General features: G+C 65.8%; 48 protein-coding genes and 1 pseudogene (1 of these 49 running past the window's edge). 26 read left to right on the top strand and 23 right to left on the bottom strand.

Translation table 11 applies throughout. The annotated features are described in order from the left end of the window. The 10 genes from moeB to HZB53_15695 all read right to left on the bottom strand — a co-directional run. A protein-coding gene (gene moeB / locus HZB53_15740) for a molybdopterin-synthase adenylyltransferase MoeB (protein MBI5879099.1) crosses the window boundary here: on the bottom strand, window positions 1-463 show its 5' portion. 743 nt of this gene lie to the left of the window's left edge; 463 of the gene's 1,206 nt are visible here — the first part of the coding sequence; the start codon lies at window positions 461-463; the stop codon falls past the left edge of the window. A 165-nt stretch (window positions 464-628) separates the two neighbouring features. Further along, window positions 629-835, bottom strand: coding sequence for a hypothetical protein (locus HZB53_15735; GenBank protein MBI5879098.1), 207 nt, complete (start codon window positions 833-835; stop codon window positions 629-631). 1 nt (window position 836) lies between these two features. Further along, on the bottom strand, window positions 837-1,613 hold the full coding sequence (locus HZB53_15730) for a DUF2085 domain-containing protein (GenBank protein MBI5879097.1): 777 nt from the start codon (window positions 1,611-1,613) through the stop codon (window positions 837-839). 140 nt (window positions 1,614-1,753) lie between these two features. Continuing rightward, window positions 1,754-2,083 (bottom strand): MoaD/ThiS family protein, encoded by a 330-nt coding sequence (locus HZB53_15725; protein MBI5879096.1) that lies wholly within the window; start codon window positions 2,081-2,083, stop codon window positions 1,754-1,756. Window positions 2,084-2,179: 96 nt separating this feature from the next. Further along, window positions 2,180-3,010 carry a hypothetical protein gene (locus HZB53_15720; GenBank protein ID MBI5879095.1) on the bottom strand — a complete coding sequence of 277 codons (831 nt, stop codon included), beginning with the start codon at window positions 3,008-3,010 and terminating at the stop codon, window positions 2,180-2,182. 16 nt (window positions 3,011-3,026) lie between these two features. Next, window positions 3,027-3,536 carry a M67 family metallopeptidase gene (locus HZB53_15715; protein MBI5879094.1) on the bottom strand — a complete coding sequence of 170 codons (510 nt, stop codon included), beginning with the start codon at window positions 3,534-3,536 and terminating at the stop codon, window positions 3,027-3,029. A gap of 28 nt (window positions 3,537-3,564) precedes the next feature. Further along, window positions 3,565-5,139: a hypothetical protein gene (locus HZB53_15710; GenBank protein ID MBI5879093.1), complete on the bottom strand. Its 1,575-nt coding sequence runs from the start codon at window positions 5,137-5,139 to the stop codon at window positions 3,565-3,567. After that, on the bottom strand, window positions 5,136-6,704 hold the full coding sequence (locus HZB53_15705) for a hypothetical protein (protein MBI5879092.1): 1,569 nt from the start codon (window positions 6,702-6,704) through the stop codon (window positions 5,136-5,138). Before HZB53_15705 ends, HZB53_15710 begins: the two co-directional genes overlap by 4 nt. Continuing rightward, a complete protein-coding gene (locus HZB53_15700) occupies window positions 6,701-8,323 on the bottom strand; it encodes a hypothetical protein (GenBank protein MBI5879091.1) in 1,623 nt (540 codons plus the stop codon). The genes HZB53_15705 and HZB53_15700 overlap by 4 nt, the downstream gene beginning before the upstream one ends. 4 nt (window positions 8,324-8,327) lie before the next feature. Next, complete coding sequence (locus HZB53_15695; GenBank protein ID MBI5879090.1) at window positions 8,328-9,689, bottom strand: glycosyltransferase family 39 protein; 1,362 nt, start codon at window positions 9,687-9,689, stop codon at window positions 8,328-8,330. 358 nt (window positions 9,690-10,047) lie between these two features. On the opposite strand from HZB53_15695, the gene HZB53_15690 reads away from it, so the two are divergent. Then, on the top strand, window positions 10,048-11,736 hold the full coding sequence (locus HZB53_15690; GenBank protein ID MBI5879089.1) for a carboxypeptidase regulatory-like domain-containing protein: 1,689 nt from the start codon (window positions 10,048-10,050) through the stop codon (window positions 11,734-11,736). A 217-nt stretch (window positions 11,737-11,953) separates the two neighbouring features. On the opposite strand, the gene HZB53_15685 is transcribed toward HZB53_15690, so the two are convergent. The 10 genes from HZB53_15685 to HZB53_15640 all read right to left on the bottom strand — a co-directional run bounded on the left by HZB53_15685 (window position 11,954) and on the right by HZB53_15640 (window position 23,414). Next, on the bottom strand, window positions 11,954-13,093 hold the full coding sequence (locus HZB53_15685; protein MBI5879088.1) for a hypothetical protein: 1,140 nt from the start codon (window positions 13,091-13,093) through the stop codon (window positions 11,954-11,956). An 18-nt stretch (window positions 13,094-13,111) separates the two neighbouring features. Next, window positions 13,112-13,993, bottom strand: a complete 882-nt coding sequence (locus HZB53_15680) for a bifunctional 5,10-methylenetetrahydrofolate dehydrogenase/5,10-methenyltetrahydrofolate cyclohydrolase (protein MBI5879087.1) — start codon at window positions 13,991-13,993, stop codon at window positions 13,112-13,114. Window positions 13,994-14,385: 392 nt separating this feature from the next. Further along, window positions 14,386-15,285, bottom strand: a complete 900-nt coding sequence (locus HZB53_15675) for a sporulation protein (protein ID MBI5879086.1) — start codon at window positions 15,283-15,285, stop codon at window positions 14,386-14,388. A 54-nt stretch (window positions 15,286-15,339) separates the two neighbouring features. Beyond that, a complete protein-coding gene (locus HZB53_15670; protein ID MBI5879085.1) occupies window positions 15,340-16,758 on the bottom strand; it encodes an amidase in 1,419 nt (472 codons plus the stop codon). Between the two features lie 75 nt (window positions 16,759-16,833). Beyond that, complete coding sequence (locus HZB53_15665) at window positions 16,834-17,790, bottom strand: GNAT family N-acetyltransferase (protein MBI5879084.1); 957 nt, start codon at window positions 17,788-17,790, stop codon at window positions 16,834-16,836. Between the two features lie 56 nt (window positions 17,791-17,846). Continuing rightward, entirely contained in the window at window positions 17,847-18,392 is a 546-nt protein-coding gene (locus HZB53_15660; protein ID MBI5879083.1) for a hypothetical protein, read from the bottom strand. A gap of 1 nt (window position 18,393) precedes the next feature. Continuing rightward, on the bottom strand, window positions 18,394-18,723 hold the full coding sequence (locus tag HZB53_15655; GenBank protein ID MBI5879082.1) for a hypothetical protein: 330 nt from the start codon (window positions 18,721-18,723) through the stop codon (window positions 18,394-18,396). Window positions 18,724-18,875: 152 nt separating this feature from the next. Next, on the bottom strand, window positions 18,876-20,570 hold the full coding sequence (locus tag HZB53_15650) for a formate--tetrahydrofolate ligase (protein MBI5879081.1): 1,695 nt from the start codon (window positions 20,568-20,570) through the stop codon (window positions 18,876-18,878). 518 nt (window positions 20,571-21,088) lie between these two features. Beyond that, the gene (locus tag HZB53_15645) at window positions 21,089-22,600 is read right to left on the bottom strand and encodes an FGGY-family carbohydrate kinase (protein MBI5879080.1); all 1,512 of its coding nucleotides are present in this window, start codon (window positions 22,598-22,600) and stop codon (window positions 21,089-21,091) included. Between the two features lies 1 nt (window position 22,601). Next, entirely contained in the window at window positions 22,602-23,414 is an 813-nt protein-coding gene (locus HZB53_15640; GenBank protein MBI5879079.1) for a BtpA/SgcQ family protein, read from the bottom strand. A 356-nt stretch (window positions 23,415-23,770) separates the two neighbouring features. Here HZB53_15640 and HZB53_15635 point away from each other — a divergent pair, with 356 nt between their 5' ends. The 4 genes from HZB53_15635 to HZB53_15620 are packed head-to-tail and all read left to right on the top strand — an operon-like array spanning window position 23,771 to window position 29,011. Then, complete coding sequence (locus HZB53_15635; GenBank protein ID MBI5879078.1) at window positions 23,771-24,391, top strand: helix-turn-helix transcriptional regulator; 621 nt, start codon at window positions 23,771-23,773, stop codon at window positions 24,389-24,391. A gap of 41 nt (window positions 24,392-24,432) precedes the next feature. Continuing rightward, on the top strand, window positions 24,433-25,173 hold the full coding sequence (locus HZB53_15630) for an ABC transporter ATP-binding protein (protein ID MBI5879077.1): 741 nt from the start codon (window positions 24,433-24,435) through the stop codon (window positions 25,171-25,173). 14 nt (window positions 25,174-25,187) lie between these two features. After that, on the top strand, window positions 25,188-26,423 hold the full coding sequence (locus HZB53_15625) for an efflux RND transporter periplasmic adaptor subunit (protein ID MBI5879076.1): 1,236 nt from the start codon (window positions 25,188-25,190) through the stop codon (window positions 26,421-26,423). A gap of 14 nt (window positions 26,424-26,437) precedes the next feature. Beyond that, on the top strand, window positions 26,438-29,011 hold the full coding sequence (locus HZB53_15620) for an ABC transporter permease (GenBank protein ID MBI5879075.1): 2,574 nt from the start codon (window positions 26,438-26,440) through the stop codon (window positions 29,009-29,011). Window positions 29,012-29,094: 83 nt separating this feature from the next. Here the strand turns inward: HZB53_15620 and HZB53_15615 are convergent, their stop codons facing one another. Next, complete coding sequence (locus HZB53_15615) at window positions 29,095-30,228, bottom strand: aminopeptidase P family protein (protein ID MBI5879074.1); 1,134 nt, start codon at window positions 30,226-30,228, stop codon at window positions 29,095-29,097. A 220-nt stretch (window positions 30,229-30,448) separates the two neighbouring features. On the opposite strand from HZB53_15615, the gene ppc reads away from it, so the two are divergent. The 17 genes and pseudogenes from ppc to HZB53_15530 all read left to right on the top strand — a co-directional run bounded on the left by ppc (window position 30,449) and on the right by HZB53_15530 (window position 49,532). Then, on the top strand, window positions 30,449-33,190 hold the full coding sequence (gene ppc / locus HZB53_15610; GenBank protein MBI5879073.1) for a phosphoenolpyruvate carboxylase: 2,742 nt from the start codon (window positions 30,449-30,451) through the stop codon (window positions 33,188-33,190). A 188-nt stretch (window positions 33,191-33,378) separates the two neighbouring features. Next, window positions 33,379-34,821, top strand: a complete 1,443-nt coding sequence (locus tag HZB53_15605; protein MBI5879072.1) for a hypothetical protein — start codon at window positions 33,379-33,381, stop codon at window positions 34,819-34,821. Window positions 34,822-34,896: 75 nt separating this feature from the next. Further along, on the top strand, window positions 34,897-35,805 hold the full coding sequence (locus tag HZB53_15600) for a sugar ABC transporter permease (GenBank protein ID MBI5879071.1): 909 nt from the start codon (window positions 34,897-34,899) through the stop codon (window positions 35,803-35,805). A 43-nt stretch (window positions 35,806-35,848) separates the two neighbouring features. Next, window positions 35,849-36,784, top strand: a complete 936-nt coding sequence (locus HZB53_15595) for a carbohydrate ABC transporter permease (protein MBI5879070.1) — start codon at window positions 35,849-35,851, stop codon at window positions 36,782-36,784. Between the two features lie 256 nt (window positions 36,785-37,040). Further along, a pseudogene (locus HZB53_15590) lies at window positions 37,041-37,220 on the top strand (nucleoside hydrolase). Between the two features lie 13 nt (window positions 37,221-37,233). After that, window positions 37,234-37,923: a nucleoside hydrolase gene (locus tag HZB53_15585; GenBank protein ID MBI5879069.1), complete on the top strand. Its 690-nt coding sequence runs from the start codon at window positions 37,234-37,236 to the stop codon at window positions 37,921-37,923. 256 nt (window positions 37,924-38,179) lie between these two features. Then, complete coding sequence (locus HZB53_15580; protein ID MBI5879068.1) at window positions 38,180-39,109, top strand: nucleoside hydrolase; 930 nt, start codon at window positions 38,180-38,182, stop codon at window positions 39,107-39,109. Window positions 39,110-39,264: 155 nt separating this feature from the next. Then, window positions 39,265-40,200 carry a carbohydrate kinase family protein gene (locus HZB53_15575; GenBank protein ID MBI5879067.1) on the top strand — a complete coding sequence of 312 codons (936 nt, stop codon included), beginning with the start codon at window positions 39,265-39,267 and terminating at the stop codon, window positions 40,198-40,200. A gap of 194 nt (window positions 40,201-40,394) precedes the next feature. Continuing rightward, on the top strand, window positions 40,395-41,189 hold the full coding sequence (locus tag HZB53_15570; GenBank protein MBI5879066.1) for a BtpA/SgcQ family protein: 795 nt from the start codon (window positions 40,395-40,397) through the stop codon (window positions 41,187-41,189). A gap of 12 nt (window positions 41,190-41,201) precedes the next feature. Next, a complete protein-coding gene (locus tag HZB53_15565) occupies window positions 41,202-42,209 on the top strand; it encodes a hypothetical protein (GenBank protein MBI5879065.1) in 1,008 nt (335 codons plus the stop codon). A gap of 8 nt (window positions 42,210-42,217) precedes the next feature. Next, entirely contained in the window at window positions 42,218-43,141 is a 924-nt protein-coding gene (locus HZB53_15560) for a carbohydrate kinase family protein (GenBank protein ID MBI5879064.1), read from the top strand. 352 nt (window positions 43,142-43,493) lie between these two features. Continuing rightward, window positions 43,494-44,636 carry an SIS domain-containing protein gene (locus tag HZB53_15555; GenBank protein ID MBI5879063.1) on the top strand — a complete coding sequence of 381 codons (1,143 nt, stop codon included), beginning with the start codon at window positions 43,494-43,496 and terminating at the stop codon, window positions 44,634-44,636. A gap of 26 nt (window positions 44,637-44,662) precedes the next feature. Continuing rightward, on the top strand, window positions 44,663-46,399 hold the full coding sequence (locus tag HZB53_15550) for an adenine deaminase (protein MBI5879062.1): 1,737 nt from the start codon (window positions 44,663-44,665) through the stop codon (window positions 46,397-46,399). Window positions 46,400-46,403: 4 nt separating this feature from the next. Continuing rightward, a complete protein-coding gene (locus tag HZB53_15545; protein ID MBI5879061.1) occupies window positions 46,404-47,321 on the top strand; it encodes a hypothetical protein in 918 nt (305 codons plus the stop codon). Then, window positions 47,318-47,857 (top strand): GNAT family N-acetyltransferase, encoded by a 540-nt coding sequence (locus HZB53_15540; GenBank protein ID MBI5879060.1) that lies wholly within the window; start codon window positions 47,318-47,320, stop codon window positions 47,855-47,857. The genes HZB53_15545 and HZB53_15540 overlap by 4 nt, the downstream gene beginning before the upstream one ends. Window positions 47,858-47,895: 38 nt before the next feature. Continuing rightward, window positions 47,896-48,786, top strand: coding sequence for a site-specific DNA-methyltransferase (locus tag HZB53_15535; protein MBI5879059.1), 891 nt, complete (start codon window positions 47,896-47,898; stop codon window positions 48,784-48,786). Further along, complete coding sequence (locus HZB53_15530) at window positions 48,783-49,532, top strand: cytosolic protein (GenBank protein ID MBI5879058.1); 750 nt, start codon at window positions 48,783-48,785, stop codon at window positions 49,530-49,532. The genes HZB53_15535 and HZB53_15530 overlap by 4 nt, the downstream gene beginning before the upstream one ends. A gap of 170 nt (window positions 49,533-49,702) precedes the next feature. Here the strand turns inward: HZB53_15530 and HZB53_15525 are convergent, their stop codons facing one another. Next, window positions 49,703-50,956, bottom strand: coding sequence for a hypothetical protein (locus HZB53_15525; GenBank protein ID MBI5879057.1), 1,254 nt, complete (start codon window positions 50,954-50,956; stop codon window positions 49,703-49,705). A gap of 299 nt (window positions 50,957-51,255) precedes the next feature. Here HZB53_15525 and HZB53_15520 point away from each other — a divergent pair, with 299 nt between their 5' ends. Then, complete coding sequence (locus tag HZB53_15520; protein MBI5879056.1) at window positions 51,256-52,740, top strand: hypothetical protein; 1,485 nt, start codon at window positions 51,256-51,258, stop codon at window positions 52,738-52,740. Between the two features lie 81 nt (window positions 52,741-52,821). Here the strand turns inward: HZB53_15520 and HZB53_15515 are convergent, their stop codons facing one another. Continuing rightward, window positions 52,822-53,553: a hypothetical protein gene (locus HZB53_15515; protein MBI5879055.1), complete on the bottom strand. Its 732-nt coding sequence runs from the start codon at window positions 53,551-53,553 to the stop codon at window positions 52,822-52,824. A 155-nt stretch (window positions 53,554-53,708) separates the two neighbouring features. On the opposite strand from HZB53_15515, the gene HZB53_15510 reads away from it, so the two are divergent. The 3 genes from HZB53_15510 to HZB53_15500 all read left to right on the top strand — a co-directional run bounded on the left by HZB53_15510 (window position 53,709) and on the right by HZB53_15500 (window position 57,473). After that, the gene (locus HZB53_15510) at window positions 53,709-54,185 is read left to right on the top strand and encodes a 50S ribosomal protein L9 (GenBank protein ID MBI5879054.1); all 477 of its coding nucleotides are present in this window, start codon (window positions 53,709-53,711) and stop codon (window positions 54,183-54,185) included. Window positions 54,186-54,966: 781 nt separating this feature from the next. Beyond that, window positions 54,967-55,515: a DUF4878 domain-containing protein gene (locus HZB53_15505; GenBank protein MBI5879053.1), complete on the top strand. Its 549-nt coding sequence runs from the start codon at window positions 54,967-54,969 to the stop codon at window positions 55,513-55,515. Between the two features lie 17 nt (window positions 55,516-55,532). Beyond that, window positions 55,533-57,473, top strand: coding sequence for a DUF3842 family protein (locus HZB53_15500; protein MBI5879052.1), 1,941 nt, complete (start codon window positions 55,533-55,535; stop codon window positions 57,471-57,473). Window positions 57,474-57,671 lie beyond the last annotated feature (198 nt).

The raw sequence follows: 57,671 nt of genomic DNA, 5'->3' as shown, positions 1-57,671 counted from the left end.
GCAGCACCCTGGCGTCGAACAGCTTGAACTGGCCCTCTTCGCCGACTTCGGGAATCAGCGTGTGGCGGCTGTAGCGGATGCGCTGCTCGTCGCTCATCTGGCGCGGCAACGTCCAGCGGTAGCCCGCGTTCTTCCAGGCGCCGAAGCCGCCGATCATCGAGCGCACGTTGGTATAGCCCATCTCCTGCAGCGCGCGCGCGCCCAGTACCGTGCGGACGCCGCCGGCGCAGTACAGCACGATCTCGGCGTTGCGGTCCGGCTGCGTATCTTCGATGCGCAGTTCGAGAAAGCCGCGCGGGATGTGCCGCGCGCCGGGGATATAGCCCTGCGCCACCTCGTCCTGCTCGCGAATATCGATCAGGGTGACCGGCCGCCGCACGGCGAGATCGTCCTTGACCTGATGGATGTCCACTTCCGTGATTTGCTTCTTGACCTGCGCCAGCAGTCTGTCTTTCGTGATCATCCATGTGCACACCGCGTAGGGGCAGACCTGTGTGTCTGCCCGCCCGGGCGAACACGGCGGTTCGCACCAACATGCGCCGCCCACCATGTGCACACCGCGTAGGAGCAGACCTGTGTGTCTGCCCGCCCGGGCGAACACGTCGGTTCGCCCCAACATGCGCCACCGTTACCGCGTACGCTGGTTGCGCCGCAGAATATCGTAGATCAGCACGACAATCCCGACCAGGATGACCGTGTGTCCAAACTCGCCGATGGCGTCGATCTCAACTCCCCACTGCACGCCGAAGAACCAGACCGGCACATGGTAGAACAGATCGGCGACGGCGCCGCTCACCACCAGGGCCCAGCCGAACAGGGCCAGCGACGGGCGCATGTTACGCTTGCGGTTTGTTCTGCTGCTCGCGCGCGGCGATGCGCGATAGTTGCCGCTCGGCGTCGCGCGCCGTGTCGTCCATCGAGCCGCCGATGATCGGGAACAGCGCGAACACGCTCGCAAACGCGAACAGGAAGCCGCTCAGCCAGCGCGCCCATGAGTTGAACGAGCCGAGCGCGTCGCCCTGGTAGAAATCCGCCGGCAGCACGTTGCCGGTCAGCGCCACCAGCCAGGTGTTCGTGTCGCGGAAGCCGAGTCCGCTGGTGCCCGCCACAATGTCGTTCAGCATATGCGACACGCCATCGATGCCGAGCGGCGCGACGCCGATCACGATCCACCAGAACAGCGACAGGCGCGGCGCACGCTTCGGTCCCAGCGCCGCCCAGAGCAGGCCGGCCAGCCAGACGCCGCCATAGACCGAGATCATCCGGTCGCTCCAGGCCATCTTCCAACCCAGTTCCTCGTTGCCGACGAACTGGCGCAGGATGATCGGGTTGTTGGTCGGCCAGTACTGCGCGATCTCCTGGAACGAGTACATCAACTTGTCGCCGAAGAAAAATAGCGAGCGCTCCGGCAACTGGTGACAGAACAGGCTGTACAGTGCATACAGCAGATTGGCCGGCAGCGTCCAGCCGATCTGCATTAGGAACGGCGTCGTGAACGGCAGCAGCACCCAGATGCCGTAGCCGACCAGGAACACGTTCAGCCAGTTGCTGGCGATGGCGACGGCGATGTTATCGACGGTCTTCAGCGCGCTGCGTGATGACGGGTTGGACATAGTGGCCTCACTCTACAATACGACGAAAGTTGGCTGCCAGTATTGAAGAGTAACGCCAAATAGCCAAAGCAACAAAAAACCCAGCCATTCTCTGGCTGGGTGTGCGAGCCCGCAGACGGGCCGGTATGAACCGGCGCGGTCTAGTCACGAGCTCGCATCGGGCTACAACAGAAGCAGGCCTGCGCAGGCGCACCGCCGGCCATCGCGGGAATGATCGACACCTCGTCGCCGTCCTTGACGGCCGTTGCCGGCCCATGCAGGGTGCGGATCTCCTCGCCGTTCACGAAAATGTTGACGAAGCGCTTGATCTCGCCGCTCTCGTCCACGAGCCGGTCCTTGATGCCGGGGTGCGCCAATTCCAGCGCGCCGATCAGCTCGCCAATTGTGCCGCCGCCGACTTGCACCTTGGCTTGGTTGCCGGTGAGGCGGCGTAGCGGTGTGGGAATGCGTACAGTAGCCACTTGCGTCATGCTCCAGTTTATTATGAATCTATGAGAGAAATTATAGGACAAAATGCGTGCCTGTCAAAATGCGTACAGGTACTGGGTAGGGGCATACCCACACGGCTACTCATCGAACAGGTAGGTCGATTCCTCGTAGTGCCGCACCTGCCCGGCCTTGAGCATCGCTGTGATGCGCTCCTGCAGGTCGCGATTCTTGTCGGCCAGCGGGCGGTCCGCGCCCAACTCGGCCAGCGGCACGTTCACGCGCAGCGCGCGCCGCGCGATGACGTGACGCGTGATGCCGGTCGGCAGGCGCGCGCGCGAGCGTGCCATCTCCAGGATATCGGCCGGGCGGAAGAGCGGGTAGGCGATGACCGCCGCGACGTTGGGGTACATTGGCAGCAGTGCCGGAATGTCGTCGGTCTGCACGCGATAGATCGTCGCCGCGGCCTTGTAGGTACGGGCGATATCGGTGAGCATGCGCGCGCGGCCGGGCAGGTCGGCCGGCCCCAGCACCTGGTGCACATCGCCGTCCTTGCAGACCATGTACGCCAGGATCTGGTGCGTCACCAGCAGGGCGCGCGCGGCCAGCAGTCCCGACGCCTTCAGGCGCACTTCCGTCACGTTACCGATGCGCGCGAACAGGTCGTGCTTGTCGATATCGGCGACGAGATGATACCAGGTGTCGAGCCGCACACCGGGGTCGCCATAATCCACGACCTGCACGAGCGTGTCGCGCACGCCGAGATCGGCCAGCGCCGTCGAGCGGTTGGCGCCGTCCAGCACGACGAAATGGCCGTAGTCGTCCAGTTCGGCGACGATGACCGGGTTCTTCAGCATCTGCTCGGCGGCGATGCGCTCGGTCACGCGGCGAACGCGCGCCGGCTCCACTTCCTCGTGCAGGTGCAGGTGGTCGGTCGGCACGATGCGCAGATCGACGAACTGGTTGATCATGCCTCTGGCTCCGTGCTCATACGAGCTCCACCATCAATTCTTCGATGCGCCCAGTCTTGCCGAAGAGATCGTCTTTGATGATGCGGTAGGCGCGCACGCGCGGCTCGAGCGCCTGCGGATCGCCCAGGACGGCGACGACGGCGGCGCGCTGCGCCGGATCGCGCATCTGCTCGCGCAGGTGTGTGCCGGCGCGGCCGATCGCGAGGATGACGTACACGGCGTCGGGATAGTATGCGCGCGCCACGTCGGTCGCCGAGGGGTAGGCTTCGGCGAACGGCGGGTGCGCGTGGTAGATGAGCGTGAACTCCCAGCCGAGGTCGTCGGCGCGCTGGTTCAGGCGCAGGAGCTCATGCGGGTCCATGTCATAGGTATAGAGCGGATCGATGGCGGCGTTGCGTACGCGGTGCAGTTCGCGCAGTTCGCCGTGCGGCCCCATGATCAGCCCGCATATTTCGTTCGGAAATCCCTCGCGCGCGTGCGCGATCATCTCCGCGTGGAACGCGCGCGGAATCCTGACGGTATCCATGGCCCCTCCCGGTGCGGACCAATCTCTGCTAACGACTATAGATTGTAACACCGTTGGGGCCGGGGGCCGCGAAGACGACCCGCCAGTTGTTGGGGATGTCCGGCGTGCCGATGCTGCGCTCGCGCGGGCCAATGAAAACGTAGTCTGCGCGTTTCAGTACGGCGGGGAACGCAGAGAGCGTGTTGGCGAAGAACGCGGTCACCTCGGCTTTGCGCGCCGCCGCGTCCAGCGTCTCGTGCGGGTGCCCGTAGAAGACGCGTTGCCCAGCCCATGCGGGAATGTAGAGACCCATGTCCGGCGAGGCGAGCACGACCGCCTGCGGCGAGGCATGGGTTCGCAAGTACATCAACGCATCCCACTCGCCCTGCGTGAAGAACAGGTTCACGGGGTGCAGGCTCGTCGCGACCAGTGCGAGTGACAGCAGCAGCACATTGGTCAGACTGCTGAGCGTCATCAGCAAGAAGCGCAGTGGATCGCGGTCGAGCCGGGAAACGGCTTTCAGCCCCTGCACCGCCAGTATCGCCACGGGCACCGCCAGCCCGAAGGCAAAGCGGCGCTGCTGCGCCAGCGGCAGGTACAACAAGGTGATAGTGATCGCGACCCAGCCGAGCAGAAGCAGCGCATCGGCGTCCGGCGCGCGGCGTGCGCGCAGGCGAACCAGCGCCATGCCGACCCCGGCCAGCGCCAGCGGCAGCAGCAATCCAAACGCGAGCGCATAGTCCCACAGCGGCGAAGCGAGCGTGATGTTCTGGCGGTCCCAGCCCGCATACGATGCGTTCGCGCCGGCCAGCCATCGGTAGTAGAGCGCGACCGGCGCGCCGAGCGCCCCAGCGAGCGCCATGCGCCCCATGAGCGCCAGCCACTCCGCGCGCGGCGCGCGGGCAGCGACGCGCCAGCCGAGCCAGAACGCGCCCAGCCCCGCCGCGATGAGCAGCGCATAGGGCTGGGTGAGCGCTAGGATCAGCGTGCCCGTCGTTATCCGTGCCGCCATCCGACCGCGCGCGGCGTGCTCCCCGGCGGGCGGCACCAGCGCATCGGTGACCCACAGCGCGGCGGCCAGCGCCGGCGGGAAGTGGACATTGGCAAACACGGCCAGGAACGGGAAGATCTGCGTCTGCCAGAGGTCGGCGCTGGTGTACCCGGCCATTAGTGCGAGCCAGCCGAGGCCTGCGCCGAACGCCGCCAGGCCAAACGCAAGCCGGCGGTCGCGCGCATCGGCGAAGAAGCGCGCAATGAACCAGTAGAGCGTGAAGAGCATCAGCGCGCCGCCGGCCAGCCGCGCCAGATGAAAGATGACGACCGGCTCCAGCACCAGCGCGCGGGCAATATGCCCAAGCAGGAGGTAGTTCTCGTACAAGAAGAACGGCTCGCCGGGATCGGCGTTGTAGGGCAGCGAGTACAGCCAGTCGCCGCGCGCGCCCTGCACGATCTTGGACAGGTACGGGTTGGCTTCCTCGCCGTTATACGCAAAGCCGATGTAGTGATAGCCGGGCGGCGTCGCCAGCGCGCCGTACAGTACCGGCAGTGTCGTCGCCAGCAGGATCAGCGCGGAGACGACGGCAACCCAGCGCCACTCGGCGCGTGTTATCACGCGCGCGCTCATCGCGGCCTCGCGTAGAGCGTCACATCGCCGCTCTGAAAGACCGGGGCGAATGGCGGCGGCACGGCGGCCGGCCCCAGCGCGCGCTCGCGCGGACCAACCATGATGACGTCCACCGGTTGAAGGAACGCCGCGCTGTCAATCATCCGGCCCGCATAAAAGTCGATCACCGCCGTGGCGCGCTGGCGCGCATTGGGCGTCTCGTGCGGGTGGCCGTAGATCACGCGCTGGCCGGCCCACGCCGGAATATACAGCCCCATGTCCGGCGAGGCGAGCACGACCGCCTGCGGCGCGGCGCGGTCGCGCAAATAGACCAAAGTGTCCCACTCGCCCGCGCTGAAGAAAAGGAATGGCGGTTGCGCCGCGACCGTCACGATCGCAATCGTCACCATCAGGATGTTCGTCAGTCCGCCGAACATCGCAAAAGCCGCCCGCCACACCGGGCGGTCGAACCGTGCCAGTACTAGCCAGCCGCGCACGGCGAGGATCGCCAGTGGAATGAAGAACGTGAACGCCAGCCGCCGCTGCTGCGGACCCGGTATGGCCGCCAGCACCACCGCGACGACCAGCCAGAGCAAGAGCAGCGCATCGTTTGCACCGAGCCGCCGTTCGCGCGCAATCTGCCGCCCGAGCGCGGCGACCGCGACGAGCGCGAACGGCAGCGCGATGCCTGCCGCGGCGATCCACTGCCAGAGCGGCGGCGACAGCGTGACGTTTTGCGCCGTCCAGCCGGCCAGCGCGGTGTTGCTCGTCAGCGCCCACGCGTCATACGCGGCGAACGGCGCGGAGAGCGCGAGCAGCACGGCCAGCCGCGCCAGTTCGGTGCGCGGCGCGCGACGCTCGGTCAACCAGCGGATAGCCACCCACGCGCCGCCAATGAGCGCCGCGCTGATATTGCCGTACGGCTGCGTGATGGCCAGGATCAGCGTGCCGGCTGCCAGCAGCGCCATCTGCCCGCGCCACCGCTCGCGCGGCACCAGCGCATCGACGACCGCGATGAACGCCGCCATCGCCAGCGGGAAGTGCGGATTGGCGAAGATGGCGAGGAACGGGAACAACTCGGCGTTGAGCACATCGGGCAATAGGGTCCCGCTAAATAGCCAGAGCCAGCCGAGGCCGGAACCAAAGGCGGCCAGCAGGAACGCAAAGCGGCGATCGTCCACCGCCGCAAAGAAACGTGCCATCAGAGCGTACAGACTGGCCAGCAGCAGCGCGCCGCCAGCCAGCCGCGCCAGGTGAAAGACGACGACCGGCTCCAGCGAAAGCCAGCGCGAAAGGTGGCCGAGCAACAGGTAGTTGGGGTACAGGAAGACGCCATCGCCGGGGTCGTTCGTGAACGGGATGCGGTACAGCCAGTCGCCGCGCCACCCCTCCATGAGCTTGGCAAGGTATGAGTTCGCATCCTGCCAGTTGTACGCCAGTCCCGTGTAGTGTGCGCCGGGCGGCGTTACCAGCCAGCCGACTATGTTTGGCGTGACGGATGTCGCGAGCAGGATGAATGAGACGACTGTGAGCCAGATCCATTCGTCGCGCGTGATCGAGCGGCCTGCCGCACCGTCGGCGTTCATCGCCCCGTGCCCGTCACGCGATAGAGCGTCGCGTCGCCGGCGCGCGCGACGACTGTCAGGAAATCCGCACCCGTGCCGCTGTAGCCGCCGGCGCCATGCGCGCTCGGTTGAACAAAGACGTAGGTAATGCCCTGCCGCGCGAGGAAGTCGCGGCGCTCGGCGTCGCTCATGCCATTGCTAAAGAATCGTTGTACCTCGGCCTTTTTGCGCTCGGCCTGGTATGTCTCGTGCGTGTGCCCCGCATAGACGCGCGCGTCAGACAACGCGGGCACCAGATTGGCAATGGCGGGCATCGCGAGCACGGCGTCGTGCGGCGTCGCCTCGCGCGCCAGCCGCGTGATCAGCACCGCATCGTCGGCGGCCAGATAGTACGGCAGATCGCCGGACGCGACAGCGAACAGCGCCAGCGTCAGCCCAAGCAGGAGCGCGGACGGCACGCACCCGATCAGCAGCATGGCGGGGAAATGATGCGTGAAGCGCGGGTAGCGCGCCGCCAGCCGCGCGCCCTGCGCCCGGCTCGCCAGCCACGGCCCGACCACACGCGCGAGCGCGACCGCTGCCAGCATCGTCAGCACCGCACTGAAACCGAGGCTTGTGCGGTCCGAGAAGTCGAGCGGCGCTACGATCAGAAGCGCGTTCACGACGAGCCAGATTACGAGGAAACGCTCGGCGTCGGTGCCTGCGGGTCGGCGTGCTATATGCACGGCGCCTGTCACGGCGAGCACGAGCAGCCAGCCGTAGCCCGCGATGAAGTCCGGCGCGCTGAACTGGTGCTCAAGCACCGGCCACTGCGCGATTAACTCTTTCCAGAATGGCACGATTGTTTGCAGACCCAGGTAGTACATGAGTGGCGCGGCACCGGGCAGCAGGATGAAGAAGGCGGCGCGCGTTGCAGGCGTCCAGAGCCGCCGGTGCCGCCACGCCTCGCAGGCCGCATCAACGCCCATAATCGCGCCGGCCACAAATAGTTGATACGGCAGCAGGAAGCCCAGCACCAGGCAGGCAACCGATCCGATCGCCAGCGTTCCAGTGCGATAGGGCGCGCGCCGCGCCCGCAGGTAGGCCGCCAGCATCGCCAGTTGCATCGCCGCGCCGAGCGGGAAGTGCGGGTTGATGATCGCCGCGCTCAGAAGCGATGAGGTCGGCAGGAAGATGTCGGTCGGCCGGATTGCTTTTCCGAAGCCCATCAGCATGACGATGAAGCCGACACCCATGCCGAGCAGCCCCAGGATGAATGCGGTGCGCCGTTCCAACGCGGTACTCAGCACCTGCACGATCAGCGCATATAGCGCGGCGGCCAGTGCGAGCGCCGAAACGATGCGCGCGCTGTGGAACGTCAGCATGTCCGGCGCGGCCAGATGGCCGAGCGCCATGTAGTAGATATAGTACAGCGCCGGCTGGTGCGCCTCGGTGGTGTACGGCAGGGTGCGCAGCCACTCGCCGCGCGCGCCCGCGCGGATGGCCGACAGGTACACCATCATATCCTGCGAGTTGTAGAACGAACCGAGGAAGGTCGCGCCGGGCGGCGCCCACGCGGCTGCCAGCACATAGGGGAGGCTGATGACGACTAGGAACACGGCGGTGGTTGCCAGCGCTACACGGTCGCGGAACAGTCCCATACGATTACCGGAACGCCGGAATCAGGAAGCGGTACAGGCAGACGAGGTCGAGCACGCAGAACGCGACTACGAGCGCGCCGGTCAGCGCCCATTCGACCGCGCCAGCGGGCAGCCGGAAGCGCGCCAGCGCGTGGGCGAACAGCCGCCACCAGGCGCGCAGCCCGATCGCCAGGCCGATCGCAATCGCACCGAGCGCGGGAAACAGATAGCGGCCCTGCGCCTGGAAGAACTCCAGGCTGTAGGCGGCGGTCGTCGTGAAGGTGAACGCGAACCAGACCGCCAGCAGCGCCAATTGCGCGAACTGCATGCGCGCCCTGCCGTCTGCGGTTTGCGGTTCGCCGCTCCGGAGCGCCACGGCCCAGCCGCTCAGCGCGAACAGGCTGCACGCGAGCAACGCCAGATAGATGCGCGCATCCAGCACGACGCCCATCCAGCCGAACTGGCCCCAGAATGAGCGAAACATGATCGCCAGCCAGTCGCCCGCCGCAGCCGCGTAATTGCCGTACAGCTCCAATGTGCGCGGCTGGCCGATTACGACGGCATTGTGACGTCCGAGCCCGAGCCAGTCGCCGGGCCCGTACGTCAGCGCGCCACGCACAAACCAGGGGCTGCCGATCAGCGCGGCGACCAGCAGCGCGCGCGCCGGCGGCAGGACCGCCTGCATCAACGGCAGGCGGTCTGCGCGGTTCTGCCACCAGCGTAGCGCCGCCGCAGCGACGACCAGCCCGACGGAGACGTAGGCGGTCGTCTTGGTCAGCAGGCCAAGCCCGACGAGCACGCCCGCCCAGGGCCACCCGCGCGGGTTGCTGCGCTGTCCGAGGATGCGCACCAGCACCAGCGCGATGGCGGTCAAGATGACCTCGGACAGCACATCGTTGTTGACGCCCGAAACCATGGCGAGGTGCTGCGGCACGAAGGCGGCTATGCTGGTCGCGATCAGCGGCAGCCACGGGTCGTCCGGGAACAATTGCGCGGCCAGCCGGTACACGAGCGCCAGCAATACCGCGCCCCACAGCACCGAGTAGAGTCGCAGCCCGATCAGTCGCGCGTCGGGATGAGCCGGCTGGCCGGCGATGTAGAACGGCGTTGCGAGCAGATAATAGGAAGGCGGCTGGTGCGATTCGTAGCGGATGCCATCGACCGGCATGTCGGGTGGAAACTTCTGCGACTTGATCGCCTCGAGGTACGCCTGGTCGTAGTCGCCCAGTTGCAAGACAGGCAATGCGCCCGTCTCGGCGATGGTGCGCACGTAGTTGTAGTGCGCCGGCTCGTCGGGTACCTCCCAACGCGGCGTATTGACGGCATATAGAGCCGCCAGCGCAAGGTATGCCCAGACGATGCCAAACAGCGGGAGCCGTCTCGCCATGCGCAGATTGTACCATATTAGGCGCATCGTCATACGTTCGCCAATCTATTCACTGATTATGACGAATTAACGTAGTCCGCAGTTGGCATTATCGCGGATTGGCTTCATAATGGAGGTTGTGTCTGGCTTTGGCCCGTGTTTGCAGACGCCAGCACACCCAACCCGGCGCACCGCTTGCGAATTTCAGCGACAGCCCACAAAAAATAGGGGGCGGGTCGCCCGGCCCACTGGGTGTGGAGACGCGCCTACATGTAGACGGGCGCGAATCGACCTTGTGTTTCCATTGATGACCATCTGACGTGCGATAGCACAAAACGCCTCGGCGGCAGACCCGCCCGGGTTGATTACGGGAACATTGATGCAGTGCAAGTCATGCGGTACGACGGTTCACGGCAAGTACGACTTCTGCCCGAACTGCGGCGCTTACATTAAACATCACTCGGAGCACCGGCTCCACCTGCCGTCGCTTCACCGCCCGAACCCGGGCCGCAAAGCAGGCGCCAAACCCGGCGCGCTGCCGGAAGGCCGCAAGGAAGCGAAGCCGGCGTCCAGCGCGCTGCCGGTGGTACCGCCACAGGCCGCGCCCGCCGAACCGGTCGCGCAGGCGACCCCATCCGAGGGCGCGCCGGCGGAAGTCTCTGCGCCTGCTACTTCGACCCAAACGCCACCGCTTCCGGAGAGCTCCAAGCTGGCTGTGCAGGCCGCACCGACGCCCCCGCGCGCGCCCACAGCAAGCCGCGCGCTCGTCCCGGCGCGCGCGCGCGCATTGAGCCGCACGTCGGTGCAAACGGTGCGTGTGCGGCGGCGCGACGGCACGCCGACGATTGCGGCTGCCATCATCTTTATGGGCGCGTGGCTGCTCGCACTGCTGGTCGGCTTTGGCGCGGCCGGCGTGTATCAGGGCCTGCAGGACCGCGACCGCGTGGCGCTGAACACCGCGCAGCAGCACAAAGACGCGGCCAAAGCATACCTCAAAGATGGCAACCTGGAACTGGCGTATCAGGAACTGCGTTACGCCCAGCAGTTCAACCCGAACGACAAAGAGATCAAGGACCTGCTGGCATCCCTGCAGAAGCAGACTGCGCCGGTGGCGGCCGGCCAGCCGCTGCCCACGCCCACGCTGAGTCAGGTGTCACAGGATGAGATTCTCGGCGCGGCGTACCAGCAGGCCAAAGACGCGTATGACAAGCAGGACTACGAGACGGCACTCAGCATGCTCGATGGCCTGCGACGCGTTCAGCCCGACTACAAGAAGGCCGATGTCGAGCAGATGCTCTATAACGGCAACCTCACGCTGGCGCGCCAGTTCCTGAAGGACGAGCGCTGGGAAGAGGCGGTACAGCGCTTCGACAAGGCGCTTGCCATCCGCAAAGACGACCATGTGCAGCTGGAGCGCTACCTGGCGTCGGTCTACCTGCGCGGCCTGAGCGCATGGAGCGCCGACTGGAAGCGCGCCGTCGAGTCATTTACCGAGCTTGTCAGAATCAATCCAGATTACCAGGACTCTCGTTCGCGGCTCTACCAGGCGTATATTTCGTACGGCGATTACCTGATGGAGCGCGGCGGCTCGTGCCTGGCGATCGACGCCTACAGCGGCGCGCTGGGCATGAACGCCACCGCGACGAACCAGAGCAAGTACAATGCTGCGGTGGCGGCCTGCCAGTCGGGCGGCGGCGTACCGCCCACGCCGGGCGCGACCCGCCCGCCGGTCACGAGCGGCCCCACGCCGACGCCTAGCGCCGTGCCGGGGGCAAAGTATCGCGTGCAGATGCAGGGCACGCAGGCGACCAACGACGAGAACGGCAGCATCCGCGGGCAGGTGACGGACAAGACCAGCAAGCCGGTCAAGGGGCTGGAGATGGTGGCGGTCAGCGCGACCAAGAATTACCAGCGCACGGAAACCACCGACGACTTCGGCTTCTACGGCTTCGACGGACTCGACCCCGACACCTACACGGTGCGTATCAAGAGCGACCCGGCCTCGTCCAGCCCGCCGGTCACGGTGGGACGCCGCGTGCGCGAAATAATTTCGTTCTTCCAGAACTGACAGCGGTGTCAACGGATGGATAACGGATAAGCGGATGTGACTGCGGGCGTTCAACTGAACGCCCGTACCGATGAACGCCTATTTCGGGAACCTCACGACAGGCTTCACAAACACCTCGGCCCGCCATGCGATATGGCGGGCCGATTTCGTTGTGAGCGGCACGTTCCGGGTAGTGGGCCGATCTATCCGCTTATCCGCTATCCATCCGTTGACAGACTCACGACCGCCGCGCGTCGGTCCCCGGCGGCGGGTAGTCCTTCCAGGCCGCCTCGGTCAACAGGTAAAGCCCGCCGCAGACGAGTGAGTGCCCGCCGAGCACCACCGGCACGGGCGCTTCCATCGCGGCGCGGGTGAACTCGCGCAGCCACTCGTCGCGGATCGCGTCGGGGCGGAAGAGGTCGGCGTTGAAACGGTCGTGCGCGCTCGGCTTCAGTCGCCGGTGCGCCAGCAGCACGCGCGTATCGATCAGCGCGCCGGTGCACAACTCGGACAGCAACTCGAACGCGTGCTGCGAGCCGTGCGCATCGAACAGGAAACCGAGCAGCGAGCGCGCCTCGCCGCGCGCCTCGCGCCCGCTGGCGACCAGGCCGCGCTCCTCGGAGACGAGCCGCGTGCGGCAGGCGACGTTCTTCTCGAAATACAGCCAGATCTCGCCGGAGACGCGCCCGAACACCAGCAACTCCGGTTCGTGCCGCGTCAACTGCGGCAGCAGCCGCTCGACCGGCGCGCGGTTGAGCGGGGCATCGGCGACGAACGCGCGCGCGTGCGCGCCGAGCCCGTGGCTGTACGCCAGCAGCACCACGTCGGTGGGCGTGTCGATGTCGAACTGCGTGCCGACCGTGCGCGGCAGCGGTTGGTGCGGCAACCCGCGTTCCGTGCGCAACAGGAACGCGAGGTTGTTGTCGTTTTCCTGCGGCGGCAGGCCGAGCGCCGCTTCGCCGGGCGTGAAGGCGACGAAGTCCGACGAGAAGATGTTGTTGGGGATCACGATTTGATCGGCGGCGCGCAGGCGCTCGACGATGCCGCGCATCTCCGCGGCCGTCAGCAGCGCGCCCGCGCCGCCGCCCAGGTAGAACGGGCGCTGCACGTCATGGTCGCGGATGAGCTGCTCGAAGCGCGCGCCGAAGGAGAACGACTCCAGCGCGCGGTCGTAGTCCGCGATCACGTCATACGGCTTGAGCGTCTCGACCAGCGCGGGCGAGTCGGTCGCGATGATGATGCGCCCGATACCCGGCGTCTGGCGCGCCAGCGCGACGACGTCGGCGGTCACGGCGTGGCGCGAATCGGTGACAAGCCGCTCGACCTCGTCGCGCACGCCGCCCGCCGAAAAAACGATCAGTGTAACGTCTTGATCCATCGTCGCCTGCCGTGCCGGTTACGCGCCCACGCTCCGCTTGGCCGCCGTCAGCGTGTTCTGCATCAACATCGCGATCGTCATCGGGCCGACGCCGCCCGGCACCGGCGTGATCGCGCCGGCCACTTCCTTGACCGCGTCGAAATCCACGTCGCCGACCAGCCGCTTGCCGGATTTCTTCGTCGCGTCGGGGATCTCGTTGATGCCGACGTCGATGACGACCGCGCCCGGCTTGACCATAGCGGCCGTGACAAAGCGCGTCTTGCCAATCGCGACGACGAGGATGTCGGCCTCGCGCGTGACCGCGCCGATGTCCTTCGTGCGCGAGTGGCAGACCGTCAGCGTCGCGTTGCGGCCGAGCAGCAGCAGCGAGACCGGCAGTCCGACGATGTTGCTGCGGCCGAGCACGACCGCGTGCGCGCCCTCGATGCGGGTGCCGGTGCGGTCGAGCAGTTCGATCACGCCGGCCGGCGTGCACGGCGCGAACGTCGGCGTGCGGTTCTTCATGCCCAGGTTGCCGATGTTGACCGGGTTGAAGCCGTCCACGTCCTTGGCCAGCGGCACCTCGCGCAGCACCGCTTCCTCGCTGATCTGGTTCGGCAGCGGCAGCTGCACGAGGATGCCGTGCACCGCCGGGTCGGCGCCTAGCCGGCGCACGAGGTCGACGACCTCGGCCTGCGTGGCGGTCGCCGGCAGTTCATGCCCGAACGAGGTCAGTCCCAGATCGGCGCAGGTCTTGCGCTTCATGCGCACATAGGCGTGCGAGCCCGGATTGTCGCCCACCAGCACGGTCGCCAGCCCGGCGACGAGACCGTGCTTCTCCTTCAACTCTGCCGCTTCGGCCTTGACCTTGTTGCGGATATCCTCGGCAATCTTGGTGCCGTCGATGATTGTGGCTGTCATAGCGTCTCCATGAAACAGGTTGACTGGTACTGATTCAAGCTGTTCATGCCCTGCTCTTGTCATGCCGAGCGCGCAGGCCAGACTTGCGGCCTGGCACACGCTTCACGCGCGAGGCATCGAGACTACAGCACTTCAGATGTTTCGCGCACGCGACGCGCTCATTGGACAATGGTCTTGCCTTCGCGCTTCATCCTGTGCCCGCGCCGCAGGCGCGGAGCGGGGCAAAGCCCCGCTGCACAGGACATACATGACAGTTTAGGACATGATTAAGTTGAGTATACAACTCGCTTCCACGAACCGTCGCGAATCCGAAGACGAGATTCAGTTCGTGTTTCTTCGTGTCATTTCGTGGAAAGAGATTAGCGCCGATTCGCGTTATTCGCGGATTTGCTTTAGCGCCGCGCCGGGTAAACCAGCACCGGCTCCTCGACGCGCGTATCGGAGCGCAGGGTGCGCGAAAGCACGCCCTTGAGCACCCAGGTGATCGAGCCGTTCGGCGTGTTTGCGCTCGCCGGGGCGACCGCGGGCACCGCGACGCTGAACGGAAACACGATCGGCTGCCCGGCCTGAAACTTCGTGCCGCCGGCCAGCTTGACCTTCGCAATACCTTCGTGCGTGTTGCCCTTTTCGCGCGGCACGTTCTCCAGGCAGACCAGTTCGACGCGCACTTCCGAGGCGTCGAAGTTCTTCGCCGGGCGCACGCTGAACTGCCCGCTGATCGTCTCGCCGGGCACAAACTCGTGGCCGGGCAGCGCCAGCGACAGCGCCGCCTCATTCGGCTCGTTCGATGCGCCGAACTCGCCGGGGGCGCGGTTGGTGCCTAGCGCCAGCGTCACCACGGTCAGCATCGCCTCCGTGTTCACGTCGGAGGCCAGCCGCCGGTCGAGCGTCGCCTTGACCACCCAGCGCGACTTCAGGATCGCTCCGCCGGTCAGCGAGGGCAGCGCCTGCGGCGGGATCGCCACGCTGTAGTCGAACGTCTGGCGCACGTTCTTCGGCAGCGGCCCCTCGCGCGCGAAGACTACGCGCTGGACCTCGGCCTCGGATTTGCCCCACACCTTCACGATCTCGCGGCTGTGATCGCCGTCGGAATCGGTGGTCGCGCGCTCGTCGCGGTACTGGTAGTCTTCGATGTACACCAGCGCGACGCGACCTTCCTGCACCTTGAATTCGCCCTGCGTCTCGACGACGATCTGCGCGCGCACGGTCTCGCCGGGCAAGTACGCCTGGTTGGCCGCGCGGTCGAGCGTGACCGTCATCGTCGCTTTGGCGCCCTTCAGAAAATCGAACATGGTACGCTCCTTGCGTAACGGACGGGTCAGAGACCCGTCCCTACGCTGAACGGATCAAGCGGCCACGACTGGCCGCTGCTTCCCGAAGCCGGTCGCCTGCTCGAAGGCGTGTGCAAGTTGCAGCACACCCATCTCGTTCTGGTGCCGGCCCACGATCTGCACGCCGACCGGCAATCCTTCCGGGGTGAAACCGCACGGCACCGAGATCGCCGGGTGCCCGGTCACGGTGATGTAGTACGCCGACTTCATCCAGTCGATGTACGTCTCCATCTTGACGCCCGCGATCTCGGTCGGATACGGCGTCTTGACGTCAAACGGCGGCACCTGATTGACCGGGCAGATGACGAACTCGTACTGCGTCATGAAGGCGCGCATGCGCTGGTACAGCGCGGTATGCTTCTGCTCGGCAGCGCCGATCTGCGGGCCGGTCAGCTTGAGGCCCTCCTCGGTGTTCCAGATGACCGTCTCCTTGATCTGGTCGCGGTGCGTCTTGATCAGGTCGCCGTAGGCCAGCGCGAAGTTCGCCGCGCGCAGGACCTTGAAGATCTCGTCGGCGTCGTGCAGGTCGGGGTCGGCCGCCTCGACGGCGCAGCCCAGGTCGGCGAAGACGTGCCGCTGCGCCTCCAGCGCGGCCGTCACGCGCGGATCGACCGGCAGGCCGCCGAGCGTCGGGCTCCAGGCGATGCGCACGCCCTTGAAGTCGCGCGCCAGCGATTGCATGAACGTGCTGCTCGGCTCCATGATCGCGATCGGCGAGCGCGGGTCGGGGCCGGCCAGCACCGACAGCAGCAGCGCCACGTCCTGCACGGTGCGCGCCATCGGCCCCTTGACCGGCAGGGTCGCCCAGCCGTTGCGCGACGGCCAGACCGGCACGCGGCCGGGCGCGGTGCGGAAGCCGACCACGTTGTTGAAGTTGGCCGGGTTGCGCAGCGAGCCGCCCGTGTCGCTGCCATCGGCGATCGGCAGCATACCGCACGCCAGCGCGACCGCCGCGCCGCCGCTGGAGCCGCCGCAGGTCTTCGTCGTGTCGTACGGGTTGAGCGTCGCGCCGAAGACCGGGTTGAACGTCTGCGAGCCGGCGCCGAACTCCGGCGTGTTGGTCTTGCCGATCGTGATCGCGCCCGCGCCGCGCATGCGCTCGATGATCAGCGCGTCAAAGTCCGGCACAAAGTCTTTGTAGATCGGCGAGCCGTAGGTGGTGCGGATGCCTTTCGTCTCCACCAGGTCCTTGTGCGCGATCGGCAGGCCGTGCAGCGGGCCGAGCGGCTCGCCGCGCGCCTGCTGCTCGTCGGCGGCGCGCGCGCCGTCCATGGCGCGCTCCGGCAAGAAGGTCACGATCGCGTTGACCTTCGGATTCACGCGGTCGATCTGCGCCAGATGCGCCTCCATCACCTCGCGCGCAGAGACCTCTTTGCGCCGGATGCGTGCGGCGAGTTCCGTGGCGGTCAGCCAGTTGAGTTCCGTGGATGGCATGATAGTTGCTCCTATTCGGGAATCAGTGAACGGTGAACAGTCAACAGTGGACAGTCACCGTTTACTGTTCACTGTTCACTGCCCACTGTTCACTGCCTTCAGCATCCGCGCATACCCCGGCAGCGGCTGGAAGCCGAGCGCGCGGTTGATCGCCAGAATCGGCGTGTTCTGCGAGTCGTTGTGCGTGCGCGTGTGCGCCGCGCCGATTGAGCGCGACCAGCGGATGCCGAGCAGTTTGAGCGCCAGCGCGATGCGCCGCTCGCGATAGGCGCGCAGCACACCAGTGTGCTGGGTGTAGGTCGAGTTCGTCTCCGCGTAGTACGAGATGACCGTCTGCCCGACCCAGGTATCGCCGTCGGCGGCCAGCCAGACGCCGTCCGGCCGGAAGAAGCTGGTCTGGTAGCCGAGCCGGTCCATATCCTCGAACGTCATGTTGATCGGCTCGCGGCCCGGAATGTCCTGCGCGCAGGCGTGGCTGAGCGCGAACAGGCGGCGGCGGTTCGCTTCCGTGTTGCCCGCCTCGGCTAGGGCAAAAAAGCGGATGCCGCCCGCCTGCGCTGCCTCGACCACGCCGACGAACGGGCGCTCGTCGAACGCCGCCAGGTCAAGCCGCGATTCGAAGATGCGGCGGTCGACCGTGAAACCGCGCCGCGCGGCGAACGCCTGCCAGGCCGGGTCAATGTCGCTGACCTCGCTCTCCAGCCGCGTGGCGCCGTGCGCGACGGCGAAGTGCTCCGCCTCGGCCAGCAGGCGCGCGCCGACGCCCCGCCGCTGCGCCGCGCGGTCAACATGCACATCGACGTAGTAATTGCCCGGGAGCATGAACGGCACGCGCTCGCACAGGCTGTAGCCAGCCACCGCGCCGCGCTCGTCGATCGCGCACAGCCGCTCGCGCACCGTGCCGGGCGGCAGTTGCCACTCCCACTCAGTCAGTTGCGCCGCCGTGATCGGCCGCGTCGAGCTTTGGCTGGCAATCGCCGCGAGGCGCTCGAAATCGTCCGGCACGGCAACGGGGCGAAAGGTGATGGGCATCATTTTGGCAGGGGCAGGGCTTGCCCCTGCCCACGAGCGACCACGCAGGGTCGCCCCTACATTCCCGTCGGCCACTCCAACACAAACTGCCGCTGTTCGGGCGTATCCGGCGATGACATCTCGCCGCACAGCGCGTTGCGGCGCAGGCGCATCACTTCGCGCAGCGCCGCCGCGCCGGGCATCCCGTGTCGCGCCAAGCGGCAGCCCACGACGGTGCCGGTGCGACCGATGCCGCCCCAGCAGTGCAAGTACACCGTATCACCGCCGGCCAGCGCTGAGTCGAGCTGGTCAAGGATGCACCGCATCTCGTCAAGCGACGGCGCCTGGTAATCGCGCATGGGCAGTCGCTCGTGACGCACGGCCAATCCGTGCGCGGCGGCTGCCGCCTCGATGAGGTACAGATATGGGTCGCGCTCCAGCGCTTCGGTCAGATCCAGGAACGTGCGCACGCCCGCCGCAAGCAACCGCTCAATCCGCTCGACCGACAGCGGCGTGTTATGGCGCGCGGCCGGGTACGCGCCCGCCAGCAAGCCGGGCTGCACCCAGTATGCCGACAGCACCGGCGCGACGGGAAACGCGAGCGCATGATCGGGAGCGATCATCTCATTTCGCTCCGAGCGAATAGCCGACCACCGCGCCGCTCTGCGGGTCGATGAACGCGCGGTCGCCCATATAGCAGCACGCCAGATATATCACAATCACCTCGCCACCCTGGTACGTCGCCTTGCCGATCTCGCGAATCGCCAGCGTTTCAGGCGTCCCCGGCGAGATGTCGAGCTTGTTGTCGACGACGTAGTTGCAGATCTTGAGCAGATAGCCGCCCGGGTCATCCGCGCGCGCCACGCATTTGGGCGCGCCCGCAAACGGGCCGCACGCGGCGAGCAGGACGCTGAGGACGGGAACCCACCAGAAGCGGCGAATCAGGTGGCGCATGAGGAATACTCATAACAACGTGACATGCCGCCATTATAGCAGAGCACGCGGCGGCACGCCGGGCAGCAATAAGACAACACCAAGACACAAAGGCACCAAGAATAACAAGCCTGGTTTCCTTTGTGTCTTGGTGACTTGGTGTTGAAGGTGGTTTAGAAGATGCCGACGATCTTGCCGTTGGCGTCGATATCGACCTTTTGGAACGCCGGCTCGCTCGGCAGGCCGGGCATCGTCATCATCTCGCCGCACAGCGGGTACAGGAACCCGGCGCCGACCGAGGCGCGGATGTCGCGGATCGGCAGCTTGAAGCCTTTCGGCGCGCCCTTCAGATTCGGGTCGTGCGAGAGCGACAGGTGCGTCTTGGCCATGCAGATCGGCAGCTTGTCGAAGCCGAGCTCGTTGTACAGCTTGATCTTCTTCTCGGCGTCGGGCTGGTACTCCACGCCGCTCGCGCCGTAGATCTTCGTCGCGATGATCTCGATCTTGTCCTTGATCGGCAGGTCGAGCGGGTACAGGTAGTTGAATTGCGACGGCTTGTCGGCGGCCTTGACGACCGCCTCGGCCAGCTCCTTGCCACCCGCGCCGCCGTTGGCGTGCACGTCCGACATGTACGCGCCCTCGGCGCCCGCGTCGCGCGCGACCTTCTCGACGAACGCGATCTCGCGGTCGCTGTCTCCAGTGAATTGATTGACCGCGACCACGCACGGCACGCCGAACAGCCGCGCGTTCTCGATCTGCTTCTGCAGGTTCGTGATGCCCTTCTCGAGCGCGGGCAGGTTCTCCGCCGCGATCTCCTTCGGCAGCGCCTTGCCGGCCACCACCCGCCCCGCGCCGCCGTGCATCTTCAGCGCCCGCAAGGTCGCGACCACGACCACCACGCTCGGCACCAGGCCGGAATAGCGACACTTGATGTCCATGAACTTTTCCATGCCCATGTCCGCGCCGAAGCCCGACTCGGTCACGACGTAGTCGGCCAGCTTGAGCGCGATCTGGTCGGAGATGATCGAGTTGTTGCCGTGCGCGATGTTGGCGAACGGGCCGCAGTGCACGAAGGCGAGGTTGCCTTCCAGCGTCTGCAGGATGTTCGGCATCAGCGCGTCTTTCAACAGCACGGTCATCGCGCCGGCGACCTTGAGGTCCTCGGCGGTCACGGCCTTGCCCTTGCTGGTCGTGCCGATCACGATACGGCCGAGCCGCTGGCGCAGGTCTTGCAGGCTGGTCGAGAGCGCCAGCACCGCCATGACCTCCGACGCCACGGCGATATCGTAGCCTGACTCGCGCGGGCGGCCGTTCGCCTTGCCGCCCAGCCCGACGATCACGCTGCGCAGGGCGCGGTCGTTCAGGTCGACCACGCGGTTCCAGGTGATGCCGTGCGTGTCGATCTCGAGCGCGTTGCCGTGGTAGATATGGTTGTCGATCGCCGCGGCCAGCAGGTTGTGCGCGATTGAGACGGCGTGAATGTCGCCGGTCAGGTGCAGGTTGAACTCCTCCATCGGCACGACCTGCGAGTATCCGCCGCCGGCCGCGCCGCCCTTGATGCCGAACGTGGGGCCCATCGACGGCTGGCGGATGCAGGTGGCGACCTTCTTGCCGATATGGTGCAGCGCCTGCGAGAGGCCGATTGTCGTGACCGTCTTGCCCTCGCCGAGCGGCGTCGGCGTGATCGCCGTCACGTCGATGTATTTGCCCTGCGGGCGGTCGCCGAGCCGCTTGAGCACGTCGAGGTGCACCTTGGCCTTGTACGGGCCGTACATGTCGAGGTCGCACTCGGTCAGCCCGTACGGGCGGGCGATATCGAGCACCGGTTTGAGCGTTGCGGCTTGCGCAATTTCGAGATCGGAAAGCATACCATCACCTCTGTGGATGTTCCGCGCGCGCTCCAGCGAAGCAGCGGGGGTGGGCGCGGCGGGAAATTAAAAAGCGCCCGCGGCACGCAGAGCGTGAGGGGCGCCATTCATACTCGGTTGCAGGGTAGACATCGTTTCAAGCACATCGGCAGATTTCAAGTCGATTGTAGCACCCCCGATGCCGGGTGTCAACGAGAATTTTCCTGGTTTCCGTATGCGAGCGATTGCCGGAGACGAAACCGGTTGTCATGCATGTCCTGTGCAGCGCGGCGTACGCCATGCTCCGTGCTGAAAGCGCGGGCACAGGATGAAGCGCGAATGCGCTGCGCATGACGTTCGCGATATTGCTCGTAGGGGCGACCCTTGCGGTCGCCCGGTGCTGGGCCGGGGCAAGCCCGGCCCCTACAACAAACGTCATGCAGCGCCGCACGCCCAGTGCGGGCATGGGCCTTCTCAGCATGACAACCCAGGACATGAAGCGAATGAATCAGTTTGATTTATCGGGAATCTGTCCGATCTCAAGTCGCGGACGCGCCCTGCGCGGTGATACGGACGAGCGCGGGATATGTGTCCCTCAGTTTCTCGTAGATCTCGCGGTAGAGCGGGAACAGCACGCGATAGCGTTCGTGGTTCCGCATGTTCGGCTGCGTCACGCTGCTGACCTCGATGCACCGCTCGATGTCGCCCCAGTCGGCGAACACGCCGACGCCCTTGCCGGCCACGAACGCGGCGCCCAGCGACGAGCCGGGATGATGCGCGATCGCTTCGAGCGGCAGGCCCAGCACGTCGGAGGTGATCTGCCGCCAGAGCGCCGAATGCGCCCCGCCGTTCGTCAGCCGCCCGCGCGCGGGTCGGTAATTGTGCTCCGCCAGCACGTCCATGTGATGCTGGAACCCGAACGAGATGCCTTCGAGCACGGCGCGGAAGACGTGCGCGCGCGTGTGCGACAGCGTCAGGCCGACCAGTGTGCCGCGCGCCAGCGGGTCGTTGAGCGGCGTCTTCTCACCGAGAAAGTACGGCAGGAGTATCAGCCCGTCGGCACCGGCCGGAAGCGATGCGGCCTCGGCGTCCAACTGCGCGTAATCGGCGCCCGGCGCGAACGTGTCGCGGAACCAGCGGATGAGGCTGCCGCTGGAGGCCATGCAGCCATTGAGAATGAACTTGCCGGGGATGACGTGGTAATCCAGGTACAGCCGGGGGTCGGTCTCGGCGTGGTCGAGCGTGAACAGCACATCGCCCGAGCCGCCCAGCTTGACCAGCAGATCGCCCTGCTGACGCAGGCCAGCCGAAAATGCCGAGGCGACGTGGTCGGCGCTGCCGGTCACCACCGGCGTGCCTTCCGCCAGCCCGGTGGCGCGGGCCGCGTCGCGGGTCACCGTTCCAATCACATCGGCCGGCCAGTGGACGTCGCCCAGCCACGCGCGCTCGATGCCGGCCAGCCGCAGCAGGCGGTCGCCCCAGTCCTCTTTGTGCAGGTCAAACAGTCCGCTTTCCAGCGCCCAGTTGCGCTCGACCGTGTATATCCCGGTCAGGCGGCTGGTGATGTACTCGTACGAGCCCATCAGTCGCGCCGCGCGGCGCATCACGTCCGGCTCGTGCTTGCGCAGCCAGGCCAGCTTAGGGCCGATGCTCTGCTGGGTGATCGGGCTGCCGGTGCGCGCCAGGATATCGGCTTCGTCGGTCTGCCGCCGCTGCGCCGCGATCTCGTCGACCGCGCGCGCATCGCTCTGCATGATCGCCGGCCGCAGCACCGCGCCGCCCGCGTCGAGCAACACCAGCGCGGGGACCATCCCGCAGGCGCCGATCGCGGCGACGTCGGTGGGCTTGACCCCGGCCTGGCTCAGCACCACGGGTACCAGCATGCACACATTGTCCCACCACTGTGCCGGGTCTTCTTCGGCCCAGGTGCTCTGCGGCGCGGTGAGCGCCGACGGCCGCGATGTCTCGGCGACGATGCGGCCGCCGTCGTTGACCAGAATCATCTTGGTCGCGGTCGTGCCGACGTCGATCCCGAGCAGATAGGCCGGCACGCTAACCCCGGACTTCCTTCACGGCGGCGACGAACTTTGCGACGCGCGCGGCGTCAACCGGGTTCCAGGTGTAGCCGTCCACCTTCAGATACGAGCCGACAATCACACCGTCGGCGACCGTGAGGAACTCGCGGATGTTTTCGGCCTTCGCGCCGGTGTTGAGCAGGACCGGCACGCTGTCGCCAACGGCCGCCTTGGCCTCGCGCAGCCAGGAGATATCCGGCTCGCTGCCGGCCATCGGACCGGAGACCAGAATGGCATCGGCCAGCGACGAGACGACGGCGCTGCGCGCGCGCTGCCCGATGCTGCGCGTGCCAAGCGGCGAGGCGAACTCCGGCGTGACGTTGTAGAAGACGCGCACGTCGTCGGCGTCGATGTTGTGGCGGTAGCGCAGCATCGTCGCGGCGTCGGGCTGCCACAACCCCATGTCACTCTCGTATACGCCTGTAAACACCTCGCGGACGAAACTGGCGCCGGTTGCCTTGGCCACGGCCAGTGGCGCTTTGGCGTCCCACAAAAAGTCGACGCCAAACGGTCGGCCGCGCGGGGCGAGCTCGGTGATGACGCGCGTCATCACCGCCACGGCCTCAAAGTCGGCGTGCAGGGCGTACGGACGGTCGCCCTCGTTGCAGAACAGAATGCCATCGACGCCGCCCGCGACCAGTTTGTCAATATCGTCGCGCATGCTCTTGAGCATGCCATCGACGCCCAGTCGGGGATTGTAGAGCGGCGTCCCCGGCAGCGGCGGGAAGTGCGCCATGGCGATGATCGGTTTGGCGACGGGGAACAACTGGTTCAAGAGTGTGGTGGTCATAGTGGTAGTAGGGAAATTAGAACCGCAGGCATATGCAGCGTGTCTTGAAGCGGTTTTTCAGAATTACTGGACTACTCGCGCGCCTGTCTCACTCGTGTAGGGGCAGGTCTTTGTTCCGTCGGCGGACAGGTCAGAGACCTGTCCCTACATCCTGCGTGGCGCAATACTTTGAGGTGTCGAATGATTCTGCTATCCGTTGCAGGGTCGGCATAATCGACTCCGAAGCATTGACCAGTATAGAGACTTCTCCAGTGAGATACAAAACAGGTCATTGACAAAACTAGTAACTCGTGATATATATTTATCGTAATCTAGTAACTTGTAGCCTATTTGCCAATTACCGAGGAGATTTCGCGTTGTCTGTTCGTCACGCCGTCCTTGGTCTGCTTGCTGGGCGGCCGCGCCACGGGTACGAACTGCGCGCCGCCTTCGAGGCGGTCGTCGGCAAAGAGAACTGGGACGTCAAACCAGCGCAGATCTACACCACGCTCGGGCGCATGGAGAAGCTCGGCCTCGTGGCCGAGCAGTCAGTCGAACAGGACGGCGGGCCTGAGAAGCGCATCTACGCGATCACGCCGGCCGGGTACGAGGCGTTGCGCGAGTGGTTCGACGCCAGCGTCGCGCCAGAGCACCAGCGTGACGAGTTCTATATTAAATTGATGCTCGGGCTGGTCACCGGCGCGGCCGACCCGAGCCAGTTGATCAATGCGCAGCGCGGACATTTGTATCGTCAACTGCACGCGATCACCGCGCAGCGCACACGCGTCGATCCAGCCGCCGAGTTGGCGCGGCTGATGCTGTTGGAAAAAGCGGCGATGCACCTCGAAGCCGATCTGCGCTGGCTCGATCTGGCCGAAGCGCGCCTGGACGAGATCCGGCAGCAGCCGCTGCCCGAGCCGGATGTAAAGCCGCGCGGGCGGCCCAGGAAGCAGATTACAAACGCCAAACCCGCGATAACGGCGCCCCACAGGCGCTGACGTTTAGAGTAAGTACGGAACCATAACCACCGGAGGCCAGTGTGCCACTGATTCAGACTGAGAACTTGACCAAGATATACGGCAAGGATGAGGCGCAGGTCATCGCGCTCGACCACGTGAGCATTAGCGTGGAAGGCGGCGAGTTCGTCGCTGTCATGGGGCCAAGCGGCTGCGGCAAGTCGACGCTGCTGCACCTGCTCGGCGGACTCGACCGCCCGAGCGAGGGCCATGTCAACATCGATGGCAGTTCGCTGTCGTCGATGTCCGACGACGCGCTAACCGCGCTGCGGCGGCGCAAGATCGGTTTCGTCTTTCAGTTCTTCAACCTGATCCCGATCCTCGATGCGGTGGACAACGCATCCCTGCCGCTGCTGCTCGATGGCAAGTCGCCCGCGGAGTCGAAGCAGAAGGCGGCCGAGTGGCTGACCAAGGTCGGCCTCGGCGCGCGGCTGGCCAACCGGCCAGACCAGTTGTCAGCCGGGCAACAGCAGCGCGTGGCGATTGCGCGCGCGCTGATCACCGACCCCAAACTGGTGCTAGCTGATGAGCCGACCGGCAACCTGGATACGCGCTCCGCCGACGAGATCGCCGGGCTGCTGCAGCAGGTCGCCAAGGAGTGGGGCCGCGCCGTGCTGATGGTCACGCACGACCCGCGCATCGCCGCCTACGCCGACCGGATCATCTTCCTGAAAGATGGCAAGCTGGTGAACGACACGCACCTGACCACCCCGCAGGCCGGGCGGCAGGAAATGATCGCCGGCGAGATGAAGGCGAACGCGTAACGGAGAGGTGAGCCATGCGAACACGCACATTAGTTGGCGCACTGCTCGGCCTCGGGCTGATGCTGGCTGTTGCCGCGTGTACCGACACGCAGGCGGTGCCGGTCAAGCCGACGCCGACTGCCGCCGCGCAGGTTGGCGGCCGGCCGGTCGGTGACCGGGTCATCGTGGAAGGGCGCGTAGTGCCGGTCCGTCGCGCCGATCTGGCGCTGAGCACGACCGGCGTCGTGGCCGAGGTGCTGGTCGCCGAGGGTGACAAGGTCAGCGCCGGACAGGCGCTGCTGCGCCTGGAATCAAAGCGGCAGCAGGCCGCCGTTGCCCAGGCTGATGCGGCGTTGGCGCGGGTGATTGGCGCGCGCGCCGGCGCCAACGCCGTGCTGTCCAAAGCACAGGCCGCGCTGGCGCTGCTGAAAGCCGGCCCGCGCGCCGAGGATATTGCCGTGGCGCGCCAGGGTGTGGCCGTGGCGCGTGCCGAACTGGCGCGCGTGCAGAGCACCAGCGATCCGATTGCGCTTGCCAGGGCGAAAGCCGACGTCGAGAAAGCGGCGCGCGCGGTGCAGCAGGCGCAGTTCGCGTACGACCGGGTGAAGGACGCGCCGTTCGGCAACATCGGCCCGGAGGCGCTGCGACTCGAACAGACGACGATCGACTACAATCTGGCGCAGACGGTCTTCGCGCAGTTGTCGCAGGGCCCGCGCGCGACCGACCTCCAAGCGGCGCAGGAGCGCGCGACACAGGCGCAAACGGTTCAGGCGCAGGCCGAGGCCGGCCCGCGCACCGAGCAGATCGCGGCGGCGGACGCCGACGTCGCCGCGGCGTCCGCGGCGCTGAAAAATCTCGACACGGATGCCGCGGCTGCGCAGGCCGCGCTCGACCAGGCGAAGTTCGCCCTCGCCGACACGGAACTGCGCGCGCCATTCGCGGGCAGCGTCGTGACGCTCAACGTGAAGGCGGGCGAGGCGGTGCCGGTGGGCGGCTTTGCCGTGCGCCTGGCCGACCTGTCCGCGTGGCAGATCGAGACGAGCGATCTGACCGAGTTGAACATTGCCAGCGTGCGTGAAGGCGCGCCCGTCGCGCTGACGTTCGATGCGCTGCCCGGCGCGGCGCTGTCCGGCAAGGTGGGCCGCATCCGCGCCTACGGCGAAACGCGCCAGGGCGACATCGTCTACACGGCGATCATCGCACTCGACAAGCCGGACGCGCGCATGCGCTGGAACATGACGGCCAAGGCGGCCATCGAGCCGCAGCCCTAGATCAGGATCCGACTATGCCATTCCAACTTTCGCTCGCCATAAAGTACCTGAGCGGCCGCAAGCTGCGCGCCTTGCTCACGACGCTGTCGATCGTCATCGGCGTCATGGTCATGTTCGGCATGGGCAGCCTGCTGCCGACCGCGCTGGACGCGTTCAAAAAGAGCGCACAGTCCGCCTCCGGCCAGATCGACGTGACCGTGACGCAGAAAACGAAGGGCTCGTTCTCGACCAGCGTCCTGAACCGGGTCAAGAACGTCGAGGGCGTGCGCGCCGCGGCCGGCTCGATTGAGCGGACGATGAACGTCCCGGCGAACTTCTATGGCCGCGATGTGGACGTGCCGTCGCTGATGCTGGTCGGCGTCGACCCGGTTGCCGGGCCCACTGTGCGCGACTACCACATCAGCGAAGGACGCTTCTTCAAGGCGGGCGATTCCGACGTGGTCGTCATCACCGCCAGCCTGGCCGACACGCTGCACCTGAAGCTCGGCGACACGCTGCGTATCCCGGCGATCGACGGCGTGGCGAAGTTGACGATCGTCGGCCTGCTGCCGGGCCGCGCCCTGCTCGGCAACGAAGAGGTGCTGCTGTCGCTGGCCGAGGCGCAGAAACTGCTCGACATGGGCGGCCTGCTCAACACCATCGAAGCCAACCTGGCGACGGGCGACAGCACGCAGCGCGACGCGGCCGTCCAGCGCATCAAGACAGAACTGGGCAGCAACTACCGGTTGAATGCGCTGTCTGACGAGTCGCAGATGTTTGCCAGCATCAGCGCGGCGCAGTCGGTCTTCAATATGCTCGGCGTGCTGACGCTGTTCATGAGCGGGTTCATCATCTTCAACACTTTCCGCACGATCGTGACGGAGCGGCGGCATGATATCGGCATGCTGCGCGCGCTCGGCGCCAGCCGCGGCACGATCATCGGGCTGATCCTGGCGGAAGGCGTGGTGCAGGGCATCGTCGGCACGGCGCTCGGCCTCGTCATGGGCTACCTGTTGGCCTACGGCGGAAGCAACCTGATGTCTCAAATGTACCGCTCGGTACTCAGCATCCAGATCAGCCAGCCCAGCATCGACCCGCTGCTGCTGGCGGTCTCGATCGCGCTCGGCGTCGGCGTCACGATCGTGGCCGGGCTGCTGCCGGCCGTCAGCGCCAGCCGCGTCACGCCGATCGAGGTGCTGCGTCCATCGGCAAGCGAGGCGTTCCAGCGCATCAGTCGCGCGGGCGCCGTGGTCGGCGCGCTGCTGATCGTGGGCGCGCTGGGCGGCCTGTTCAGCGGACAGTTCGCGCTGGTGGCGCTGGGCGGATTGGCCTTCCTGGCCGGATTGGTGCTCGTCGCGCCGGTGCTCGTCAAGCCGTTTGCCAGCGCGTTCAGCGTGCTGTTGGCGCTGGCGTTCGCGCGCTCAGGCACCGGCGGGCTGGCGCAGGGTAACATCACCCGCCAGCCGTCGCGCTCGGCCATCACGGCCAGCGCGACGATGATCGGCCTGGCGATCGTTGTCGGCGCCGGCGGGATGATGTGGAGCATGAACGACAGCCTGCTCGGCATGTTCCAGAAGTCGATGGGCAGCGATTACCTGCTGGTGCCGCCCGCCGTCAGCATCTGGGAGGGCGACATCGGCGCCGGGCAGAGCCTGACCAACAAGCTGCGCTCCGTCTCCGGCGTCGGCACCGTCACGACATTGCGCTACGCGCAATCAGCGATCCCGACCGTCAGCGTCAAGGGCGGCAGCGGCGAATCCCAGATTACGGTGCTCGGCATCGACCCGCCGACCTACCGCGAAATCTCCGGCATGGACTTCCAGAAGGGCAACGCCAACGAGGCGTACACCGCGCTCGGCAGCACGGAGCGCGTGATGATCATGAACGGCATCCTGGCGGCGACGACCGGCACGAAACCGGGCGACGTGATCATACTGTCCACGCCGCAGGGGCAGAAGGATTATCGCGTGGTCGCGGTCGGCGGCGATGTGCTGATGGCCAAGATCAGCACGGTCTACATTTCGCAAGTGAACTTGAAGGCCGATTTCAACAAGAGCGAGGATGTCTTCGTCCAGCTCAACCTGGCGCAGGGCGCGGACGCAGCAGCGGTCGAGTCGCGCCTGCGCACGATCGTGTCCGACTACCCGCAGTTCCGCTTCATCGCCACGCGGCAGTACCTCGACGAGTTCAGCAAGCAGTTCGACGCGGTCTTCGCCGGCGTCTACCTGATGCTGGCCGTCCTGTCGCTGCCGTCGCTGATCGCGATCCTGAACACGCTGGTGATCGGCGTAATCGAGCGCACACGCGAGATCGGCATGCTGCGCGCCATCGGCGCGGCGCGGCGGCAGGTCTGGAATATGATCGTGGCCGAAGCGCTGCTGCTCTCGGCGATCGGCACGGCGCTCGGCCTGCTGGGCGGGCTGTACCTGAGCTACGTGCTGGTGCAGGGCATCGGCGCGGCCGGCATCTTCCGCATGGAGTACTCGTTCCCGCTGGCGGGCGTGCTGGCGGCAACGGCCGCCGGGCTGATCTTTGGCGTGCTGGCCGCGTTGCTCCCGGCGCGCCAGGCCTCGCGCATGGAGATCATCAAGGCGCTGCGATACGAGTAACGACAGTCAACCGTGAACAGTGAACAGTGAACAGTTGGAAATCTCGACTGTTCACTGTTCACTGTTTACTGCTCACGATTCACTTACCCCGCTCTCACTATGCCGGTGAAGCCGGGTGTCAGCAGGTCGGCGCCGTTCGGCGTGACGAGCAGGACATCGCAGTGCGAGTAGCCGCCGAAGCCGGGCGCGGTCAGGCTCGGCTCGATCGCGACGACCATGTTCGTCGCCAGCACGGCTTTCGACGTGCCGCCGATGCGCGGCGGCTCGTGGATCGTCAAACCCAGGCCGTGCCCGATGTTGTTGCGCCAGTATGACAGCAGGTCGCGCTTCGCGTACACCGCGCGCACGGCCGCCATCATATCCGGCACGCGCGCGCCGTCGCGCAGCAGATTGAAACAGGCGTCCTGCGCCTCGCGGAAGCCGTCCTGCAGGCGCGTGAGCAGCGCGGGCGGCTCGCCCAGACAGAACGTGCGCACGATGTCGGCGGTGTAGCCTTCGACGGCCGGTCCGAACGCGATGCGCAGCGGCTGGCTCGCCTCGACCTTGCGCGGCAGGGCCGGCGAGTGCGCCGCGCCCATCTTCGCGCCGAACGAGACGAGCGTCGGGTAGCCGAAGCCGTCCGCGCCGCCGAGCCGCGCTTCGGACTCTAGCCGCACGGCGAGCTCCAGTTCGGTGACAGGCCCGGCGTTCAGCATGTCGCGCGCGGTTTCGATGCCGCGCACGGCCAGCGCATTCGCCCGGCGCATCCAGCCGATCTCATCCGGCCCCTTAAGCTCCTTCAATCCCTCGATCGCACTGTTCAGCGGCACGATCTCAACGCCGGGCGCAGCGGCCTTCACCTCGTCCAGATCGGTCAGCTTCAGCGAGTCCACGCCGAGGCGGCGCACGCCGGCCATGTGCGGTGCGAGCGCGGCAGAAGGTGTCGCCGCGACATCGGGCAGCGGCTCGGTGCCGTGATAGGCGACGGTCGTTACCCAGGGCGGCGACCAGACGCGCTGCTGGATCAGCAGCCGGTCGATGCTCGACACGATCAGCGCCGGCTCGGCCGGGCGATCCATGCGCACGATCACGCCGCTGAAACGGGTGTAGAGCATGGTGCGGAAACCGCTGAAGAAGTAGATGTTCTCGGGCGCGGTGCAGAGCACCGCATCGACCGACGCGGCGACCTGCGCGGCCAGCGCCTGCGCGCGGCGTTGGCCTTCGACGGGGTTCAGCATGGGGTAGCTCCTTGTGGCGTAGGTTAGCGGCGTGATTGTAGTCCCGACTGGTGATGACAGTCAACCGTGAACGGTGAAAAGTGAACGGTCGTGCCCTTCGACAGGCTCAGGGCGCCGCGACGGTTCACCGCTAACTGTTCACGGTTGACGGTTCACCGTTCACTATTCTTCGTGGTAACATAGCATCCGCGAGATCAAGACCAGGGAGGGTCCGCGCTGCATGCTCGATCTTTCGGCATCCATCCACCTGCTCGGCGAACTGCTCGGGCAGGTGCTGAGCGAACAGGAATCGCCCGCGCTCTTTGAGGCGGAGGAAGGGATACGTGCGCTGGCGAAGGCGCGGCGCGACGCGGAACTGCGCGGCGACGAAACCGGGCAGCGCGCGGCGCACGAGCGGCTAGCGGCTGCCGTGCGAGCGCTCGACGTCGATGCCGCGCGCGCCGTGGCGTCAGCATTCGCGCTGTACTTTGATCTGGTGAACCTGGCCGAGGAAGCGCAGCGCGTGCATTCGCTCGAAACACGCGAGCGCGAGCGGTACCCCGCGCCCGCATCGGAATCGCTGGCCGAGACGATCGCTGCGCTCAAGGCGCGTGGAACCAGCGCGGAGCAGATCGCCGCGCTCGTTGAGCGGCTGCAGATCGAACTGGTGTTGACGGCGCACCCGACCGAGGCCAAGCGGCGCACGATCCTCTCCAAGCTGCAGCGCATCGGCGGTATCCTGCGCGACCTGTACCGCGCCGAGCCCGCCCCGCGCGAGCGTGCCGCGCAGCAGAACGCTTTGCACGCCGAGATCACCGAGTTGTGGCTGACCGACCGCGCGCGCACCAACCGCCCGGCCGTGACCGACGAGGCGCGCACCGGGCTCTACTTTGTGGATAACGTGTTCTGGCAAGCGCTGCCGCGCATGCACGACGACCTGGCACGCGCGCTGGCGGAACATTATCCGGGCGTGCCGCCGCCCGCGCGCTGGCTCACACTCGCCTCATGGATCGGCGGCGACCGCGACGGCAACCCGAACGTCACCACGCACGTCACCGCCGAAACGCTGCGCCTGCATCGCGGGCTGGCCGTCGAGCGGCATCGCCGCGCGCTGCAGGAGCTGTCGCGCCGTCTCAGCATGAACGTGCGCCGGGTGCCGCCGCCGCCCGCCGTGCAGTCGTGGCTGTCGAACCGCCGGCCGCTGCCCCCGCATGCCGCCTTCCTTGAAGCGCGCTACGTCAACGAGCCGTACCGTCTGGTGCTGGCGCTGCTGGCCAACGATCTCGCCGATGCGTCGCACGATGATATGCCGGCGCGCCTGCATGACGACCGCCCGCACCGCGCGCGCATCAGTGACGACGACCTGCGACACACACTGGACGCCATCGCGACCGCGCTACCGCCCGCGCTGCACGATCCCGATCTACAACTGCTGCGCCAGCAACTCGCGATCTTCGGACTGCATGCCGCGCGGCTCGACATCCGCGAAGAGTCGAGCCGTCTGACGGCCGCGCTGGCGGAGATCCTGCGCGCGCTGAACCTGGATATGCAGTTTGACGCCGCCGACGGCGACACGCGCACCCGGCGGCTGACCGGCTGGCTGGCCGTGCCGCCGCCCGCCGGCCTCGCGCCGCGACTCGGCGTCACCAGCGCGACCGTGGAGACCTGGGCGTTGTTCCGCCTGATCCAGCGCGCGCGCGACGTGTATGGCCGCGATATGTTCGGCCCGTTCATCATCTCGATGACGCACAGCGCCGCCGACATACTGACGGTGCTGCTGCTGGCGCAGTGGGCCGGCTGCGCGGACGGACTGCGCATCGTGCCACTGTTCGAGACGCTGGCCGACCTGGAAGCGGCCCCGCGCATTCTATCCGACCTGTTCGCGCTCGACGCGTACCGCGCCCACCTCGCGGCGTGCGACAACGAGCAGGTCATCATGATCGGCTACTCGGACAGCAACAAAGATGGCGGCTACCTGGCCGCCAATTGGGCGCTCTACGAGGCGCAAGCGCAGATCGCGTGCGTGTGCCGGCTCCATGGCGTCAAGTTCACGCTGTTCCACGGGCGCGGCGGCACGGCGGCGCGCGGCGGCGGCCCGGCCAACCGCGCCATCCGCGCGCAGCCGCCCGGCACGGTCGATGGCCGCCTGCGCATGACCGAGCAGGGCGAAACGATCTCCGCGCGCTATGCCAATGCGGAGCTCGCGCACCGGCACCTGGAGCAGATCACGAGCGCGGTGCTGCTGGCCAGCGCCGGAGACGGCGCGCCGCCGGACGATGGCTGGCGCGCTGCGATGGCCGGCATGGCCGCCACCGCGCGCGATACGTATCGCGCACTGGTGTTCGAGACGCCGGAGTTCCTGGCGTTCTGGCGGCAGGCCACGCCGCTCGACGAGATCAGCCGCCTGCGCATCGGCTCGCGGCCGGTGGCGCGCCGCGCGGGCGAGTTGCAGGTCGCGCAGATTCGCGCGATCCCGTGGGTGTTCTCATGGATGCAGAGCCGCTTCAACCTGCCGGGCTGGTACGGGCTGGGGACGGCGCTGCAGGCGCACACGGACGACGGCGGACTGCCGGCGCTGCACGACATGTACGACCGCTGGCTGTTCTTCCGCGCGCTGATCGACAATGCCGAGATGTCGCTGCTGAAAGCCGACATGGGTATTGCCGCGCTGTACACCGCGCTGGCGCCGGACGCCGGGGCCGCCGCCCGCACGCTGGAGCGCATTCGCGCGGAGTATGACCGCGCGCGGCAAGCGGTGCTGGCCGTCAGCCGCCACGCGGAGTTGATGCAGGACGAGCCGGTCGTGCAGCGCTCGGTGCACCTGCGCAACCCGTACGTCGATCCACTGAATTACATTCAGGTCGAGATGCTGCGCCGCCTACGTGCGCTGGCGGATCCCGAAAGCCCGGAAGCCGACGCGATTCGCGAGGTGATCGTGCTGACGATCAACGGCGTGGCCGCCGGGCTGCGCAATACCGGTTGATGCGACCCGCATGCCGCCGCGCCGGTTGCGCGGAAGCCGGAACGGCCCTGTCTCTGGCACAGCATCCGTGCCGCGCGGCGGCCGGGCCATTGGCGATTGACACGCCCAATTCGGGGATGCTATAATCGCGCTATGATGCACAGGCATCATAAGCGAATGCCCACGTTGTACCAGTGAAAGGAGGAGGTTTGAAACACACGTACTCTCTATTGTTGGCCGTGCTGGCGACTCTGGTGATGGTGGCCGCCTGCGCGCCGGGCGCCACCCCAACGCCAACGGCCGCGCCTGCCGCCACGCCGACCAAAGCCGCGGCTGCGCCCACCACGGCGGCGCCGGCCGCCGCGACGACGGCCCCGGCCGCGCCGACCACGGCGCCGACGGCCGCTCCCAAGGCGAAGGTGACCTTGAAGTTCGTCACCCAGAACGACGACACGCAGTTGGCCGCGTTCAAGGAAATTCTCGCCGAGTTCCAGAAGAGCGAGAACGGCAAGTGGTCGTATGTCGACATCGCGTTTGACGCGGCGCCGTTCGTCGAATTGTTCCCGAAGATCCTGACGAATGTGGCCGTGGGCGCCGAGATGGACCTGGTGTTTGCGGACGGCCCGGTCATGAAGCACTACGCGTTCAACCGCGTGCTCACGCCGCTGGGCAAGTACTTCAGCGACGCCGAGAAAAAGCAGTGGGCGCCGCAGTCGCTGGAGGAAGGCTCGTTCCGCGGCGAACTGTACGGCCCGCCGATCATGCAGTCCTGCTCGATGTTGATGTACAACCAGGACATGATCGACGCAGCCGGCATCAAGCCGCCGACCGCTCTGGCCGATTCCTGGACGTTCGAGCAGGCGCTGCCGAACTGGCAGAAGGCGACCAAGGACACCAATGGCGACGGCGTCCCGGATCAGTGGGGCGTGCGCCTCGGCCAGGGCACTGCGTACAGCGATTACGAGACCGGCATCTGGCGCCGCTCGGCCGGCGCGCCGGGCAGCAACGCCTACAAGGGCATTGCCGACGACGGCGTGACGTTGAAAGGTTACCTCGACGATCCTGACTCGATCAAGGCGATGCAGTTCTGGCAGGACCTGACCCAGAAGTACAAGGTCACGCCGGTCGAGGCAATCCCGCAGATCTTCGAGACGAAGAAGGCCGCGTTCATGATCACGCCCGACAACCGCATCGGCGTGCTGAACCGCCTTTATCCGAACGCCGCCGACTTCAAGTGGGGCGTGACGGGCATCCCGTACTTCAAGACGCAGATGTGCCATACCGGTTCGTGGCACTACGGCATTGCCGCGACGACGAAGCGGTTCGAGGAAGTGTTGGCGTTTGTACGCTTCGCGTCGAGCGACACCGGCGCGCGCATCTGGTATAAATACCTGCGCCAGCTGCCGGCCAACGTTGCGATCCTGAGCGAAACGGCCGAGTACAAGGCTGGCGGCCGCCAGTCGCTCTGGGCCGAGGGCTTCACAAAGGCTGGCGTCCCGCGCATCCAGACGCCGGGCTACCAGGAGTACTCTGCGGCCTTCCTGGAAATGGCGACCGACATCTCGACGGGCGCCAATGTCCAGCAGGCGATGCAGACCGCGGTCAAGCGCGCCGAAACGGCGATTGCCCGCTACAAGGGTTGGAACAAGTAGTCTGACGTGCGCGGGGCGCGCGCGCGCGCGCCCCGCGCACCTGTTCACAAGGCCCGCCTTATGACGAGTCCCTCCATGGCTCTGCCTCTCCCGACCGCGCAATCGGCCTCCAGCCGCAAACGGCGCAACTACATCATCGCCTTCCTTTTTGTTGCGCCGGCGCTGCTGAACTTTGTCGTCTTCCGCTATTTTCCCATCGTTTCGGCGGTGTGGGTCAGCCTGTGGGATTACAGTCTGCTGGGCGGGTTTCAGGATTTTCGCGGGCTCGACAACTATGTGCAGGCGCTGAACGACGATGTGTTCCTGAACTCGATGTTTGTGACCGGCTTGTACGCCGTCGTCAAGGTCCCGCTGCAGATCCTGTGCGCGCTGGCGCTGGCGCTACTGGTGCAGCGCGAAAGCCGGCTGATGGGGGTCGTGCGCTCGGCCATCTTTACGCCGGTCGTCACCTCGATGATGGTCGTCGCCATTGTCTGGGCGATGATGCTGCACTTCCAGAACGGGCCGGTGAACGGCCTGATCGCGACGCTCGGCCTGCCGCGGCTCGGCTTCCTGTCGGACAAGAACCTGGCGCTGGGGACCGTCATCTTCGTGACGATCTGGAAGGATGTCGGCTTCAGCATGATCATCCTGCTGGCCGGCATGAAAGGCATTCCGGACGTGTACTACGAAGCGGCGAAGATTGACGGCGCCACCCAATGGCAGATGTTCTGGCAGATCACGATCCCGCTGCTGATGCGGGTCATGCTGTTCGTGGTCGTTACGCAGACCGTCAATGCATTCCAGGTCTTCATCCCGGTCTACGCGATGACGCGTGGCGGCCCGCAGGACGCCACGAAGGTCGTCAACTATCTGATCTACCAGCAGGCATTCACCTATCAGAACATGGGCTACGCCAGCACCATGTCGGTTATCGTGCTGGCCGTGATTCTCGTGGTCAGCCTCGTCCTGATGCGCGTCCTGCGCTCGGACGTCGAATATTAGCCCTGCCGCGCACCGTCGGCAATTTCCGGGAGCTCGTGTAACTATGGCACTCACCCAACCGGTAAACGTCGTCCCGCCTGTCGTGCTCGCGCCGCGTGCGCGGCCGCTGTCGGTGCAGTTGCTGGGCCTGGCGGGGCAAGCGGTGCAGATGGGCTTCCTTGTGCTCATCGTTATCGTGTTCGCCACGCCGTTCGTGTGGATGATCCTCGGCAGCCTGCGGCCGCCGGCCGAGATCTTTGCGTACATCTACCCGCTGTCGATCAACACCTTCGTGCCGGTGAAGTGGACGTTTCAGGCGTACCTGGATGTGCTCGGCCTCTCGCCGGAAGGGCAGTCAGCCGGGCTGGACTTCGCGCGCTACACATTCAACACTGTCTTTGTGTCGGCGTCCGTCGTCGCCTGCTCGCTGGTGTTCAACACGGGCGCGGCCTACTTCTTCTCGCGGCTGGACTTCCCGCATAAAGAAGTGATCTTCGTCTTCGTCGTTGCGACGATGCTGATCCCCTGGGAAGCGACGATCGTGCCGCTCTACCTGGTGGTGCGGATGCTGCATATCGAGAACTCGTATGCCGCGCTGATCGTGCCGTGGTATGCCAGCCCGTTCATCATTTTCGCCATGCGGCAGTTCTTCTCCGAGATTCCGCGCGATCTCGACGAGGCGGCGATCATGGACGGCGCGTCGCTGTTGCAGGTCCTGCGGCATGTGATCATCCCCAACGCGATCCCCGGCCTGATCACGATGGCGCTGCTGGAGTTCCAGTTCATCTGGAACCAGTTCTTCTGGCCGCTGGTCGCCGCGACCTCCAAAGATCTGATGGTCTTGCAGGTGGCGATCCAGTCGCAGACAAACCAGACGCTGACCTACTGGGACCGCACGTTCGCGGGCTCAGTCATCGCGACGGTGCCGGTCGTGCTGTTGTTCTTGCGCCTGCAGTCGTACTACGTCAAGGGTGTGGTCATGAGCGGCCTCAAGGGCTAGTATTCAGTCAACGGTGAACGGTGAACAGCGAACGTAGCGGTCACTGTTCACCGTTTTCTCACGGCGCCGCGTATCTCTGCGCGACGCGTAGAAGCGTCGATTGTACGTTTATGCTATGCCCCGCGTTGTTCGCCACCATCCGCCATTCATGCTGGCCGCCACTCTGCACCGTTAACCGTTCACTGTTCGCTCTCTGTGTGAGGATCTGCCGTTGCATCGTCTCCTGATTGACACGGACCCCGGCGTTGACGATTCCATGATGATGCAGTGGGCGTTCAAGCGTCCCGACGTCGACGTGGTCGCGATCACCGCGGTGTTTGGCAACGGCGGCTCGGCGATCACCGGGCGCAACGCGCTCAAGAACGTCGAGATCGCCGGGCGCAGCGGTGTGCCGGTGGCGCGCGGCGCGGAGAAGCCGATGCTGCGCGCGCAGCGGGCGCGGCGCGACGGTGCATGGCTCCGACGGACTCGGCGAGTCGAACCTGCTGCACCCGGCCGGTCAGCCGGTGTCGATGCCGGCCGCGCAGTTGATCGTCGAGACTGTCAACCGCTACCCGAGCGAGATCGAACTGCTGGCGGTCGGCGCTCTGACCAACGTGGCAACGGCGGTGCTGCTGGACCCGGGCATCGTGCAGAAGGTCAAACAGGTCGTGATCATGGGCGGCGCGGCGACCGTGCGCGGCAACGCTACCCCGGTGGCCGAAGCCAACATTCGCTACGACCCCGAGGCGGCGCGCATCGTCTTCAATGCCGGCTGGCCGCTTACGATGATCGGTCTCGATGTGACGATGCGGGTGGTCGCCAGTGCGGCGCAGTTGGAACAGATCTACGCGGCGCAGACGCCGGTCACGGAGTTCCTGAAGGCGATCGTGCCGTTCTATTTTCACGGCTACTACAAGCGCCACGGCGTCACGGGGCTGCCGGTGCACGACTCGTCGGCGCTGGCGTGCATCCTCGACCCATCGCTGTTCACGTGCGAGCAAGTCTACATGCACGTCGAAACGCAGAGCGAGCGCACCTTCGGGCAGACCACGCCGGACTTCCGCGGCCAGTGGGAGCAGGCGCCGAACGTGAACCTGGCGCTTGGCGTCGACGCGAAGCGCCTGCTGGCGATGTACGCGGCGGAGATCGTCCGCTAGTCAACGGATGTGTCAACGGATTGTTAGCGGATCAACGGATGGAGGGCGCTTTATCCGTTCATCCGCTATCCATCGGTTGACCGGCAGGCCAGACAACGGACAAACGGCCGTGTTAACGGATATTGAACGGATCAACGGATGGAGGGCGCTTTATCCGTTCATCCGTTATCCATCCGTTGACCGCAGGCGCGCATAAACGAACTGCGCGGGCGCATCGCAGAGCGTCCGCACAACATGCATGACAGAGGAGCAACCGATGCACCGATTGTTGATTGACACCGATCCCGGCGTCGATGACTCGATGATGCTGCAGTGGGCGTTCAAACGGCCCGACGTGGACGTGGTCGCGATCACTGCCGTGTTTGGCAACGGCGGCTCGGCGATCACCGGGCGCAACGCGCTCAAGAACCTCGAGATTGCCGGACGCAGCGGCGTGCCGGTGGCGTGCGGCGCGGACAAGCCGCTGATGCGCGTGCGCAGCAATCGCGGTTCGACCGTGCACGGCGATGACGGGCTCGGCAACTCGAACCTGCCGTTCCCGAGCGGCAAGCCGGCGTCGCTGCCGGCGGCGCAGATGATCGTCGAGACGATCAACCGCTACCCGGGTGAGATCGAACTGCTGGCCGTCGGCCCGCTGACCAACGTGGCGACCGCGGTCCTGCTGGATGCGTCGATCGCGCAGAAGGTCAAGCAGGTCGTGATCATGGGCGGCGCGGCGACGGTGCGCGGCAACGCCTCGCCGGTGGCCGAAGCGAACATCCGCAACGACCCGGAGGCGGCGCGTATCGTGTTCAACGCCGGCTGGCCGTTCACGATGATCGGCCTCGACGTGACGATGCAGTCGATGATGAGCAGCGAGTATCTGGAGCGCATCTACGCGGCGCAGACGCCAACCACCGATTTCATCAAGGCGATCGTGCCGTTCTACTACGCCGGCTACTTCAAGCGCATGGGCATCTCCCAGATGCCGGTGCACGACTCGTCGGCGCTGGCGTACATCCTCGACCCGTCGCTGTTCACGTGCGAGAAGGTCTACGTGCATGTTGAAACGCAGAGCGAGCGCACTTTCGGGCAGACGTCGCCGGACTTCCGCGGGCAGTGGGAGCAGGCGCCGAACGTGAATCTGGCGCTCGGCGTCGATTCCAGGCGCTTCCTAGAGACGTACGCGGCGGAGATCGTGCGCTAGCGACAACGGACGCTGGTCGGTGGCTTCGCGCCACCGACCGATAAGCGCACCCTGGCGTGAGGCCAGGGTGCATCGAACGGACAAACGGATGGAGGGCGCGTCAGCCGTTTGGCCGGCGTCCATTCGTTGATCGGCAGGCGGGCAGACCAATCATTATGAGCGCGGACATCGTCGGCGTCGGGCAGTGCGTGATGGACCGCATCGTGCGCGTGGAGGCTTTGCCGGCGCCGGGGCGCACCACCGTCACCACGTCGGATGTCGAGGTCGGCGGCGGCATGACCGCCAATGCGCTCGTGGCGGCGTCGCATCTCGGCCTGCGCACGGCCATCGTCGCCGGCATTGGCGATGACGACACCGGGCGTCGCATCCGCCGCGACCTGGAGATGGAAGGCGTCGATACGCGCGGCCTCGTGGCGCGGCCGGGCACGCGCTCGCCAAGCTGGATGATGGTCTTCGATGCCGCGGGCGACCGGCTCGTGATGCTGTTCAACCGCGACACGATGCAGTCACCGCTTGCGGACGACGTGGACCCGGCCCTGTTCGACGGCGCGCGCGTGTACTTTACGGACTTTAACGCTCCGGCGGCGTCGGAGCACGCGGCCGGTCTGGCCCGCGCGCGCGGCCTGAAGATCGCCTGCGACATGCAGGCTTCGCTCGGCGCGTATGAACGGCTGGGCATCAGCGAGGCGCACATTCGCGGCATCCTCGACCGCGCCGACCTGTTCATGCCGTCGGTGGACGGCGTGAAGTCGCTTACGGGCAAGCGCGAGCCGCGCAGGGCGCTGGAACGGATCATGGCGCAGTACCCGCGCGTGACGATTGCGCTGACGCTCGGCGCGGACGGCTCGCTCATTGCCGCCGGCGGCGAGATCATCACCGTGCCGGCCTTCCCGGTGGCTGTGGTGGACATCGTCGGCGCGGGCGACACCTACCACGCGGCCCTGGTGTACGGGCTGTATTTCGCGAAATGGCCGCCGCCACGCGCCGGGCGCTTCGCCTCGGCCGCCGCGGCGATCAAGTGCATGCGCGTGGGCGGGCGCAGCGGCCCCACGCGCGCGGAGGTCGAGTCGTTCCTGGCGCAGCGCGAATAAAAACATTAACCGCAGAGAACGCGGAGGACACAGAGAGAAACTTGGGAACAACGCATTAACCGCAAAGTACGCAAAGGCCGCAAAGAAAACCTTCCTCTGAATCTGTGGGTAATGCGAATGGAACGGATCGATTCACTTGGTGTTTCTTTGTGTCTCTTCGTGGATCATGACTCTCGACAACGATTGGAGCATGCATGGCATCGCTTGAACTTGGCAAACGCAAATTGATCATCGGCATGGTGCACTTACTGCCCCTGCCCGGCTCGCCGGACTACAGAAATAACTTCGAGGACGTGCGGCGGCGCGCCGTGCAGGACGCGCAGGCGCTCGCTGACGGCGGCATTGACGGCATGCTGATTCAGAACCGCTGGGATCGCGCGACCAGCCGCGACGCCTCGTCGCCTGAGACGGTCGCCGCCATGACCGTGATCACGCAGGAGATCGTCAGCAAAGTCAGCGCGCCGGTCGGCGTGCACATTCTGCGCAACGATTTCATCGGCTCGCTGGCGGTGGCCAAGGTCTGCGGCGCGGCGTTCATCCGCGCGACGGCCGTGGTCGGCGCGACCTATCTGGCGCACGGCATCCTCGAGGCGCGTCCGGAGGAGTATATCCGCTACCAGACGCGCATGGCCGCGCAGGACGTGCAAATCATGGCCGATATCTGGTCGATGCATTACAAGCCGCTGGTGCCGACGCCGGTCGAGGAGATCGCGCGGCAGGCGTCGTCGATGCGACTGGCCGATGCGGTCGTCGTGGCGGTGACCGACGCGAACGAGATGGTCGAGATGGTGAAGACGATCAAGGCGGCGAACCCCGGCCTGCCGGTGATCCTGGGCGGCTACACCAACGCGGGCAACATCGGCAAGCTGCTCTCCGTGGCCGATGGCGCGATCGTCGGCCGCACGTTCGAGCGCGACGCGGGCAAACAGCAGGGCGAAGTACTGGCGGAGCGCGTGCGCGACTTCATGCGGGTCGTCCGGGCCGGATAGCCCGCACACCGCATGGAGAACTTCAACCCGCAACTGACGCCTGGACTGGCGGTGGTCATGAGCCTGTTCGCCGCGTCGCTGTGGGGCTCGTGGTTCGTCGCGCTCAAATACCTGGGCGATTACCCGCTGGACGGCTTTATCGTCACGCTCTGCGCGACCTCGGCGGTCTTCGTCTGGATCGTCGGACTGGCGCTCGAGGGCCCGGCTCTGGCCGGCAACCTGTCGGCCGTCTGGCGCGATGACCCGGCGCGCATCGTCGTCACGCTGGCCTGCGGCGCGATCTATATGGCGGGCATGCGCTTCTCGCTGACGGTCATGCGCGTGATCGGGCTATCGGTGGCGCAGCCGATCCAGTCGTCCATGAATATCGCCATCGGCACGACGATCACGGTTGTCGTCGGCGGCCTGCCGGCCGGTGTGTCGCCGCTGATCGTCGCGCTGGCCGCCTTCTCGCTCATCGGGGCCGTTGTGGCGTCGATGCACGCCGGGCAGCTGCGCAGCCGGACGCAGGCGCAAGACGCGCCGGATTATGTCAGCGCACGCGATCTCTGGCGCGCGCTCGGGCTGGTCGCCATTGCCAACCTGATGACGCCGGCCTACCCGCTGGCGCTGTCGTTTGGCCTGCGCTCGACGACGCAGTCGCACGGCATGGCGGTCCTGCCGTTCATGGCGATGCTGGCGACCGGCGCACTGATCGGCGGCCTGCTGACGGCGGGCGTCAACCTGACGCGGTGCGGCCTGTGGGGCCGGGTCTTTGAAGCGCCGTTCCGCACGCACCGCTGGGGCATCGGCACCGGCCTGTTTCACTACGGCGGCAATATCATTCACACGTTCGCGACCGGCTTCCTGAGCTCGGCGGTCTCGTGGCCGCTGGGGTTGACGTCCGGGCTCTGGACGCAAGTCTGGGGCCTCGTGCACGGCGAGTTCCGGGGCGCGACGCGCGCCGCCTTCGGCTGGCTGTTCGCCGGCATCGGCCTCTATCTGCTCGGCGCGTATCTGGTCGCTTTCGTGCGCTCCTGATCGGCGCTATGTCGAACGAACTAAAGCCGCTGGATGTCATCGCCGCCGGGCGTGGCACCATCGATCTCGTGCTCGAAGTGGACGGCCTGCCGGGCCATGATCAGAAGGTGATGGGCAAACTCGTCGGCTGGCTGCCGGGCGGCACGGTGGCGAACTTTGCCTGCGCCGCCAGCCACCTGGGGCTGCGCACCGGTTTCCTCGGCTCGGTCGGCGGCGACCAGTACGCGCAGATTGTGCTGGACGACTTCACACGCTTCGGCGTGCAGACGGACCACATCGAGCGGCGGACGGGCAACGCAACCGGCCTGACGGTGGTGATGGTCGATCATACTGGCGAGAAGGGCGTGGTCGTCGTGCCGACCTACGCGGATCCGTTCGTCATCGACGCGGCGGCGCGCGCTTACCTGGCGACCGCGCGCGTGGTGTACAGCATGCCATACGCGCTTGACCGGCTGCGGCAACTCTCAGACGCCGTGCACGCGGGCGGCGGGCGCTGCGCACTGGATATCGAGCGGACAGTCGCCTCACGCGGCGACAATCTGAAAATGGTGCTCGGCCTGTGTGACATCGCGTTCTTCAACGTCGAAGGGTTGGAAGCGGCGACCGGCCGCGACGACCCGCGCGCCGCTGCCGAGTTGCTCGCGCTGGGACCGGATGCGGTCATCGTGACGCTGGGCGCGCGCGGCAGCATGGCGTTCACACGCACGGGCGAGGCAGCGCATCCGGGCTTCCGGGTGCCGGTCGTGGACACGACCGGCGCGGGCGACTGCTTCAACGCGGCGTTCCTGCGCGGCTACCTGCATAGCTGGCCGCTGGAGCGTTGCGTGACGTTCGCCAACGCCGCGGCCGCGCTGTCGGTCACGCGCATGGGCCCGCGCGCCGCTGTGCCCGATGAAGGCGAAGTCGAGGCGTTCCTGGCGCGGGCGGGCTGAAAACCGATCTTCATCCGCGAATAACGCGAATCTAAACGAATACAAGCATTAACCGCAAAGAACGCAGAGGACGCAAAGATAAACCTGTGGGCTTGCTGAAAAGCATTAACCGCAGAGAACGCAGAGGACGCAGAGGACGCAGAGAAGAACCATTGGGCTTGACTGTGGTGATAGATGAAGCCGCGAAAGCACACAAGGTTGCGCGAAGCGAGCAACGCAATTGATTCGCGAAGAGCGCGTTATTCGCGGATTGAATCGGGTTTTCTCTGCGTTCTTTGCGTTCTCTGCGGTTAGAGGTATGTGTGTTTCTTCGTGTGGCTTTGTGGATAGCAATCTCAAGGAGGCAACAACGATGAGCGACAATGAAATGCGGGCCGCCGTGTTCAGCAAGGGCGATCTGATCGAGCAAATGGCGCCGGAACTGGACCGGCGCGCGCGCGACGTACTGAGCGCCGCCGAGTGCCGCGAGATCAGCGATGTGTACCTGACCGGCTGCGGCGACTCGCACCACGCCTCGCTGGCGACCGAGATGGCGTTCCAGCAGTGGACCGGCGTGCGCACCAAGTCGCTGACGGCGATGCAGTTTGCGCGTTACGAGGCGTCCGCGCTGGCGCGCGCGGGCGGGCGCGGCGCGGCCGTGTTCAGCACCTCGGTGTCGGGCGAAGTCTCGCGCACAATCGAGACGACCGTGCTGGCGCGCAAAGCGAGCGCGCGGACCATCGCCTGCACCGGCTCGCCGGCCAGTCGCATCGCACAGGCGGCCGAGCGCGTCATGAACATCGCGCCGCCGGCGGGTCCCGGCGGCCCCGGCGTGCGCGGGTACACCACCTCGCTGCTCGGACTCTACCTGCTAGCGATCCACATCGGCGAGTCCAAGGGCGTGCTGAGCGCCGCCGAGGCGCAGGCGAAACGCGATGCCCTGCGCGCGACCGCCGCCCTGGCGCGCGCGACCGCCGAAGCGACCGATGCGCCGGCGGCCGAACTGGCCGCACAGACCAAAGACGCGTCGACCTACGTCTTCTTCGGCCACGGGCCGAACTACGCGAGCGCGCTGTTCAGCGCCGCGAAGATCATGGAGGCCTCGGGCGACCACGCGCAGGGGCAGGACACCGAGGAATGGGCGCACCTGCAGTACTTTGTGCGCGAACGCACCACGCCGACGTTCATCATCGCGCCGCCGGGGTCAGGCTACAGCCGCGCCGCCGAACTGCTGCCGATCATCAATCGCATCGGCCGCCCGGCCGTCGCCATTGTCGCCGCCGATGATCGCGACATCGCCGCGCGCGCCAGTCGGGTGCTGCCAGTGCCGGGCGCCATCGACGAGGCGATCTCGCCGCTGGTCTACTGCACGGCGGGCGAGTTGTTCGCCGCGCATCTGGCGGCCGCGCAGAACCTGCCGTACTTCCGCGGGCGCAGCGGCCCGTGGGATCCGGCCACCGGGGGCAACGCCATCCGCACCAGCCCGATTCAAGATCAGTTGACGGTGAACAATTAACCGTTCACTTCTCCTTGGGAGTCCCTATGACGCTAGTCCAGGCCGCGCTCGGCAAAATCAAGCTCGACACGCTCATCCAGAATGTCCGGCTGGCCAATGTTATCACTGGCGAGATTTACCAAGCCGATATCGGCATCTACCGGGGGCAGATCGCCATGGTGGAGCCGCCGGGCACACAGCCGCCGCGCGAGGCCGCCGAGGTGATCGACGGCGGCGGCCGGCTCGCCGTGCCGGGGCTGATCGACTCGCACCTGCACATCGAGAGCACGCTGGTCACGCCGGCGCACTTCGCGGAAGGCGTGCTCCCACGCGGCACGACGACCGTCGCCGAAGACCCGCACGAGATCGGCAATGCGATGGGCCTGCCCGGCATCCGCCTGTTCTGGGAAGCCAGCCAGAACATCCCGCTGAAGGTGCTCTACCTCGTCTCGACCTGTGTGCCGGCGGCCAAGAGCCTGGAGACGGCCGGCGGCGAGATCGGGCCGGAGGAAGCGCGCGAGATGCTGACGTGGGAGGGCGTGATTGGGCTGGCCGAGGTCATGGACATGCACGCCGTCATCGGCGAGTGGCCGCACATCGCCGGCATCCTGGCGGAAGGCAAGAAGGCGCGCGGCGTGATCGAGGGCCACAACCCGGTGCTGCGCGGGCGCGAGCTGAACGCCTACATCGCGGCCGGCGTGGACTCCGACCACACGCTGGCGACACCCGACACCCTGCGCGAGAAGATGCGGCTCGGCGTGACCGTGCAGTTGCAGGAGCGCTACCTGAGCCGCGAGGTGATTGAAGCGGTCACGTCGCTGCCGTTCGAGCCGGACGTCTGCCTCGTGACCGACGACGTCGCGCCGGACTACCTCGAAGACCGCGGTCACCTCGACCAGGTGCTGCGCAAGGCGATCGCGCTCGGCATGCCGCCGATGCTGGCGCTGCGCGCGGTGACGATCAAGGCGGCGCGCCGCATGCGCTTGTATGACCGCGGCGCGATCCGGCCCGGCCTGGCGGCCGACATTGTGCTGGTCGATTCGATCGAGGCGTTCAAAGTCGACACGGTGCTGGTTGACGGGCAGACGGTTGTGCGCGGCGGCAAGCTGCTCTGGCATGCCACCAACCAGAACAAGCCGCTGGCGGCGGCGCACGGCACGGTGAAACTGCCGCTGCTCGACGCCGAGGACTTCGCTATCGCCGCGCCGGTGCAGACTGGCTCGGTGCGCGCGCGCGTCATCCTGTCCGACAAGCAGGGTACGACGACCAGGCTCACCGAGGAAACGGTCGAAGCGCGCGACGGGCTCGTCGCCCTGCCGCCCGGCGACGACCTGGCGTACATCGCCGTGTTTGCGCGCTACGGGCATAACAACGGGCGCGGCTTCGGGCTGCTGCGCGGGCTGGGGTTGACGGCCGGCGCGGTCGCGACGACCTACGCGCACGACGCGCACAACCTGTGCGTGATCGGCCGCGACCTGCGCGACATGGCGACGGCGGCCAACGCGGTGATCAGCGCCGGCGGCGGCATGGCGGTGGTGCGCGACGGGCAAGTGACTGCACTGATCGAACTGCCAATCGCAGGCATCATCTCGCCGCACCCCGTCAGCGTGGCGGCGGCGCAGGTGCGGCGCTTCACGGAAGCGATCGCGGCGGTCGGCGTCGTGCACCCCGCGCTGCTGATGCGCCTGTCGACCTACACGCTCTCGGTCAGCGCCGGCCTGCGCATCACCGACCACGGCCTGGTGAACGCGAACACGCGCGAGCCGGTCAGCCTGTTCGCCTGAGCCGATGGCGCCGCGTTACGTCTCGCTGGCGACCGTCATCATCGACGACATCGTGCTGCCGACCGGCGAGACGCGCATGGGCGAGCTCGGCGGCGCGGGCACGCACGCCATCGCGGGCATGCGCGTCTGGTCGGCGGCGCTCGGCATGGTCGGCGCGATCGGCGCGGACTGCCCGCCGTCGATCCGCGCGCGGCTGGCGGCGTACGGCGTCGACCTGTCGGGACTGATCGTGCGGCCGGGCTTGCCGACGGCGCGCGCGTGGCAGATCTTCGAGTTCAACGACCACCGCACGGAGATCTTTCGCAACAGCCTCGACACATTCCGCGCCGCCACGCCCCGGCCGGACGAGATTCCCGCCGACTGGCTGCAGGCCGATGGCTGGCATGTGCAGTGGGGCACGCCGGCCGGCCTCGCCGTGCTGTTTGCGCGCATCCGCGCGGCGCGCACCGGCGCGCGCATCTTCTGGGAGCCGACCTTCAGTCAGGTCGACGCGGGGCTTGCTGCGCTGCGGCCGCTCTGCCCGCAAGTCGATGTCTTTTCGCCAAACTTCGAGGAAGCCGCGCGCCTGTGTGGCACGAGCGATCTGGATGCGATCGTCGCCACGCTGGCCGGCACGGGCGCACCGCTGCTCGCGCTGCGCATGGGCAAAGCAGGCTCGCTGGTGCATCGCCACGCCGACGGCCGGACCTGGCGCATCCCTGCCGCGCCGGCGCAGGTGGTCGACGTAACCGGCGCGGGCAACGCCTACTGCGGCGGCTTCGTCGTCGGCCTGTGTGAGACGGGCGACCCATTCGAGGCGGGGCTGCGCGGCGCGGTCTCGGCGTCGTTTGCCGTCGAGCAGTTTGGCCCCGCGCCGGTGGAGCGCTTTGCGCCGGATGAGATCGCGCGGCGGCTGGAGTGGACGCGTGGGGAGGCACGATGACCCAGACCGTTCCGCAACTGCGCATGGGCTTTCGGCGTTTTGATACGCTGCCGCCGCCCACCTTGCCGGAGCCTTATCGCCTGCGGCGCTACCGACCGGGCGACGAGGATGCGTGGATTGCTTTGCTGTCCGCCGGCGAGTTTGGCGCGTGGGACCGCGCGCGGCTGGATGGCATGCTCGCCGGCAATCGCGGACCGATGCCGCTCGACGGCATCTGCTTCGCGACGCTTGCCGACCGTCCGGTGGCGACAGCCTGCACGTACCTTCATCAGCTCGAAACGGGCATCATGCCGGAAGTCGGCTGGGTCGTGGTCGATCCCGCGCGGCGCGGGCAAGGGCTGGGCAAGGCAGTCTGCCTCGCCGTGCTCAACCACATCCGCGATTTGGGCTTTGGCTATGCCTTCCTGTTGACGGAAGACTTTCGCATCCCGGCGATCACAATGTACCTGCGGTTTGGCTTCGAGCCGGAGATGATCGATCCGAGTCATCCGGCATGGTGGGCGGCGATGCGGCGACGCACGATCAACGGGTACTAGTAATGCAGGAGATGGTCTATAATAAGATGAATACTACCATGGAATATCAGAACAAATTCATCCACGGCGATTGCGAGGAGGTTCTGCAAAAACTTCCAGACAATTGCATTGACTTGATCTTCACATCGCCGCCGTATGCCGATCAGCGCAACCATACCTATGGCGGAATACACCCCGACCATTATGTCGAGTGGTTTTTGCCCAAGGCCGCGCAATTTCGACGTGTGCTGAAACCGACAGGCACCTTTATTTTGAATATCAAGGAACGCGTGGTCGGCGGCGAACGTCATACGTACGTACTCGAACTCATAATGAAAATGCGATACCAGGGTTGGCTTTGGACGGAAGAGTTCATGTGGCACAAAAAGAACTCCTACCCGGGGAAATGGCCCAATCGTTTTCGCGACAACTGGGAACGACTTATTCAGTTTAACAAGGATAAGAGGTTCAATATGTACCAGGATGCCGTGAGAATACCCGTCGGTAATTGGGCCAAATCGCGTCTGGCTAACCTAAGTGATATCGATAAGACACGCGACGAATCGAAAGTCGGTAGCGGCTTTGGCAAAAATGTTTCAAATTGGGTAGGTCGCGATATGGTGTATCCCAATAACGTCTTGCATATGGCGACGGAATGTGGCAACCGCAACCATAGCGCCGCATTTCCAACAGAACTGCCTGCATGGTTTATCAAACTCTTCACCTTGCCGGGTGATCTTGTGCTCGATCCGTTTGTCGGATCAGGCACGACAGCGCTTGCCGCAGTAGAATTGGGGCGTTATTACGTGGGGATCGACATCAATCGCGAATTCGTAGAAGAGTCACGCCGCCGGGTTGCAAATGCGCAAATACGCCTACCCAACGTAGCCGAATTGAAGTCATCTTACTCGACAACTCGAAGCAAGAAGTCGGCAAGTCGGAAACCATGAACTCCTTGAATCTCAACGATGTCAATGCTTATGTCAATGAGCATATCGTCGCGTTTCATCAGCAAAGGCTATCGTCGCTCCAGCAGTTGACTCTTCCCAAGCTCGTACGGAAGAACCCTTACCTTTTTAGGGCGAAGAACGTCAATGCGGCATCCGAACTCATCACGGGGCTTCTCGATGCATTTCTTTCTTCGTCTGAAGAGAAACTGTTCGGCGATTTTCTAGAGCATCTTGCCATATTCGTCGCAGAACGCACAAGCGGTGGTCAGAAATCATCCGCTCAAGGTGTAGATCTCGAATTTCACAATGACGGGATTCACTATCTCGTTTCAGTAAAATCTGGGCCAAGCTGGGGCAATAGTTCGCAACACACGCAATTAGAGCGAGACTTGAAAAATGCTGTTGCGCGTGTCAAACAGCTGAATCGAGGCGCTAACGTCGAAGCCGTATTGGGCATCTGTTACGGAAAAACCAAAACGAGTCGATTGCGAGGTTATTTGAAGGTGGTAGGTCAGAACTTCTGGTATCTGATCAGTGAGAACCGGGACCTTTACATTGACATCATCGAGCCAATCGGCTATCGTGCCAAGCAGCATAACGACGCATTTGACAGTGAGAAAGACAATCTGACAAATAGGTTAACGAAATCTTTTATCGAGCGATACTGTACTGCCAATGGTGCGATCGATTGGGTGCGCTTCGTCCAGGCGAATAGCGGCAACTACGACTTGGACAGATTCTTCTAATAGAGACCGGATGCGCGACATCGGGCATTGAACGATGCGGCGATGCCAGTATTTGCACGTCCGGCAAGCCACGCCCAGCGCAATGTTTGTATCGCGGCTTACGTCTCCGGCATCAATTAACGCAGCGCAGGTGTCATGCCCGCGCTGTTTTTGTTTGTGTCTGCGCCCGATCAATACCGGAAGCGGTATTCACGGTCGACGCCGACGCTCCGCGTCCCATCCGGCAGGCGCAGCGCCAGCGTCAGCGGCGCGGACACGCTCAGCGTTGCCTCGAATGCGTCGCCGGCGGGCGAGACCGCGAGATTGACTTCCGCGTCCGCGATCCGCAGGCGCTCGATCGTGTGCGCCTCGCGGAAGCGCGGCGTCCAGTGCAGGGTGCGCGCCGGTGCATCCACTTCCAGCCCCAGCACGGTCTCGATCAGCGTCGCCACCGACCCGATGCCTGCCGTGGGCACGAAGTCCGGCTGCGCGATGCTGCCCGGCTCGATGTAGTCCGGCATGTAGTTCTCCCAGTGGCTGCGCGTCTCCTTGAACACATGGGAGATCGTCGTCACGTGATTATCGGCGGCGCGTATCGCCAGGTCGCTGAGCCCATACCGCTCCAGCCCGCGCAGGATGACGTAGTTGTCCAGCGGCCAGACGGAACCCCGGCCGGAGGCCCCGCGCTCGGCGTAACGCGGATGGTCGGCGGACAGGCACGGGAAGGCATGCACCCGCCAGAACTCGTCCGGGTCGGATAGGTGCGCCGCGATCCGCCTCGCCTGCTCAGCGTCGGGCACCCTCGCGATGAGCGGCCACAGCCCGGCTGTCGTCTTGATCGATGAGCGCGAGCCATCGGCGCGGCGGTCTAGATAGAAGCCCGTCTCGCCGTCCCAGCAGAGCCGGTTAATCAGCCCGGCCAGCGTCTGCTGCTCGGCGGCGTGTGCCTCGGCCGCGCTATCTTGTCCCACGGCTCGCGCGATGGCAGACAGGCAGCCGGCGGCCAGCGTCATCTGCGTGCTGGTGTCCACCGCCTCGTCGCATTCGCGCGGCGACGTCGCGTCCGGAGCCCAGTTGCCGAACAGGCCGCTGGGCTGCCGCAACTGCTCGGACAACCGGGCGTGTTTGGCAGCCAGCCGGGGGTACACACGCGCCAGCCGGTCGCGGTCGCCGCTGTGCTGGTAGAATAACCATTCGGCCCAGGGCAGCAGGGGAGAGGTGTGCTCGGTTGCCAGCAGCGTATCCAGAACGCCCGCGGCGCGGGGCCGGTCGCGGCTGTAACGCGCGTAGAGCACGAAGGCACACGCGTGAAACCCGTAGGTTCCGATGCGTTCGGCCTGCCGATCCCACAGCGACCACGCGCCGTCATAGGCCATCATCCAGAGCGGGTGGCGGGGAATATCAATCAGCGGCGCGTCGGCGGGTGTTGCGGTGCGATTGGTCATGACGGCTTTATAGCACCCGCACGCGGGTGTGTCAATTGTGTGTTGCGCGCGATGCTCGCCTTCGACAGGCGCCCCTTCGACAAGCTCGGGGGGGCGCGCCGCCAGCGGTCATCGCCTGAGCCTGTCGAAGGCGAATACGTGCGGGACACTACCCTCCTTCAACAAGTTCCGGCGAAGGCTGAACGAACACGAATCGGATAAAGCGACAATCTGGCAAAGCGTCCGCGTGAAAAAACCGCTATTTGCCAAGCCCATTGTTTCATGTTAGCCTTTGCCCGATAAATACCTTGAGGTCGTGCATGGAACGTCGAACCCTGATCTTACTTCTCGTGCCGTTTATACTGGCTTTGAGCACGGCATGCGATTCCGGTGCGCCCTCGCCGACGGCTGCCGCGCCTACCACCGTTGCCCAGGCCGGCAGCAAGCCGACCTTTACGGTCATCAGCCCGTCGGATGGTGCGCTCGTCGCGCAAGGCTCCACCCTGTCGGTGCGCTCGTCGGCTGCCGACCCGCGCGGCATCACCAAGGTCGAGCTGTGGGTGGATGGCGTGCTGTATCGCATGGACATCACGCGCGAGGCGGAGGGACTGCCGAGCGTCACTCTGACGCAGACGTGGCCCGCCGCCGATCTCGGCCCGCATGTCCTGCTCCTGAAAGCGATCAATCGCGACGGCGTCGCCAGCGATCCGCTGACGTTGAGCGTCAGCGTGGTGCCGCAGAGCGCGGTTACGCCGTCTGGTACCCGCACGCCGTCCGCCACAGCGGGCGCTGCGCCCGCCGCCACGACCACGCCGGTTACCGTGGTCCTGCCGAGCCCGACGCCGTCCGCCTGCGAGCCGGATGCCGCGTTTGTTTCGGACGTGACGGTGCCGGATGGCACCGCCTTCAAGCCGGGCGACCCGATTGTCAAGACGTGGCGCGTGCGCAACAGCGGCAAATGCGGCTGGGAAGCAGGCTACCAGTTGACCTTCGTGGACGGCAACCAGATGGGGGCGGCCAAGACGGTTGCCGTGCCGCCGACCGCGCCCAGCGCGACGGCCGACATCACGGTCCGTATGACCGCCCCGGCGACGCCGGGTGATTACACCGGCAAGTGGAAGCTGACCACGACCAGTGGCGTGCTCTTCGGGCAGACGCTGACAATCATTGTGAAAGTGAGCGGCCCTGCCACGCCAACCCCGCCGCCGACTCCAACCGTGGCGCCAACGCCCGGTGCGGCGGCGATCTCCTTCGTCGCCGACCGCACCACGATCCCGTACGGCGATTGCGCAACGCTCAAGTGGGATGTAGACAATGCACTGTCCGTCAAGCTGGACGGCAAGGGCGTGGTTGGCCACGACGCGCGCCAAGCGTGCCCGACAGCCACGACCGACTATGTATTGGAAGTGTCCATTACTGGCGGCAGCGACCCGGTGGAGCGGACGGTCACGCTGACGGTCAACCCGCCGCTGCGCGCTGCCGGCGCCACGATCAACGCTGGCGATTCGGTGGACCTCAAGACGGCGATCAAGAATACCGGCGATGTAGACATTTTATGGGATGCCACGAAGACATTGTTGCCGAAGAACGGCGCGACCTTCGCCGTAATCGGGATCAAGAGAGCGCTGACTGATGTTCAGCAGTCTGAGTGTCTAAATGCCACCAATTATAGCAACGGGAATCTGACGAGTAGCTCGGTGGCGTCCGGTATCGTAATTTGCTTCAAGACCGGTTCGGGGCGCAACGGCAAGCTCTTTATAACAGATTCATCCGGGCCGCTGTCGTTCCAATGGGTGGTCTGGTAGCCGCCAGCGATCGATAGCAAGAGGGGCCGTCTCCAATCGGAGACGGCCCCTTTCTTATTGTGTGCGGTGCTTCGGCGCGAGTTACGGGAATATCCAATCAGCCTTGAAACGGTTCTTCGTGCCGGGCTGGCCGCAGACGTCGACGCCGTCGGACACGCCGACCAGCTCTTCTGAGATCGGATCATCCGACAACTGTACACTCAAGAAGATGTGCCAGGTGAACTTGTTAGCCAGCTTCGGAAACTCGGCGTTCCATGAGCCGTCGGTTTCGTTTGGGAAGTCCTTGTAGGCGCCCGGATTCGCGAACGGTGGCGTGTTGAACCCCTCGATCCACAGGTGCATGGCGGCCGTGCGCGCCTTGCCAGTGATCAGCGATCCGTCCAGACGCAGGATGCGGCCCTCCACCTTCGTCCCGTTCGGGAACGTGCATTCGTTGGCTGTGCTCGGCCGCCCCGCATCCACCCAGCGCGCAAACGGCCGGGTCGGCAGGGGTGTGCTGGTTGGCGGCGCGGCGGTGAAAGTGGCCGTCGGCGGCCGGCGGGTCGGCGTCAGGGTCGGCGGCGCAGCGGTCGGGGTCTCGGTTGGCGGCACCAGCGTGTTGGTTGGGGCCGTGGTGGCAGTCGGCGCTTTGGTGTTTGTGGCCGTTGGCACCGGCGTGTCGGTATCGACCGGCGTGGCAGTCGAAGTGGGTCGGCGGGTGCGGGTGGGTGCCGGGGTCGGCGTTGGCTCCAGCAGGCCGCCAAACGAGCAAGCGCTGACCAGTATGGCGAACAGGATGAGCGTCAGAGTAACAGAATAGGGTCGTGCAGGCATTCACAAACCTCCGTCAGAATGAACGGATTATAGCATGCGCCATCTGATTCGGAAAACAACCTGACAGCCAGCCATCCAGATTTGCGCTTTGGCGCAACCTCATGTATCATAATTTCCCGCGCCGCACATTGCGGCCTTTCATTTGTCCGTGGAGGATGGCCGTGCAGATAAAAGTATTGCTGACCAAAGACGTTGACAATCTCGGCAAAGCCGGCGAAATTCGCCGCGTGGCGCAGGGCTATGCGCGCAACTTCCTGTTCCCGCGCGACCTGGCTATGCTGCCGACCGAAGGCGCCGTGCGCCATGTCGAGATCTTGAAGCGCGCCGCCGGCAAGCGCAATGCCAAGCTGACTGCCGACGCGCAGGCGTTGTCCGCCCGTATCGCCGCCGCCGGGCTGACCTTTAAGGCGAAGGTGGGCGAACAGGGCCGCCTGTACGGCTCGATCACCAGCCAGGATATCGCCGACCAGTTGGCCGAGAAGCTGGGCCTCGAAATCGACCGCCGCAAGATTGAGCTGGCCGAGCCGCTCAAGCAGGTGGGCGAGCACAAGGTGCTCGTGCAACTGCACGGCGAGGTGAAGGCGACCGTGACCGTGCAGATCACGCCGGAAGAAGAGCCCGCTGCGGCATAACCTGCCGCCAGTTGTTAACCGGAAACATAATCCCGCTTCGTTCTGAAGCGGGATTTTTCTATTTCATCGCATGCAGCGGCCGAGCAAGTTCGTCTGCGCGTGCTTGATGGCTCAAGACGGGTGTCTTTCAGATTGACGACCGGCTCCCGGGCAGTACAAGCCGTCACTCCCGCGAAGGCGGGAGTCCAAGGGCAACACTTCTGGATGCCCGCGCTGGTCGGCGGCTTCGTTGCGCCTGGGCCTCCAGCCCAGGCGTGCTTAACGTCCGGCGGCGCGAAGCTGCTGGACAGCACCGCTGACCGTTATGCGCCCGCTGGCCCGAAGCTAGCAGGCAACGGCATGACGGCTTGCTGGCCCAATAGCCGCCCTAGAAGTGAAATGCGCCCCAAACCCGATTGACTGCCCTCCACCGAAGTGCTACACTGTAAGTGTTCGATGACACGCAGCATGTAACGCACAGAAAACGTGGCGCAGATGACGCAGAGCGCACGTGGCGAGCCATTCGCCCGGGCAGGTTCGACGCCGGCAACGCGACGAAAATCGCGAGCGCCGGCGTTTCATGTTTGTGCCCGGTCGACTGTGATAGTTGACGGATTTTGGCGGCATGTGGCGTGATAGGGCACGCAACCGATGATAGTATGGACCTCGTAAGGCAAGACGAACGAGCACAAGCCACGTCGGAGACCCGCGATGAAACACCCCGGAAGCAAATAGTCCTAACCTGTCACGCAGGCGCAGAGACAAGACTCAGCCACGGCAGTCCATTGACGAAAGGAGTCCTGTGATCGAAAAGCATACAACGCCGTCCAGCGCGCCGGTACCACGCTCTCCCGACCGCTTCCTGATCGGCATTGTCGCGGGCGCTATCCTGCTGGTGGTTGCCGCGCTGGTCATGATCGCCATGCAGCCCGCGCCCGACTACCTGCCCGACACGACGCCGGAGAACATCGTCAAGAACTACCTGCTGGCGCTCCAGCGGAGCGACTACGCGCGTGCGCGCGAGTATCTCTCGCCGAGCCTCAAGGGTTACCCGGCCAGCGCGAGCGATATCGCGGATATGGCAACCCGCAACAATTACGCTTACTACGGGTTGTCCGGCGCCTCCGGCGCCACGTTCACCGTATCGAGCGCGGAGCCGTTGAACAACAGCGCGGGGACCGTGCGGGTGCGCGTACGGGTGCGCCAGTTCAACGGCGGCGGGCTGTTCGGCGGCAGCGAGCACAGCAGCGAGTCGTATCTGGACGTGACAAAAGTCAACGAAACATGGAAAATAGCCAACGGTGATCGCTGGTTCGCCTATTGCTGGACACAAACAAGCGGCTGCCGCTAAGCCAAGAGGAGATCATCATGCAAACCGTGCGACGCTGGTATACCTACGTGATCTGCGCGATCAGCCTGCAGGCCGTGGCTTGGGCGCTGATCGGGCTGGCATGGCAGTTTATCGACACCTACAATGTGCTGACCACGGCGTTCCTGATCGCCGTGATCATCGTCGGTCTGCCGATCTTCATTGCGCACTGGCTGTGGGCGGCGCGGCTGGCGCGCAGCGACCCCGACGAGCGCGAGAGCAGCATCCGCTGGTTCTACCTGTTTGCGATGCTGGCTGCATTCCTGACGCCGGTGCTGATGACCGTGTTCGCCCTGCTCAGAGACTGGCTGGCCGTGGCGTTCAACCGCGCGCCCGCCGTGTTCGACCGGGACACCCAGCACAGCCTGGTCATGCTCGTCGTGCTCGGCCTGTTCTGGCTCTATCATGCGCGCATGGCGCGCCGCGACACGCATGCCATGCCGTTGGAAGAAGCCAACGGCGCGATTCGGCGTCTGTACCTGTTCGGCTTCAGCGCCGGCGGTCTGCTGGCCACCGTCTGGGGCGTCGATGCGCTGCTGCGGCTGCTGCTGGGCGCGATCGGGACCACGCCGTTCGCCGGGCGACTCCTGTTGAGCGCAGAGATCGCGCGGCTGGCCGTGGGCATCCCGCTCTGGCTTATCAGTTGGCAGTCCGCCCAGCGCCTCTATGCCGGGGACAACGCCGACGAGCGCGACTCGGCCCTGCGCAAGCTGTACCTGTACGCGGTGATCGGCGCGTCCGTGTCCGTTGCGGTCACCAACGCGACGATGATCCTGGCCTGCCTCTTCCGCAACGCGCTCGGCCTGCCATCCATCGGCGACCTGCGCGAACCGCTCTCGTGGATCGCAGTCTGGGCGGTGGCCTGGGCGTATCACGCCGTCATACTGCGCGGCGACATGCGGCTCGGCATCGGGCCGCGGCAGGCGGCGGTGCGGAGGCTATACCGTTACCTGATCGCCGGGATCGCGCTCGCCGCGTTCCTGGCCGGTATCATCGGCGACATCGCCACCATCATTCGCATGCTGGCCGGTGAAGCATTTGGCGCAGCCACCAAGGAAACGATCGCGTGGTTCAGCGCCGCACTGATCAGCGGGCTGTGCGTCTGGGTCTACCCGTGGCGGCTGGCGCAGGCCGACGCCCTGCCGGCGGGGCTGTCGGGTGCGGACGAGCGCCGCTCGACGATCCGCAAGTTGTACCTCTATCTGTATATCTTTGCGGCGACGATCTCCGTGCTGGGCGGCGCGATCTATATCGTTTTCCGCCTGCTGAGTATCGCGCTCGGCGACCGGTTCAGCGGCAACCTGCTGGCCGACCTCGGCGTGGCGCTGGCGTTCATCGCAGTCGCCGTGGTCGTGTGGCTCTATCACGGCGCGGCCTTGCGCGGCGACGGCCGTCTGCTGAACGCGGAGAAGGCCGGCCGCCAGGCGGACATGCGCGTGGCGGTTGTCGATGCCGGGCGAGGCGCGTTCGGGCAGGCGGTACTGGCGGCTTTGCACCGCGAGTTCCCGTCGCTGGCGCTCGTGCCGATCGGTCTGACCCCGGAGGCGGCGCAGGCGATGGGCGGCGACGGCATCCAGGCGGTCGAGCATTTGACCGGCGCGAACTTAATCGTCGGGCCGTGGCAGATCGCCGTGGCCGGCGCGGCGGGCGGCGCCGTGACGGCCGCGATCGCCGGCGCGGTGTCGGCCAGCGCTGCGCACAAACTGTTGGTGCCGGTGCGCGCCGACAACTGGGATTGGGTCGGCGGCGAAAGCGGCAACGACCAGACGTTGGCGCACGAGACCGCGCGCGCGGTGAAGCAGGTACTTGAAGGCGAGGATGTTAAGGGGCGTGGCGCTTCGCCGTGGTTCATGCTGATTGGCGGCGGGATCGGCATCTGCCTGCTGCTGCAACTGGTGAGCGCGCTGCTGTCGGTGGTCTCGGCTGGCATGTTCCGATAGCGATCATCAACGACTCGCGCAACCAACACCGGGCCACTTCATGGCTGGTGTTGGTTTGTATTTGTTTACCGCGTCTGCCGACGCATATTCGTTGGTGTTGCCGCGTGTCCGGCCTGGTCGGCCGCTCGATGGCCGCATGCGCGATGCTGCTGGCACGACTCGTATTGAATTCTCACTTGAAGCATGCCGAGCGCGCCT

It is taken from the genome of Chloroflexota bacterium (assembly GCA_016235055.1).
GTDB lineage: Bacteria > Chloroflexota > Anaerolineae > JACRMK01 > JACRMK01 > JACRMK01.
The sequence above is the reverse complement of the archived record's forward strand: the minus strand, read 5'-3'. Positions and strand labels throughout refer to the sequence as shown.

What these genes read in the sequence shown, in the direction of transcription:
- HZB53_15735 (MBI5879098.1), bottom strand. Translation starts at nt 835, where the DNA reads ATGCGCCCGTCGCTGGCCCTGTTCGGCTGGGCCCTGGTGGTGAGCGGC.
- HZB53_15730 (MBI5879097.1), bottom strand. Translation starts at nt 1,613, where the DNA reads ATGTCCAACCCGTCATCACGCAGCGCGCTGAAGACCGTCGATAACATC.
- HZB53_15725 (MBI5879096.1), bottom strand. Translation starts at nt 2,083, where the DNA reads ATGACGCAAGTGGCTACTGTACGCATTCCCACACCGCTACGCCGCCTC.
- HZB53_15720 (MBI5879095.1), bottom strand. Translation starts at nt 3,010, where the DNA reads ATGATCAACCAGTTCGTCGATCTGCGCATCGTGCCGACCGACCACCTG.
- HZB53_15715 (MBI5879094.1), bottom strand. Translation starts at nt 3,536, where the DNA reads ATGGATACCGTCAGGATTCCGCGCGCGTTCCACGCGGAGATGATCGCG.
- HZB53_15710 (MBI5879093.1), bottom strand. Translation starts at nt 5,139, where the DNA reads ATGAGCGCGCGCGTGATAACACGCGCCGAGTGGCGCTGGGTTGCCGTC.
- HZB53_15705 (MBI5879092.1), bottom strand. Translation starts at nt 6,704, where the DNA reads ATGAACGCCGACGGTGCGGCAGGCCGCTCGATCACGCGCGACGAATGG.
- HZB53_15700 (MBI5879091.1), bottom strand. Translation starts at nt 8,323, where the DNA reads ATGGGACTGTTCCGCGACCGTGTAGCGCTGGCAACCACCGCCGTGTTC.
- HZB53_15695 (MBI5879090.1), bottom strand. Translation starts at nt 9,689, where the DNA reads ATGGCGAGACGGCTCCCGCTGTTTGGCATCGTCTGGGCATACCTTGCG.
- HZB53_15690 (MBI5879089.1), top strand. Translation starts at nt 10,048, where the DNA reads ATGCAGTGCAAGTCATGCGGTACGACGGTTCACGGCAAGTACGACTTC.
- HZB53_15685 (MBI5879088.1), bottom strand. Translation starts at nt 13,093, where the DNA reads ATGGATCAAGACGTTACACTGATCGTTTTTTCGGCGGGCGGCGTGCGC.
- HZB53_15680 (MBI5879087.1), bottom strand. Translation starts at nt 13,993, where the DNA reads ATGACAGCCACAATCATCGACGGCACCAAGATTGCCGAGGATATCCGC.
- HZB53_15675 (MBI5879086.1), bottom strand. Translation starts at nt 15,285, where the DNA reads ATGTTCGATTTTCTGAAGGGCGCCAAAGCGACGATGACGGTCACGCTC.
- HZB53_15670 (MBI5879085.1), bottom strand. Translation starts at nt 16,758, where the DNA reads ATGCCATCCACGGAACTCAACTGGCTGACCGCCACGGAACTCGCCGCA.
- HZB53_15665 (MBI5879084.1), bottom strand. Translation starts at nt 17,790, where the DNA reads ATGCCCATCACCTTTCGCCCCGTTGCCGTGCCGGACGATTTCGAGCGC.
- HZB53_15660 (MBI5879083.1), bottom strand. Translation starts at nt 18,392, where the DNA reads ATGATCGCTCCCGATCATGCGCTCGCGTTTCCCGTCGCGCCGGTGCTG.
- HZB53_15655 (MBI5879082.1), bottom strand. Translation starts at nt 18,723, where the DNA reads ATGCGCCACCTGATTCGCCGCTTCTGGTGGGTTCCCGTCCTCAGCGTC.
- HZB53_15650 (MBI5879081.1), bottom strand. Translation starts at nt 20,570, where the DNA reads ATGCTTTCCGATCTCGAAATTGCGCAAGCCGCAACGCTCAAACCGGTG.
- HZB53_15640 (MBI5879079.1), bottom strand. Translation starts at nt 23,414, where the DNA reads ATGACCACCACACTCTTGAACCAGTTGTTCCCCGTCGCCAAACCGATC.
- HZB53_15625 (MBI5879076.1), top strand. Translation starts at nt 25,188, where the DNA reads ATGCGAACACGCACATTAGTTGGCGCACTGCTCGGCCTCGGGCTGATG.
- HZB53_15620 (MBI5879075.1), top strand. Translation starts at nt 26,438, where the DNA reads ATGCCATTCCAACTTTCGCTCGCCATAAAGTACCTGAGCGGCCGCAAG.
- HZB53_15615 (MBI5879074.1), bottom strand. Translation starts at nt 30,228, where the DNA reads ATGCTGAACCCCGTCGAAGGCCAACGCCGCGCGCAGGCGCTGGCCGCG.
- ppc (MBI5879073.1), top strand. Translation starts at nt 30,449, where the DNA reads ATGCTCGATCTTTCGGCATCCATCCACCTGCTCGGCGAACTGCTCGGG.
- HZB53_15600 (MBI5879071.1), top strand. Translation starts at nt 34,897, where the DNA reads ATGGCTCTGCCTCTCCCGACCGCGCAATCGGCCTCCAGCCGCAAACGG.
- HZB53_15595 (MBI5879070.1), top strand. Translation starts at nt 35,849, where the DNA reads ATGGCACTCACCCAACCGGTAAACGTCGTCCCGCCTGTCGTGCTCGCG.
- HZB53_15580 (MBI5879068.1), top strand. Translation starts at nt 38,180, where the DNA reads ATGCACCGATTGTTGATTGACACCGATCCCGGCGTCGATGACTCGATG.
- HZB53_15575 (MBI5879067.1), top strand. Translation starts at nt 39,265, where the DNA reads ATGAGCGCGGACATCGTCGGCGTCGGGCAGTGCGTGATGGACCGCATC.
- HZB53_15570 (MBI5879066.1), top strand. Translation starts at nt 40,395, where the DNA reads ATGGCATCGCTTGAACTTGGCAAACGCAAATTGATCATCGGCATGGTG.
- HZB53_15565 (MBI5879065.1), top strand. Translation starts at nt 41,202, where the DNA reads ATGGAGAACTTCAACCCGCAACTGACGCCTGGACTGGCGGTGGTCATG.
- HZB53_15560 (MBI5879064.1), top strand. Translation starts at nt 42,218, where the DNA reads ATGTCGAACGAACTAAAGCCGCTGGATGTCATCGCCGCCGGGCGTGGC.
- HZB53_15555 (MBI5879063.1), top strand. Translation starts at nt 43,494, where the DNA reads ATGAGCGACAATGAAATGCGGGCCGCCGTGTTCAGCAAGGGCGATCTG.
- HZB53_15550 (MBI5879062.1), top strand. Translation starts at nt 44,663, where the DNA reads ATGACGCTAGTCCAGGCCGCGCTCGGCAAAATCAAGCTCGACACGCTC.
- HZB53_15545 (MBI5879061.1), top strand. Translation starts at nt 46,404, where the DNA reads ATGGCGCCGCGTTACGTCTCGCTGGCGACCGTCATCATCGACGACATC.
- HZB53_15540 (MBI5879060.1), top strand. Translation starts at nt 47,318, where the DNA reads ATGACCCAGACCGTTCCGCAACTGCGCATGGGCTTTCGGCGTTTTGAT.
- HZB53_15535 (MBI5879059.1), top strand. Translation starts at nt 47,896, where the DNA reads ATGGAATATCAGAACAAATTCATCCACGGCGATTGCGAGGAGGTTCTG.
- HZB53_15530 (MBI5879058.1), top strand. Translation starts at nt 48,783, where the DNA reads ATGAACTCCTTGAATCTCAACGATGTCAATGCTTATGTCAATGAGCAT.
- HZB53_15525 (MBI5879057.1), bottom strand. Translation starts at nt 50,956, where the DNA reads ATGACCAATCGCACCGCAACACCCGCCGACGCGCCGCTGATTGATATT.
- HZB53_15520 (MBI5879056.1), top strand. Translation starts at nt 51,256, where the DNA reads ATGGAACGTCGAACCCTGATCTTACTTCTCGTGCCGTTTATACTGGCT.
- HZB53_15515 (MBI5879055.1), bottom strand. Translation starts at nt 53,553, where the DNA reads ATGCCTGCACGACCCTATTCTGTTACTCTGACGCTCATCCTGTTCGCC.
- HZB53_15510 (MBI5879054.1), top strand. Translation starts at nt 53,709, where the DNA reads ATGGCCGTGCAGATAAAAGTATTGCTGACCAAAGACGTTGACAATCTC.
- HZB53_15500 (MBI5879052.1), top strand. Translation starts at nt 55,533, where the DNA reads ATGCAAACCGTGCGACGCTGGTATACCTACGTGATCTGCGCGATCAGC.